This window comes from Stenotrophomonas sp. STM01 (genome assembly GCF_014852135.1).
Lineage (GTDB): Bacteria > Pseudomonadota > Gammaproteobacteria > Xanthomonadales > Xanthomonadaceae > Stenotrophomonas > Stenotrophomonas capsici.
In genome coordinates, this window is record NZ_JACVBA010000001.1 from 345,585 (window position 1) to 402,285 (window position 56,701).

Consider the following 56,701-nt stretch of genomic DNA (forward strand, 5'->3'; position numbering starts at 1 on the left):
CGAAACTGCTGACCTGCAGCCCGAAGTCCGCATGCTGCCACTGCACCGTTGGCATCGGCAGATAGCCATCCTGCAGGCTCTGGCTGCCCGTCACGTCCGCCCAGCTGATCACCTTGCCGCCGCTCAGCACGAAGGGCTCGACGCTGAAGCCGGACTTCACCGCCTCCACCGCGCCGTCCTCGCCCATCAACGCCTGCTCGCGGCCACCGTCCAGCCCCAGCAGCGTCCAGTAAGGCTGCTCACCGGTGAAGCCGCGCGGCAGGAAACCGCGCGGCAGGTCGGCCGCCACCGAGCGGATGAAATCATTCGGGGTCCCCGCGAAAGCCAGCGGCTTGAGCGAGATGTCACGGATGCCATACCGCCAGTTCGGGCCATCCTGCAGGTCGAAGCGCAGGTAGCGCGCCTCGGTGTCCGGCAGGGCCAGCCAGTCGCGGCCGCCTCCGCCGGTGGTCACCTCGCGCACCGGATGCCAGTCGCGGCCATCGCGCGAGGCCTGCACCACGTAACGCGAGGCCTGCAGGCCGGGCACCCATTGCACCACCGCGCCGCCGAACTCGCGCACCTTGCCCAGGTCCAGGCTGATGGTCTGCTGCTTGACGCCGCCGCTGATCCACATCGTGTCCGGCTTGCCGTCGGCGATGCGCTGCTGCAGCGCGGTCGCGGTGTCGGCCAGCACCACCGGTTGCAGCGGCGAGGTGTCCTCCTTGGGCAGCGGTTGCAGCGTCAGGCGGTCGAAGCAGACCGTACCGCGTCCACCGACCTTGCTATAGATGGTGAACTCCACCGCGGCGCTGCGTCGCAGCGTGCGGTCCGGGTCCGGGCCCCAGGCCTTGTCGATGTGACGCTTGCGGTATTCCACGCGCGTCCAGTTCTTCGGGAACGCATAGCCGGTCCTGTTCACCCACCAGACGTTGTCGCCGCTGGCGTCGATGAGCTTGAACTGCAGGTCGTTGGCAGGCGAATCGCCGCGCAGGTCGAACGAGACCTGGTAATTCTCCGGCCAACTGACATCGAGCTTGCGGCGGATGCCTGCATAACCGGACACCTCGTGGAAGTCGTAGTCCAGGCACAGGGCGCGGCCGTTGCCACCGGCCACCGGCCGCAACGAACCACTCACCTGCGGCGAGGTGATCAGCTGCCACGCCCCGATGTCATCGAAGCTGGCCAGCACCGTCGTGCTGCCGGGTGAGGCAGCCCCCAGCAGCAAGGTGGCCAACAGGCCCACGGCATAACGCTTGTTCATCACCAGAATCCCGAATCACGATCGACGGCAGGCGTCGGATTTTCGCAAAGTTCCCTGTCCCGCACGACGCTGGTTGCAGACGGAAGTACCACCGCCGGCGCTCAGCCCTTGACGCTGCCCAGCAACAAGCCCTGGATGTAATACCGCTGCAACACCAGGAACAGCAGCAATACCGGCAGCACCGTGACCACCGCGCCGGCCATCATCATCTCCACGTCCTGGATGTGCTCGCGCGACAGGCTGGCCAGCGCCACCGGCAGCGTGTAGTGCTCCTGGTCGGTGAGCACGATCAACGGCCACATGAAGTCGTTCCATGCGCCCATGAAGGTGAAGATGGCCAACGTCACCAGCACCGGCTTGAGCATCGGCAACACGATCTGGAAGAAGATCCGTGCCTCGCTGGCCCCGTCGATGCGCGCCGCCTCCAGCAGTTCATCGGGGATCGAGCGCGCGTACTGGCGCACCAGGAAGATGCCGAACACGCTGGCCAGCGCCGGGATCACCACGCCGCCGAACGTATTGACCAACCCCATCTGCTTCATCAGCAGGAACAGCGGCAGCATCGCCACCTGCGCCGGGATCACCAGCGCCGCCAGCAGCATCTGGAACACCCGTTCGCGCCCGGCAAAGCGCAACTTGGCGAAGGCGTAACCGGCCAGGGTGTTGAACAGCAGCGACCCCAGCGTGATGCCCAGCGACACGACCAGGCTGTTGAGGAAGTTGCCGCCCATGCCGGTGCGGCTGGCCAGCGCGTGGTAGTTGGCCAGCGTGGCGTGCGCGGGCAGCAACGGTGGCGGGAACTGCGAGGCCTGCCCGCTGGGCATGAACGACACCGACAGCATCCAGGCCAGCGGCGCCAGGCTGATCACCGCCAGTACCGCCAGCGCACCGTTGATCCACCACGCATGCCAACGCGATTGCCCGATCTCCCGGCTCATACCAGCTCCTTGCGCTTGCCGAAGCGCAGCATCAGCGTGGTCACCGCCAGGATGATCAGGAACAGCAGGAACGCCACGGCCGAAGCGCGTCCCAGGTTCCACCACTTGAAGCCTTCCTCGAACATGAAATACAGCACGCTGACCGTGCTCTGCAGCGGGTCGCCGCGGGTCATCACGTAGGGCTCGGCGAACAGCTGGAAATAGCCGGACACGGTGATCACGCCCACCACCAGCAGCACCGGCCCCAGCATCGGCACGGTGATGTGCAGGAACTGCTGCCAGCGCGTGGCCCCATCGATGCGCGCGGCCTCGTACAGGTCCTTGGGGATCGCCTGCAGCCCGGCCAGGAAGATCACCATGTTGTAGCCGAAGTTCTTCCAGACCGCGAACAGGATGATGGTCGGCATCGCCCAGCGCGGGTCACCCAGCCAATCCACCGGGTTGATGCCGACCTGGCCCAGGCCCCAGTTCACCAGCCCGTAGCGGGTGTGGAACAGGTACCGCCAGATCACTGCCACCGCCACCAGCGTGGTCACCACCGGGGCGAACAGGGCGGTGCGGAACAACGCCTTGAAGCGGCTGGCCGGTGCATTGAGCAGCATCGCCGCGCCCAGCGACACTGCGATGGAGAGCGGCACGCCCAGCACCACGAAGTACGCGGTGTTGCCCAGCGACTTCCAGAACATCGGCGTCTGCAACAGGTCGATGTAGTTGCCCAGCCCGTTGAAACGCAGGTTGTGCGGGTCGGCCAGTGCGTACAGGTCGAAGTCGGTCAGGCTCAGCGCCAGTGCCGACAGCACCGGCAGCCCGAAGAACACGCCGATCACGATCAACGCCGGCGCGGCGAATACCCAGCCAACGAGCGAACGCTGCTTCATTGCCCTGCCCCCGCCGCGTTGGCGCCGGCCTGCTGTTCAACGATCCAGCGACGCTTGGCCAGGATCTCGTCGACCTGCTGGTCCAGCTGTTCCACCGCCTTGTCCTGCGGCAGGCCACCGCGCACCACCTGCTCGGTGACCACCCGCATCTGCTGCGCGATGCGTTCCCACTCCAGCACCTTGGGCGTCGGCTTGACCCGCTCCAACTGGTCGGCGAATGCGGCCGTGAGCGGATCGCCGGTCAACGCCGGCGACTGCCAGGCGCTGCGACGCGGCGGCAGGTCACCGATGATCGTGTAGAAGCGCTGCTGGATCGCCGGCCGCGACAGGAATTCGATCAGCTTCCATGCCGCTTCCTTTTTCTGCGAGGCGCGGAACACCACCAGGCTGGTGCCGCCGGCGATACCGGCACCGGGACCGTCCGGGCCTGGCAACGGGGTGGTTCCCCACTCCCCGTCCAGCCCAGGGGGCTGGCGCTGGCGGAACTCGCGGATGTTCCAGGGCCCGGACAGGTAGAACGCGGTGAAGCCACGGAAGAACTCGTCCCAGACGTTGGAGATCTGCGTCTCGGACATCTTCGGCGCCCAGCCCTGCTCGAACATGTTGTCGTAGAAGGCCAGCGTGCGCCGGAAGCCAGGGCTGCGGAAATTGCCGCGCGTGTCGTGGTCACGCAGCAGCCCATCGTCCTGCTGCAGGGCGAAGGACAGCTGCGGCTCGAACTCGTTGAGCGGCATCAGCACCGGGTAACCCTTGTCGCCCATCAGCTTCTTCAGCGCGGCGTTGGCCTGCTCCCACTCGGCCCACGTCCGCGGCGGGTGGTCGTAGCCGGCCTGGCGCAGCAGGTCCTTGCGGTAGAACAGCAGGCGCGTGTCCACGTACCACGGGATGCCGACCAGTTGCCCGTCGACCACATTGGTATCCCAGATACCGGGGAAGTAATCGGCCTGATCCACCACGGCCGAGGCGTCCGCCCGGGCCTGCAGCGGTTCCAGCGCCTGCAGCGTGGCGAACTCGGCGATCCAGGTGTTGCCGAGCTGGCAGACATCGGGCAGCCCTTCGGCGGCATAGGCGGTCAACAGTTTTTCATGCGCCGCCGTCCACGGGATGTTCTGCACCTCGACGTGGATGCCCGGGTTCTCCGCCTCGAACTCGCGCAGCAGCTCGCCCACCACTTCCGCTTCGCGGCCCATCGCCCAGAAGCGCAGCGTGGTGCCGTCCTGCGGCGTGCCGCCGCAGCCAACCAGCACGCCGGACAGGCACAACAGCAGCAGCGCGCGGATCATCGACGGCATGTCACTGCTGCGGCTTGGAGGCCGGCGGGTTGCCCGCGGCGGCCTTCTGTTCGGCCGCGGCGGCAGCGCGCGACTCGGCGATACCGGTAGCGCGGGCCGACGCCGCGCGGTCGTCCTTCTGCAGGGGCTGGAAGCTGTCCTCCGGCGCCAGCCAGCCACCGGTGAAGCCCGCCCGCTCCAATCCCTTGCGGACATACGGGTTCTTCTTCATCACGTCCCACACGAACTCGTCGCGGTAGTTGGCGATGCCCAGCAGGATCGGCCCCTGGTCGATGGCGATGTAATCGCTGGCCACCCAGCCACGCTCGGGGATGGTGCGCCCGGTCTTGAGCGGGATGTCGTAGTTGAAGCTCGGGTTGAACGAATCCAGGAACCCGTAGCTGGAGTACAGGTAGTCGCCGTAGCGCTTGTGCATCTCCACGGTGGCCGGGATCACCACCTCCGGCGCATACGGCAACGAGGAGATCGCCGCCGACGGCACGATGGTGCCGTCATCGAAGTTCTCGCGCAGGCCCGCGCCGCGCGAGGAGTAATGGCGGAACTGGCGCTGCTCGCCCTTGTACTCCTGGGTGGTGTTCTGCGGCCCGTCGCCGGCGGTCAGGCCCCAGACGTTGTCGCCGTAGTCCTTCCACTGCATCGGGTTTTCGATGGCGTACTCGCGCTGGGCCAGCGTCGCGCGCCGGGTGTTGAGGAAATAGTCGATGCCGCGCTCGCGCATGTACGCGTCCTGGATGTCGCGGAAGTCGATCCAGACGTGGCTGTACTGGTGGCCGAACAGCGGCCCGAAGGACAGGTATTCCTGGCCCTGGTAGACGCCCCAGTCGTTGTCGTAGGTACGGGTCCACACGGTCCAGGCGTCCGGCTCGACCGGATGGGTGGGCGAGCCCAGCGCCAGCACGTACAGCATCATCGCCTCGTTGTAGCCCATCCAGTCATGCTGGATGAAGCCGCTCTCCGGGAACCAGCCCATCGAGACCAGCGGCTTGTTGCGTTGCAGCCACTGCCAGTCCACGCGCTTGTACAGCGTATCGGCGATCTGGCGGATCTCCTTCTCGCGCGGGTCCTCGCCGTCGTAGTAGGACTGCGCGAACAGCACGCCCATCATCAGCAGCGCGGTATCCACGCTGGAAAGCTCGACCCAGCTGTCATAGCGGCGACCTTCCTGCATGTCCAGGAAGTGGTAGAAGAACCCCTTGTACCCGGCCTTGCCGGTACGCTGCGGCCCGGAAGGCAGGTCACGGAAGAACTTCAGCGTCAGCAGGGTGCGGTCGACCGCCTGGTTGCGGCTGACCCAACCGTTCTTGATGCCCACCGGATAGGCGGTCAGCGCAAAGCCCACCGACGCCACGCTGGCGAACGGCCGCGACGGATAGCGGTCCGGGGTCAGCCCGTTCTGCTCGTTGGTCGTATCCCAGAAGAACTGGAACGTGCGCCGCTCGATGTCATCGAACAACGGCGGCAGTTCCGGCTTCATCGGCCGTGGCGGCAGGTCCGCCTCGACCAGGATCACCTGCGGCAACACCTTCGGCATCGGCGGCTCCGGCGCCTTGCCACACCCCGCCAGCACCGCCAGCGCGAAACCAGTGGCCAGGCCAGCGAACAACCGGGGGCTACGTGACATGCTCAAGACGACATCCGTTGTAGAGGAATCAGGTCGCCACCTGCCCTTGATGGGCAATGTGGCGCGTGTGGAAGCCCCGGCCGCCACGCGGGCGGCCGGGGATGCGACTTACCAGTCCAGGCCGAAGGACAGCTTGAAGGTCCGGGTCTGGTACTGGTCCCAGCTGTTGATCACGCCGGTATCCCAGTTGATGCCGTAACCGCCCCAGTTGGTCCAGTTGAAGGCGTTGAGCAGGTCGGCGCGCATCTTCAGCTTCAGGTCGGTGCCGGTGTCCCAGGTCTTGGTCAGCGACAGGTCGAACTGCTTGAAGCCCAGCGTGCCGTCCGGCTCCCAGCTGTGCGGACGCTCGTAGCCACCGTAGGCCGCCGTGCCGTCGATGTCCCAGCGCTTGATCTTGCTGGCCAGGGTCAGCTTGCCGGACACGCTCATGCCCCACGGCAGGTCGGTGAAGCCGCTGATCACCAGGCGATGGCGCGGCGTCCAGGCACCGTCGTACCAGCCACCCTGGGTGAAGTACCAGCCATAGACCGGGTCCTTCTCGTGGATGTTCTGCTTGGCATCGGTCAGCGTGTAGGCCACGTTGACGTTCCACGGGCTCTCGGACGTGTACGGCTTGTCCAGGCTCAGCAGCAGCGCGGTGCTCTTGGACTCGAAGCCGTTGGTGGCCACGATCAGGCTGCCCATGCCCGGCAGGCCGGGCGCGGACCACGGGCTGCCGTTCGGCGCGAACACGCCACCGTCGGGGTAGCGGTTGCCGCGCATGATCAGCAGGCCGTCCTTGTAGCGGGTGTGCTGCACGGTGGCCGAGCTGTTCCAGTCCAACCCGCCCAGGTTGAAGCTGTCGCGGATGCCCAGGCTGATCTGGTCGGAGTACGGCGTCTTCAGGTCGTTGTCGAACATCCACACTTCGCGACCGGCGTCGGTGGAATTGACCAGCGACATCAGGTAGTCGCGATCCAGCAGCTGCGGGCTCCAGTCCAGGCAGTCCGAGGCACTCAGGTCGCAGGCGTGGCCGGGCGAGTTGATCTTGAAGCGCCGGGTCGGGAAGGTCGCCTTGCTGCGCTCCAGCTGCAGGTAGTCGAACAGGTTGCGGTCGTAGGAACGGCCGATGCCGCCGAAGATCACATGGCGCTCGTCGCCGGTCAGGTCATAGGAGAAGCCCAGGCGCGGCTGGATCGCATCCTTGAACGGCTTGCGGTTGTTACCGGAGCTGATGTAGCGGTTGACGTCGATGCCGCCCAGCGCCAGCGACTGCGCGTAGGTCTGGCCCGGTGCGTTTCCTGCGCGCGTGTCCACCGCCGACAGCGCGGCCAGCACATCGCCGCTGGTCACGTAGTCCAGGTAGGACGGGGTCTTCTCGTAGTCCCAGCGCAGGCCCAGGTTCAGGGTCAGCCGCTCGGTGACATCCCAGTCATCCTGGATGTACAGGCCGAACTGCTTGTTCTTGGAGGTCACCGAGCCACCGTCGGTGCCCATCGCGGCACTGCCGAAGCGCACGAAGTACGGCACCGCGCCGCCCTGGTGGATGTCGTAGTAGAACTGCGGGTTGTAGGGCTGCTGCTCGATGGTGTCCAGGTCGACCTGCTTGTACTTCACGCCGAACTTGACGGTGTGGCCTTCCCAGCCGAAGAACGTGGTGTCGTTCTGGAACGACCAGCCCTTCTGGCCCTTGTCCTGCAGGCCACCTTCGCCGCCGCCGATGCGGTAGATCTGCTTGCCGTCATCGCCGGAGCCATCGGTCAGCACCATGCCGTTGGCCATGTTGACCGGCGCCTTGGTCCAGAACGCCTTCTCGTAGGTCAGGTGGGCGTCGTTGAGCCAGTTGGCGTTGGAGAACTGCCAACGCAGGTCGTAGCGGTCCTCGTTGACGCCGGTATCGGTGCCGTAGCTGCGCGCGCTCTGCCCGCCGACGTTGCCGATCTCGCTCTCCTCGCGGCGCTTGTAGGTCAGCTCGACGAGGTTCTCCTCGTTGATCGACCAGTCCAGCTTGCCGAAGTACAGGTCTTCCTTGAACGGCGTCGAGGTTGCACCGAGCTGGTCGCGCCAGGCCTGTGGCAGGTCACCGGCAATGCGCCCCTCGCCCGGGCTCAGATCCTGCGGCGCGTTGTACTCCTTGGCCTCGTAGGTCACAAAGAAGTGCGCCTTGTCCTTGACGATCGGGCCACCGAAGGCGGCGCCGTACTGCTTCTCGCCCGAGCGGGTCTTGCCGGCGTCCTTCTCGCTCTCGCGCGGCTCGCGCCAGTCCTGGTTGGTGTAGTCCCAGAAGAACGAGCCCTTGAACTCATTGGTGCCCGACTTGGTCACCGCCGTCACCGCCGCCGAGCTGATCTGGTCGTACTCGGCCTTGTAGTTGGAGGTGATGACCTTGTACTCGCCGATCGCCAGCTGCGGGAACGGGTTGCCGCGGCTGGCGTCCTGCCCGGTGATGCCACCCTGGGTGACGTAGTTCTTCTGGCCGATGCCGTCGATGTACACATTGACGTTGTTGGCGTTCTGCACGCCACCGCGCAGCTTGGTCGAGCCATTGGCCGGGTTCTGTTCGAACGCCATGCCCGGCACGGTGTCGGCGAAGGCCAGGAAGTTGCGGGTGCCCTGCGGCAGCGCCTCGATCTGGCGCGGCGTGATGTAGGTGGCGATCTCCGAGGTCTTGGTTTCGATCGGCGCCTGCGCGACCACCTGCACCGCGTCCAGCGTGGTCGCTGCGCCGCCGGCCGTGGTTTCACCGACGCCGCCGACGCCCAGGTTCACCGTGGCGGTCTGGCCGACCTGCACGGTGATGTTCTGCGTGCTGGTCTTGCCGCCGGCATTGACCTCCACGCGGTAGGTGCCTGGCGGCAGGCCGGCCAGCGAGTAGCTGCCGCTCGCCGTGCTCTGCACGCTGCGGCTCAGGCCGGTGGCGATGTTGGTGGCCGTGACCTGCGCCTGTGCAGCCGGGCTGGAATCAGCCATCACCTGGCCACGGATGGTGGCCGCGGTGCTCTGGGCGAAGGCCGGGGCAGCGCCGAGCAACAGGCAACTGGCCAGCGCGCAGCTCAGCAGCTTGCGTGTGGGGGTGGACTTCCGAGCAATCCTGTACATGTTTTACCTCTCCCAAGGTAGCGGCATGACCCGCGGTAAGTGTTATGAGTGGCTCAACCCCGGTCTCTTGCCGGGTCAAGTGGCGCCGTGCGTGCCGTGGAGTCGCGCACGACAAGGCTTGGAACCAACATCAGGCCGGGCGTCTGTTGCGACCCCGGTTCCCGAATCCGCTGCAGCAGGTGGGACATCGCCTGCTCTCCAAGCCCGGCGATGCTCACCTGCATCGTCGTCAAGGACGGGTGAACAAAGCGCGCCAGGGGAATGTCGTCATAGCCGGCAAGCGCCACCTGGTCGGGCACGCGCACGCCGGCCTGCTGGAAGGCATACAGGCAGCCCAGCGCCATCATGTCGTTGGCGGCGAACACCGCTTCAGGCAGGCGCGGCCGCGCCAGCAGGGCACGCCCGGCCTCGTAGCCGGAGGCTTCGTCGAAGGCCCCGGGCAGCTCGATGGATTCAATCGCCTGGGGGGCGGCGGCCAGCGCATCGCGGAACCCGCGCAGGCGTTCGCGCGCATCGTGGTTGCGCTCGGGGCCGCCGATGAAGGCGATGCTGCGGTAGCCCTGCGCCAGCAGGTGTCCGGTCATGGCCAGCGCGCCAGCATGGTCGTCGATGCTGAAGACCGGATGGCTGCCGTCGGTGATCGGGGTATTGATCAGCACCGTCGGGATGTCCGCCGGCAGTTGGTCCAGCAGTGCCGAGGCATCCCCCGCATACGGCGACAGCACCAGCAGGCCATCCACGCGGCCACGCATGGCCTGCAGCACCGAACCTTGCTGCTGCGGCTCACCGTGGAAACTGGACACCAGCAGGTGCCGGCGATGCGCGCTGGCAATGCCATCGATGCCACGCATCAGCTCGGAGAAGAATTCGCCGTACAGGTCCGGCAGCACCACGCCGACGGTCTGGGTGCTGCGGCTGCTCAGGCTGCGGGCGGCGGCATGCGGCGTGTAGCGCAGGCGACGGGCCACTTCCAGCACCAGCTGGCGGACCGGCTCGGCGACGTTGTCATGGCCATTGAGCGCACGCGACACCGTGGCGACGGAGACGTTCGCCTCTCGGGCAACATCCTTGATGGTGATTGCCGACTTCGCCACCGTCACGCCCTCCGCACCGGGGTTGCGCGGAATGTAAACGTTTTCACTGGCGTTTGTAAACCTTTTGTAATGCCGCCCGAAATGAACCGGGACATCGGCTGTCCCGGCCAGGTACCGACCGCGACGTTCAGCTGCCCGCGGCCTCGGCCGGCGTCAGCGCCTTGATCGACAGCGCATGGATATCGGTCTGCATCATCTCGCCCACGGCCGCGTAGACCGCGCGGTGACGGGCCAACGGGCCCTTGCCGGCAAAGGCGGCACTGACCACGGTCACGTTGAAATGGCCCCGCCCGTCACGGGCGCCGGCGTGGCCGGCATGGCGATGGCTGTCATCCTCCACCTCCAGCAGGTCCGGGTGGAAGGCGGCCTGCAGGGCCGAGCGGATCTGCTCGACCCGGTTCATGGCAGCACCTTGCGGAACGGACGGACGTCCACCCGGGTATACACGCCTGCCGCCACGTACGGGTCGGCGTCGGCCCAGGCCCGCGCCGCGGCCTGGTCCTCGAAACTGGCGATCACCACGCTGCCGCTGAAGCCGGCCGGGCCGGGGTCCTCGGCGTCAATGGCAGGACAAGGACCGGCCAAAAGCAGTCTCCCCTGGTCAAGCAAGGCCTTGAGCCGCTCCAGATGGGCACCGCGTGCCGCCATCCGCTGGGCCAGCACCTGCTCGCCGTCATACCCTTCGATTACGTACCACACCGGGCCATCACTCCTTGTCCGCTGAATGGATCGACCACAAGTCTAGCGCCAGAACGCTGGACATCGGCCGGTCCCGGCGATTACTCTTTAGTCTTGCACGCAGACGGCCTGTAGCGGCTCGGTGCAGCGGAAGGCTCCCGGCCCCGCTCGTTGACCGAAGCACATCACTCCCGGACCGCGTAGACGACCTCCTCGTAATGACGTTGCCGCACCTTCTGCGGCGCGCCTTGTTGTTGATGTGTGGAATCGCGCCAGGCAAGCGCGCATGGCTCGCAATACAAGGGCAGGAACCTAGCCGGGCGCGAACCCGGCATGCGTACGGCTCGCTATACCCCGATGTCGACCTGATGACTTCCGAACTCGCGCACGACGCGAACCCGCCAGCGCCGCCTCACGCCCCGCAGCAGCAGGAAATGCCGCTGGCGATGGTGCATGGCCAGCCGGTATTGCAGATCCCGCAGGACCTGTACATCCCGCCGGACGCGCTGGAAGTCATCCTGGACGCCTTCGAAGGCCCGCTCGACCTGCTGCTGTACCTGATCCGCCGCCAGAACCTGGACATCCTGGACATCCCGGTGGCCGAGATCACCCGGCAATACGTTGATTACATCAACGTGATGCAGGAACTGCGCTTCGAGCTGGCCGCCGAGTACCTGGTGATGGCCGCGATCCTGGCCGAGGTGAAATCGCGCATGCTGCTGCCGCGCCCGCCCAGCGTGGAAGGCGAGGAAGCCGACCCGCGCGCCGAGCTGGTCCGCCGCCTGCAGGAGTACGAGCGCTTCAAGCAGGCCGCCGAGGACATCGATGCCCTGCCCCGCCAGGACCGCGACACCAGCCTGGCCCATGCCTTCGTGCCGGAGCGCGCCGCCGTCAAGCTGCCGCCGCCGGTGGAGCTGAAGGAAATGCTGCTGGCGCTGCACGAGGTCCTCAAGCGCGCCGAGCTGTTCAGCGGCCACGCCATCAAGCGCGAGGCACTGAGCGTACGCCAGCGCATGGGCGACATGCTCGCGCGCCTGGAGGATGGCCGGTTCTACCGTTTCGAAACGCTGTTCACCGCCGAGGAAGGCAAGCTCGGCGTACTGGTCACCTTCCTGGCGATGCTGGAACTGGCCAAGGAGCAGCTGCTGGACATCGTGCAGGAAGCACCGCTCGCCCCGATCTACGTCAAGTCCCTGGCCGCCGGCAACACCAACGCACCGCTGGCGTTCTCCAGCGAGTTCGATGACGCCGACAACGACCCCGCCTGAGCCTACAAGCCAACGCATGGATCAACCGCTGATCAACCGTATCGTCGAAGGTGCGCTGCTGGCCTCCAGCCAGCCGCTGACCCTGGCACAGTTGCAGGGCCTGTTTCCGGAGGACGAGCCGGCCCCGCCGGGCAGCGTCGAGCGCGCGCTGGAACTGCTGCGCGAAGGCTGCGCCGGCCGTGGCGTCGAACTGGTCGAGGTGGCCTCCGGCTTCCGCTTCCAGATCACCAACGAGGTGCACGGCTGGGTGTCCCGGCTATGGACCGAGCGCAAGACCCGCTATACCCGCGCCACCCTGGAAACCCTGGCGCTGATCGCCTACCGCCAGCCCATCACCCGCGGCGAGATCGAGCAGGTGCGTGGCGTGGCGGTCAGCAGCAACATCATCCAGGCGCTGGAAGAACGCGAATGGATCCGCGTGGTCGGCCACCGTGATGTCCCGGGCAAGCCAGCCCTGTTCGGCACCACCAAGGGCTTCCTGGACTACTTCGGGCTCAAGCGCCTGGACGAACTGCCGCCGCTGTCCGAACTGCGTGACATCGGCGAGCTGGAACCGCAACTCCCGCTGGATGGCGACGGCCAGCCAGCGGCACCGCTGAGCGCAGGCGCCGCCACCCCGGATGGCGCCGAGGCCGGCGAACGCAACACCCCTGATACCGCTGCGGCGCAGGCATCCCCGGATGCCGGCGCCACGGCAGGCACCACCGCCCTCACGGGCGAACCCGACGCCGCGCCGGGAGAGCGCGCGGCGGAAGTGGAACAAACCGAAGACAACGCCGTCGCGACGACGACCGTGGCTGTTGACGTAGCCGATTCCGACCCAGAGGCCGACGCGGAAAACGCCGGCCGGAGCAAAACTGATGAGTGACACCCCTCGCAAGCTGTCGTTGAACAAGCTCTCGCTCAAGCGCGAAGCCAGCACCGAACAGCCCAAGCTCGAAGAGCGCCTGCACAAGGTCCTGGCCCAGGCCGGGCTGGGCTCGCGCCGTGCGCTGGAACAGCGCATCGCCGATGGCCTGGTCAAGGTCAACGGTGAAACCGCCCAGACCGGCATGTCGGTCAAGAGCGGCGACAAGATCGACCTGGACGGCCGCAGCTTCGTGGCCAGCGCGCTGACCGACCCGTCGCGCGTACTGGTCTACAACAAGCCCGAAGGCGAAGTGACCACCCGCGAAGACCCCGAAGGCCGCCCGACCGTGTTCGAGTCGCTGCCGCCGCTCAAGGGCGCGCGCTGGATCGCCATCGGCCGCCTGGACATCAACACCACCGGCCTGCTGCTGCTCACCACCGACGGCGAGCTGGCCAACGCCATGATGCATCCCTCCTTCGAGGTCGAGCGCGAGTACGTGGTGCGCGTGCGCGCCCCGGAAGGCGAGGAGAAGGTGCCCGACAACATCGTCGACCGCCTCGCCCGCGGCGTGGCGCTGGAAGACGGCCCGGCCAAGTTCGACGAGATCGAACGCATCGGCGGCACCGATTCGCACGACTGGTTCCGCGTGGTCGTCAAGGAAGGCCGCAACCGCGAAGTGCGCCGCCTGTGGGAATCGCAGGGCTGCCAGGTCAGCCGCCTCAAGCGCACCCGCTACGGCAAGATCGAACTGCCGCGCGAACTGCTGCGCGGCCAGTCGGTGGAACTGCCCAGCCCGCAGGTTGAAGCCCTGCGCAGCCAGTTGAAGCTGGAGGAAGGCACCCCGTCGGCGCTGACGCTGCAGCCGGTGATCGGCCAGCGCAAGGCCGCCAAGACCACCGTGCGCGTCGCGCGCGACGGCGGCCGCGGCAATGCCTACGTCAACGGCCACAACACCGCCGACGAAGGCCGCGAACTGCGCCGCTTCGACACCCTGCGCGAAGACCGCGGCCGTGGCCGTGGTGGCAAGGGCGGCGGCTTCAAGGGCGGCCTGACCGTCAGCGGCGAAGCGGCGGCCAAGCAGTCGCAGAAGCCGTTCAAGCAGCGCAAGGCCCCCAAGGGCGACCGTGGCCTGCCGGAAGGCAACCCGGCCGCGTTCCGCACCTGGTACGTGCCCGATGGCGTGAGCACCGGCCCGACCGGCCACCGCAATGCCGGTCCCGGTGGCAACCGGGGTCCGGGCCGCGGTGGCGCGGATGGCCAGGCACGGCCGTACGGCAACAAGCCGCGTCCGGGCGCCGGTGGCGCCGGCCGTGGTGCCGCCGGTGGCCAGGGCCGCCCGCAGGGCGGTGGTGGTGCCGGCCAGGGTGCCGGCCAGGGCCAGCGCAAGCACCCCTATGGCCACCCGGGCAACGCCCCGAGCTTCCCGTCCGACCACGCCAACCCGGGCTTCAACCCGTATGGCGCACGTCCGGCCGGCAACCGCCCTGCCGGCGGTCCGCGCCCGGGTGGCAACCGTCCCGGCGGCGCAGGCCGTCCGGCCGGCGGCCCGCGTCCGGGTGGCAATCGCCCCGGCGGCGCCGGTCGCCCGGGTGGCGGCCGTCCCGGTGGCGGTGGCCGCGGCCCGCGTGGCGGCTGATTCCGCAAGGAGTCTCCCCCTGGCATGACCCGAACGCCCGGCCCCGCGCCGGGCGTTCTGCGTTCAGCCGCCCCTCGCCCGCCTGAACGCTGGCGCCGGGAAAGTACCCAAAATGGTAATTTTGGGATATTTTCCCCTTACTCCCCTGCCGGATGCCGCCATGGACCTCTCCCTGAATCTGCTGGATCTGGAAAAGACGCCCGCCAGCGACGTCAAGGCCAAGGGTTGGCCGGACCTGATGCGCAAGGTGCTCCGCAGCGGTGCGGTGGTGATCACCAACCACAATCATCCGCAGGCGGTGGTGGTCTCGGCCGAGGAGTACCAGCGTCTGGTGGACCAGGCCAACGGCCATTCCGCCGGCGCCCAGCGCGCGCAGTCACTGCAGGCGCTGCAGGCCGAGTTCGATGCGCACCTGTCCTCCCTGCAGGACGGCAGCCTGGCCAGGGCATTGGCGCGACCGGCCCGTCGTGGCCGCAGGATCCGGCTGGGCAAGTCGCTCTGACCGATGGCACGGATCCTTGTCCTGGCCGGCGTCAATGGCGCCGGCAAGAGTTCGCTGCTGGGCATGATGCTGGCCGAGGACGGCGCCACCTGGTTCAACCCCGATGCGTTCACCCGGCAACTGGTCGAACGCGGATGGCCATTGGATGAAGCCAATGCCACCGCCTGGCAGGAGGGCACCCGCCGCCTGCGCACGGCCATGGCCGATGACGTCGACTACGCCTTCGAAACCACGCTGGGCGCGAACACCATCCCTGCCCTGTTGCGTGAAGCCAGCGCACGACATGAAGTCAGCATCTGGTTCTGCGGACTGGAGAACGTCGAGCTGCACCTGCAGCGCGTGGCCGAGCGCGTGGCCAATGGTGGCCACGACATCCCCGAAGGCAAGATCCGCCAGCGCTTCGACAGCTCACGCATGAACCTGATCGAGCTGCTCCCGCACCTGACCGCACTGCACGTCTACGACAATAGCCGCCCCGCCGATGCCGATGGCCAGGTCGAGCCGTTGCTGGTGCTGGAAGTGGAACGCGGCCAGATCCTCTGCCCCGCCACGCAGGAGGAGTTCGCGCAGGTACCCGAATGGGCCAAGCCCATCGTATGGGCAGCGTTGAAGGCGTTCCCGGTCGCCGTCGACGAATGATCTCGACGCCCGGCCGCAGGGCCGGGCATCGTGGTTCCAGGACTCAGCGGCGCTCGATCACGAACTTGCCGAAACCGATGCCCAGGCTCCAGCCACGACCGGTACCGGCCAGCGCCAGCGAGATGTCCCCCTTGGTCATCACCTGCGCATCGCTGGCACGCGACGCACTGGCATGCACTTCGGCCGCTGCATAGGTGCCAAGCAGGTCATTCAATGCATAGGCGCCGGTGAACCTGCCGCGCCCATCGGTGATGGTGGTGCGTCCCACGGTCAGGCCGCCGCCCTTGGCGGAGATCTTCACCGGGATGCTGGCGCCGTTGTCGCAGGTGATGGTGCCGGTGCCCTGCGAAGTCTTGTAGAACGCCGACCACCCCGTGAGGTTGTAGTGCAGCTCGCAATCGATGTTGCCGGCGGCCTGCGCGGCCGGGGCCAGCCCGACGGCGGCCAACAGCAACAGCGCAGCGGTCATCTTCTTCATGGTTGCTCCTTCGGTTGCGTGAACCCGGGCCGAGCCTAGCAGCCGGCCCGAGGCGTGCGCATGGCGGCCGCGATCGTGGCCGTGCGTGCGTTCAGCGAGCCACGACCGGCCCGGCCAGGGTGAAGTCGTCCGCGTCCAGCATCGCCGGGAAGCGTTCGCGATGGGCCGCCAGGGCCTGCGCCGAGATCGTCGTGGTCACCACCTGCTCGCGCTCGCGGATTTCCAGCTGCGGCTGGCCGAGGAAGTCGATCACCGCGCTGTCACCCGAATAGTGCAGACCATTGCCGTCCACGCCGACGCGGTTGACCACGGCCACGTAGCACAGGTTCTCGATCGCCCGCGCGCGCGCCAGCGTCTGCCACGCATAGGCGCGTGCTGAGGGCCAGTTGGCGACGAAGATCTGCAGGTCGAAGTCCATCTGCCCGGCGCGCTCCACGTCGTAGCGGTTGCGGCAGAACACCGGGAAGCGCAGGTCGTAGCAGATCTGCGGATTGATCCGCCATCCCTTCAATTCGACGCTCAGGCGTTCGTTGCCCGCCGCATAGCGCTTGTGCTCGCCGGCGTAGCGGAACAGGTGGCGCTTGTCGTAGTACTGCAGCTGGCCATCGGGCGTGGCCCACAGCAGGCGGTTATGGACGGCGCCACCCTCACGCAGCTGCACGCTGCCGGTGACCGCCGCGCCCAGCGCGCGCGCCTGCTCCACGATCCACGCCACCGTCGGCCCGTCCATGCCCTCGGCCTTGTCGATGGCGTCGTTGGAGAAGCCGCTGGTGAAGGTTTCCGGCAGGATCACCAGGTCGGTGCTGCCGGCCAACGGCGCCAGCAACGCGGCGTAGTGCACGCGGTTGCCGGCCGGGTCGTGCCAGCGGGTGTCGCCCTGCACGAGCGAGATACGGAGGTCCTGCATGATCGTCATTGTCCTGTAAGCGAAGAAGCGAAGATCGCGCCAAGTGCCATGCCGGCGCCCAGCAGCGGCACCAGCCACTGCAGCCGGGCGACCCATCGATTGCGCGGCTGGCGCCGCTCCTGGGCATCGAGCAGCGCCAGGTAGGTCCGGGTGTAGCGGCTGAAGCTGCCGCGCACGGCCAACCAGCCGTCATCCACCGCCACCGCGCGCGCGCGCAGCCCGTCCTGCACGACCGAGAAGAACAGCCAGCCGCGCAGGGCCACGGCGGCCAGGAAGCCGCCGAACAGCACGCAGAACAGCCACTGGCCCACACCCACGCCGGCCGCCTCAGAGCGCCTGCAGGCGCGCGATGGCCGCGTCCAGGGTGGCGTCGTTCTTGGCGAAGCACAGCCGCACCAGGCGCTGCCCGGCTGGCGGGGTTTCGTAGAACGGCGACAGCGGGATCGCGGTGACGCCCTTCTCGATGGTCAGCCACTTCACGAACTCATGGTCCGGCAGGTCGCTGATGGCCGAGTAATCGACCAGCTGGAAGTAGCCTCCCGGCACCGGCAGCGGCTTCAGGCGCGTGGTCAGCAACTGCGCGCGGAAGCGGTCGCGCTTGGCCTGGTAGAACGCACCCAGCTCCAGGTGGTGCTCGGGCTCGTCGCGGATCATCGCGGCAAAGCCGTACTGCGCCGGGCTGTAGGTGGTGAAGGTGTTGTACTGGTGCACCTTGCGGAACTCGGCGGTCAACGCCGGCGGTGCGATCGCGTAGCCGATCTTCCAGCCGGTGCAGTGGTAGGTCTTGCCGAAGCTGGAGATGACGAAGGCGCGTTCGCGCAGCTCCGGGTAGCGCAGCGCCGATTCGTGGCGGGCACCGTCATAGATGATGTGCTCGTAGACCTCGTCGGAGACCAGGTAGATGTCGGTGCCGCGCAGCACCTCGATCAACGCCTGCATGTCCTGCGCCGACAGCATCGCGCCGGACGGGTTGTGCGGGGTGTTGACCATCAGCATGCGGGTCCTGGGCGTGATCGCCGCGCGCACCTTGTCCCAGTCCACCGCGAAGGTCTGCGGATCCAGCGCGACGTGCACGGCCCGCGCGCCGGCCAGATCGATGGCAGGCTCGTAGCAGTCGTAGGCCGGGTCGAGCACGATCACTTCCTCGCCGGCCCGCACCACCGCATGGATGGCATTGAAGATGGCCTCGGTGCCGCCGGAGGTGACAGTGATCTCGCTGTCCGGGTCGACCTGCGCGCCATAGCAGTCCAGTGCCTTCTGCGCGATGGCCTGGCGCAGGGGCGCCACGCCGGTCATCGGCGCGTACTGGTTGAACCCCTCGCGCATGGCCTTGGCGGTCTCGTCGATCAGGCGCTGCGGTGCCGGGAAATCGGGAAAGCCCTGGCCCAGGTTGACGGCGCCGTGCTCGGCGGCCATCTGCGACATCACGGTGAAGATGGTGGTGCCCACCTTGGGCAGCTTGGTCTGCGGTTGCATCAGTACGTACACACCAGGGGGAAAACCGCGAGTTTACGCAATGCCGATGGCAACGGTGCCGTTCCGGCCATGACCCAACCGCATGAGGGGCCGGGTCTATAATGCCCGGCCCCGATGCGCCAGCCTGCCTGCGCTCCCACCCAAGGACGGAAGCGCCCGATCCAATGACCGACTCGCCGAACACACCGCCACTGCTCGCCGCACGTGGCCTGCGTTTCACCCGCAATGACGACCCGGTGTTCGGCCCCCTGGATCTGCACGTGGATGCCGGCGAAGCCCTGCTCGTGCAGGGCAGCAACGGCGCCGGCAAGACCACCTTGCTGCGGGTGCTGGCGGGCCTGCTGCACCCGGACGCCGGCCAGATCGAAATCGATGGCCGCCCGGCCAAGGCCCAGGACCGCTCGCGCTACATCGCCTACCTGAGCCACCTCACCGCGCTCAAGCAGGACCTGGGCACGCTGGAGAACCTGCATTTCCTGTGCGGGCTGCAGGGCCGCCGCGCCCGCCAGATGCCCGGCAACGCGCTGGCCATCGTCGGCCTGGCCGGTTACGAGGACACTCTGGTACGCCAGCTCTCCGCCGGCCAGAAGAAGCGGCTGGCACTGGCCCGCATCTGGCTGTCGCCGGCACCGCTGTGGCTGCTCGACGAGCCCTACGCCAACCTCGACCTGGATGGCATCAACCTGGTCAACCGCATGATTTCCGCCCACCTGCGCAGCGGCGGCGCCGCCCTGGTCACCACCCACGGCGCCTACGCCGCCCCGCCGGTGCGCAACCGCACCCTGGTGCTGGGCCGCGCGCCCGGGAACGAGGACGCCGCATGAGCCTGCCCGGTCCCCAGCCCACCCTGTTCACCGCCGCCCGCGCCTTGCTGGCGCGCGATCTGCGGCTGCTGTGGCGGCGCCGCGGCGATGCCGCGCAACCGGTGCTGTTCGCCCTGCTGGTGGTGGCCTTGTTCGCGCTGGCCATGGGCGGGGAGGAAAGGCAGTTGCAGGGCGTGGCCTCCGCGGTGCTGTGGCTGGCGATCCTGCTGGCCGGCCTGCTGTCGCTGGATACCCTGTTCCGCAGCGACGCCGAGGACGGCTCGCTGGAGCAATGGCTGCTTGCACCGGTGCCGCTGGCCTGGCTGGTGGCCGTGCGGGTGTTCTCGCACTGGCTGACCACGGCCTTCCCGCTGGTGCTGGTCAGCCCGCTGCTGGCCGAATTGATGCACTTGCCCGCTGCCCAATTGCCAGTGCTCGTGACCTCCCTGGCACTGGGCACCCCACTGCTGAGCCTGCTCGGTGCGGTGGTCGCGGCACTGACCGTGGGCATGCGCCGGGCCGGCATCCTGCTGGCCCTGCTGGTCCTGCCGCTGTACGTGCCGGTGCTGGTTTTCGGGGCCGGCGCGGTATCGGCCGCGGCCCAGGGACTGGACCCGGGCGGCGCGCTGCTGATGCTCGGCGCCGGGCTGGTCGTCGCCGCGTTGCTGGCCCCGCTGACCGCCGCGGCTGCGATCCGGATCGCGAACTCGTAACCGCAAACGGCGCTATCCTTTCGCTCGTTCTCACTGAATAGCAGCGATCACATGACCGACCGGCTGTCTCCAGAGTCTTCCCCCACCGCCAAACCCAGCCTGCCTCCGCGCCCTGCGGTCGAACTGCAGCGTCGCGGTGAACTGCGGGTGGAGAAATTCCTGGACGCCGCCACCGAGGTATTCAACGAGAAGGGCTACCAGGCCGCGCGGTTGTCGGACATCGTCAAGCGCGCCGGCGGCTCGATGGCCACCCTGTATCGTGCCTTCGGCGACAAGGTCGGGCTGGTGCATGCGCTGATGGAGCGCAGCATCGACAACTTCGGCCGTAGCCTGGACGAGTTGGCACAGTCCTCGCTGCCGCCGGAACAGGCCCTGGAACAGGCCGCGTACCTGATGGTCGAGGAGACCCTCACCCCTTCGCGGATCGCCTGCCACCGCGTGGTGATCTCCGAAGGCATGCGCCTGCCGGAACTGCGCGACTGGTTCCAGGCTCATGGCATCGAGCCCATGGAGGCGCGCTTGAGCCGCTACTTCCGGCGCGAGACCGACGCCGGCCGCTTGTACCTGGAAGACCCGGAGCGTTCGGCGCACCTGTTCTACATGATGGTCATCGGCGGGGTGATCCTCCGCTCCACCAACGGCCGCATGAGCCCGGACGACATCCCGCGCGCCAAACAGCAGGCCCGCCTGGCCGTCCGCCTGTTCGTCGCAGGCGCCCTGCCCCGAAGCTGAACCCCAGCTTGCTGCGTTGCAGCTTGACCGCAGCGAACCCCGTCACGAAATTAGGGCGTAACCGTAATTACGCTGCACTCACCAGCGTTGCCACCCACCCGTCGGCAGGGGCAACACAAGGAGGGGAACGTGCGGGTCTATCTGGCATTGTTGATGCTCGTCGCGACCGCGGTGTTGGTATCGGTTGCATGGCTCGCGCCGGTCAAGGCGGACGCATCCGGGCAGGCGGTCAAGCTGCCTGAAACCCATTTCGCCTCCACCCAGTCCGGCCACGGTTTCAGTGCCCCGCCCGGTTTTGCCGACGCGGTACCCGCGCGCAACCTGGCCCACCCCGATGCCAAGGCGGTCGGCCAGCAGGTCTGCACTGCCTGCCACAGCCAGGAGAGCGGCAACTTCGCCCACACCGCGCATGCGGCCGGCATGCAGGTCGCCCTGGCCGCCAATCCGGCCACCGCCACCTGCGAGGCCTGCCATGGCCCAGGCTCGGTGCATGCCGCCAACCCCACCCAGAAGGGGGCGATCATCGCCTTCAGCCACGAGGGCGGCACACCGGTGGCCAACCAGACCGAAAGCTGCCTGGGGTGCCATGCCGGTGGCCCGCGTGACGCCTGGCTGGGCTCGATCCACCAGCGCAACGACCTGTCGTGCAGCGATTGCCACAACCCGATGCAGAAGTTCTCGGCCGAAGGGCTGACCGCCAAGCAATCGGTCAGCGAAACCTGCGCCACCTGTCACAAGGACATCCGCCAACAGTTCAACCGCCGCTCGCACATGCCGCTGCCGGAAGGCGCGATCAGCTGCGTGGACTGCCACAACCCGCACGGCACGCTCAACGCCACCCTGCTCAAGACCGACACCGTCAACGAGACCTGCTACCAGTGCCACGCCGAGAAGCGCGGCCCCTTCCTGTTCGAACACGCGCCGGTGCGCGAAAGCTGCCTGAACTGCCATCAGGTCCACGGCTCCAACCAGCATGCCCTGCTGGTCGCGCCGATCCCGATGCTGTGCCAGCAATGCCATTCGCACACCCGTCACCCCAACGACCTGCAGACCGAAATCTCGCTCGGCGGCGCGATGACGCCGGACGAGCGCCTGATGGGACGCGGCTGCATCACCTGCCACGCCCAGGTACACGGCTCCAACCACCCCTCCGGCCCACGTCTGCACAAGTAACGGGAGAAGGACATGTGCACACGGAAACGTTCGCGCACCTGCCGCTGGTCCTTGCTGTCGCTGGCGTTGCTCGGTGGCCTGGCGCAGGCCCAGGACAGTGGCGCCGGCATCGACCTGCAGTTCGGCAACTGGCTGGACCCCAGCGGCCGCATCGGCTGGGACGGCTGCGATCCGGATGGCGCCAGTTGGCTGAGCGCCGAGCCCAAGCGCACCCCGACCGGGTTCCTGTACGGCTGTGCCCCGCACATGCCCACCGAAAAACCGCTCGGCGACAATGGCTGGACCTACAGCGGCAACGTCGGGCTGGGCTACCTGCACGTCAGCGGTGACGAGGCCAATACCCACTGGCGGCGCTTCCGCGACCCGGACGACGGCCTGATCCTGCAGGCCAACTTCAGCCTCAAGCGCGCGGCCGACGGCAGCTATGCCGACGTCCGGCTGAGCCGGCTGGAGCGCGACAACCAGTACTACCGCGCGGTGTTCGGCCAGGCCGGCCGCTACAAGGTGCAGGCCTTCGTGCGCAGCACCCCCAACGTGCTCAGTGGCAATGCGCGTTCGATCTGGGACGGTGTTGGCACTGCCCACCTGACCTTGAAACCCGGCTTGACCGCCGCCGGCAGTACGCCCGCGCAGGTGGCAGCCCTGTCGGCGGCACAGCCCTTCACCACCCTCAGCGTGGTGCGCGACAAGCAAGGCGTGAGCATCAACTACCTGCTCAACCCGCGCTGGACCGGCTATGCCAGCCTGACCCACGAGGAACGCAAGGGCGCGCGGCCGTTCGGCGGCCCGTTCTTCTTCAACTACCCGTTCCCGGCCAATGGCGGCATCTACGAGATCCCACGCCCGATCGACGACAGCACGATGAACGTGATGGGAGGCTTCCGCTTCGTCGGCAACGTCTGGCGCAGCGACTTCAACTACACCGGCTCGTTCTTCCGCAATGCGCACGGCGCCTACGACTACCAGGTGCCATACGGCCTGTACTCGGTGGCCGGCGCATCCACCCCGGCGCTGTACTCCGGCTCCTTCGCCTACGAGCCGGAGAACGACTACCACCGCCTCGGCGTCACCGTCAGCCGCAAGCTGCCGGCATGGAACGGCGACTTCTCGCTGGCGATGGCGCTGACCACCATGCGCCAGAACGACCGGCTGCAGGCGCCCATGGACTGCCAGGGCCAGTTCGGCCAGAACCTGGCGCCGCCCTTCATCTTTGACTGCGCCAACTGGAACACCACCGACGCGCTGTCGCGCAAGCGCGCCGACCTGGCGATCAACAACCAGAAGCTGGACGCGCGCCTGGTGCTGCTGCCCAGCGACAAGCTGACCTGGCGCAGCACCGGCCGCTACCTGCGCGAGGACTATGCCGGCACCTATTGGGCCTACAACCCGTTGACCGGGCAGTACGGCTACATCGCCGAGAACGGCGCGCAGGGCAGCGTGGTCCCCGGCGAGATGGGGGTCTGGGACCCCGGCGCGAACTCCTCGGTGCTCACCCGCATCCGCAACCTGCCCCTGGACAAGGAAACCCACGAGCTCTCCAGCGGCGTGGACTACCGGCTGGACAACAGGAACACGCTCTCGGCCACCTACACCTTCACCCGCATCGAGCGCGCGCACCGCGAGGTCGCCACCACCCGCGACAGCATGATCAAGCTGGGCTGGAACAACCGCACGCTGGACTGGCTGACCCTGCGCGCCAACTACACCTACCTGGACCGCAGCGGCAGCCGGTACTACTACGACCCCTACGAGTTCACCTTCTCCTCGTCCCTGCCCGGCTTCACCGGCGAAGACACGTTGAGCCCGCACACCGTTTCGGCCTTGCGCAAGTACGACATCGCCTCGCGTACCCAGCAGAAGCTGGACCTGATGGCCACCTTCATCCTGCCGCGCGACATGACCGTCTATGCCTCGTTCCGCGGTGACCGCAACCACTACGACGCGCAGATCGGCCGCCAGCGCTTGGACACCTATGCCAGCAGCCTGCAGTGGGAGTGGCAGCCCAATCCGGCCACGACCACCAGCGCGTGGATCGGGCACGACCGCTCCACGCTGGACGTGGCCAACGTCAACGACGCCACCGGCACCGATCCGGCCCTGGGCGGCGTCACCTACCCCGACGCCAACCGCTGGTGGATGAGCGACACCCAGCGCAACCACTACGCCGGGCTGAACCTCACCCGCCGCATCGGCCGCGCCACGCTCGACCTGGCCTGGAACTGGACCTACTCCAAGGGCCGCACGCGCTACCGCATGGCCTCCCCCGACGCGCTGACTGTGCCGGCCAATGCCGCCCAGGCCAGCGGCGGCTATCCGTTGATGGTCTACCGGGTCAATTCGCTGACCGCCGGCCTGTCGGTCCCGTTGAACGAACGCATGCGCCTGCGCTTCTTCGATACCTGGGAGCGCGGCAATCTCTCCGACTGGCACTACTTCGGCTTCGAGGACACGCTGGTGTATGACCACCGCGTCTATACCGATGGCGGCCCCTCCAGTTACAAGGTCAACCAGGTCGGCATGTTGTTCGAGGTGGCCCTATGAAGGCGCTCTGGCTGCTCACCGCACTGGCCGTTGCCGGCACCCAGGCCGTGCTCATGGCCGCCCCGCAGGACGCGGGGACACCTCCACCTCCACCTCCACCGGCACCGGCACCGGTCGCCGAACCCGGCACGCCGGTGCAGCCACCAACCCGCTACGACCTGCGCCGCGCCCATGCGCCGGCCGGCGACGCGCAGGCCGGCAAGGCCAAGGCCGAGGTCTGCGCGGCCTGCCATGGCGCCGAAGGCATCGCCATCGCACCGATGTTCCCCAACCTGGCCGGACAGCGCGCCGACTACCTGTACTGGAGCCTGCACGCCTACAAGAGCGGACGCATGCCCGAGTCACCGATGACCGCGATGGCGGCATCGCTGGAGGAACAGGACATCCGCGACCTGTCGGCCTACTACGCGCACCTGCCCGTGCCGCCCCCGCCTGCCGACGCGCCGCCGCTCGAGATCGACCCGGCCTTGGCCGCATCCGGACAGGGCATCTACATGAACGGCGAGCCGGCCAAGGGCATCCCACCCTGCCAGGGCTGTCACGGCAGCGATGCACGCGGCAATCCGTTGGCCGACCAGCGCGACCGCAGCGGCCGCGCCCCGTATGCGGCCTACCCGCGCCTGCGCGGACAGCAGAACGACTACCTGCAGGCCCGCCTGCAGCAGTTCCATGACGACGCCATCGATGCCTCGACCAACAGCCGGGTCATGCATGGCATCGGGCGCCAACTGGATGTCGACAGCATCAAGGCGGTTTCCACCTGGCTGTCATCGCTCAAGGAGTAACACCCGCCCCACGCGCCGGGTTCCGGCGCTCCACCCCTGTCCGAGGAGTTGCAGATGAAGTCCCGTATTTTCCTTGCCCTGCTGGCCGTGGGCGGCGCGTTCTCCGCCCATGCCGCCGACACCTGTTCCGTGAACCTGGAGGGCAACGATGCGATGAAGTACAACCTCGCCAACATCGACGTGCCCAGGAGCTGTGCCAACTTCACCATCAACCTCAGCCACACCGGCAAGATGGCCAAGAACATCATGGGCCACAACGTGGTGGTGGCCAAAACCTCGGACATGGCAGGCATCGACACCGACGGCATGCGCGCCGGCCTGGCCGCCGATTACCTCAAGGCCGGCGACAGCCGCATCATCGGCCACAGCAAGGTGGTCGGCGGCGGGGAGTCCACCACGGTATCGATCCCGGTCGCACGCCTGGTCGCCGCCGGCGCGCCGCTGTCGTTCTTCTGCAGCTTCCCCGGCCACTCGGCGATGATGAAGGGCACGGTCACCCTCAGGTGAGGTGCAGGGCCTCGGCCAGATCGCCCGAATTCGGGTATCTTGCGCTGGCATGACTTCAGCAACGGCATCGTGATCGCTACGGTGCCCAGCCGGCCGGGCGCCGCAGCGTGACCCGGCCATCGTCTTCCTCAGCGAGCGCGCGGATGTTCAAGGGTTTGATCGGTTGGTTCCACAAGCTGGGTTCCCCGGCGTACTTCGATACCTTTGCCGCCCGCTGGTCGCCGTGGTGCTACATCGCTTCGCTGCCGTTGTTCGCCTGGGGCCTGTGGCAGGCGCTGGCGGTGGTCCCGGCCGACTACCAGCAGGGCGACAGCTTCCGCATCCTCTACATCCACGTGCCGTCGGCCTGGATGAGCCTGTTCGTGTTCGGCCTGATGGCCTTCTACAGCGCCATCGCGCTGATCTGGCGCATCAAGCTGTGCGAGATCCTGGCCATGGCCTGCGCGCCCATCGGCGCCGCCTTCACCCTGATCACCCTGCTCACCGGCAGCATCTGGGGCAAGCCGATGTGGGGCACCTGGTGGGACTGGGACCCGCGCCTGACCACCGAGCTGATCCTGTTGTTCCTGTACCTGGGCGTGATGGGCCTGTATGGCGCCATCGATGACCGCCGCGCCGCCGCACGCGCCGCCGGCCTGCTGTCCATCGTCGGGGTGGTGCTGCTGCCGGTGATCCGTTACTCGGTGGTGTGGTGGAACTCGCTGCACCAGGGCCAGACCATCCGCGTGTTCGGCGAATCGAGCATGGACGGCAGCATGATCCTGCCGCTGTGGCTGATGGTGCTGGCCACCAAGTTCTGGTTCGCCGGTTCGCTGCTGTCGCGGGCACGCGCCGACAACCTGCGCCGCGAGGCCGGCAAGGCGTGGCTGCGCGAGCGCGTGGAGAAATCGGCATGACCTATTTCAAGTACGTGGCCATGGCCTACGCGGTGTTCTTCATCGTGCTGGCATGGGACTTCATCGTGCCGCGGCTGCAGATCCGCCGGCAGCTGCGTCAGGCGCGCAGCCGGGTCGCGCGCGCGCGCCAGGCCACGCAGGTAGCGGTGGACGAGGAGTTGAGCCGATGACGCCCACCCAACGCCGTCGCCTGCTGCTGGTGGTGCTGGTGCTGGCCGTTGCCGGCGTCGCCGTCGCGCTGGTCACCGCCGCCCTGCAGCGCAACATCGCCTACCTGTACACGCCTGCCGAAGTGCAGTCCGGCCAGGTTCCGGCCGATGCCCGCTTCCGGCTCGGCGGCATGGTCGCCAAGGGCTCGTTCAAGCGCGAACCCGGCGCGTTGCTGGCCCGCTTCGACGTCACCGACGGCGATGCGATCCTGCCGGTCACCTACGACCGCATCCTGCCGGACCTGTTCCGCGAAGGGCAGGCGGTGGTCGCCACCGGGCGCATGGCCAACGGCGTGTTCGTCGCCGAGGACGTGCTGGCCAAGCACGACGAGACCTACATGCCCAAGGAGCTGGCCGACAAGATGGGCCAGGCTCACACCAAGCACCAGGTCCCCGCCACCCCGCCTGCCACGGGAACGCCCTGAGTGCTTGCCGAGATTGGACAGGTCCTGCTGATCCTCGCCCTGCTGGCGGCATTGCTGCAGAGCGTGCTGCCACTGATCGGCGCGCAGCGCCAGGCGCCGGCCTTGATCGCCACCGCACGCCCGGCCGCGATGCTGCAGCTGACCATGCTGCTGGGTGCGTTCGTGGTGCTGACCATCGCGTTCGTGCGCCAGGACTTCTCGCTGCGCTACGTGGCCGAGAACTCCAACTCGCTGCTGCCGATGATCTACCGCTATTCGGCGGTGTGGGGCGCGCACGAAGGCTCGCTGCTGCTGTGGGCGCTGGTGCTGGCACTGTGGACGGCGGCCGTGGCCGAGTTCTCGCGCAAGCTGCCGGCCGACGTGGTGGCACGCGTGCTGGCGGTGATGGGCATCATCAGCGTGGGCTTCATCGCCTTCCTGCTGTTCACCTCCAACCCGTTCGCGCGGTTGCTGCCGGCCCCGGCCGAAGGCCACGACCTCAACCCGCTGCTGCAGGACCCGGGCCTGATCATCCACCCGCCGATGCTCTACCTGGGCTATGTCGGCTTCGTGGTGCCGTTCGCCTTCGCCATCGCCGCCCTGCTCGACGGCCGCATCGACGTGCGCTGGCTGCGCTGGACCCGGCCGTGGACCAACGTGGCCTGGGCCTTCCTGACCATCGGCATCGCGCTGGGCAGCTGGTGGGCGTACTACGAATTGGGCTGGGGCGGCTGGTGGTTCTGGGACCCGGTCGAGAACGCCAGCTTCATGCCGTGGCTGGTCGGCGCGGCGTTGATCCATTCCCAGGCCGCCACCGAGAAGCGCGGCGTGTTCATCGGCTGGACCCTGCTGCTGGCCATCGCCGCCTTCGCGTTGTCGCTGCTGGGCACGTTCCTGGTCCGCTCCGGCGTGCTGACCAGCGTGCATTCGTTTGCCGCCGACCCGGCACGCGGCCTGTTCATCCTGGTGTTCCTGGCGCTGGTGGTCGGCGGCTCGCTGCTGTTGTACGCGCTGCGCGCGCCCACCGTCGGCGGCAACAGCCGCGATTCCAACCGTGCCTTCGCGCTGAACTCGCGCGAGGGCCTGCTGCTGGCCAACAACCTGCTGCTCGCCTGCGCCTGCGCGATGGTGCTGCTGGGCACGCTGTACCCGCTGCTGGCCGACGCGCTGGACCTGGGCAAGGTTTCGGTCGGCCCGCCCTACTTCGGCACCCTGTTCCTGCTGCTGATGGCGCCGCTGGTGCTGCTGGTGCCGGTCGGGCCGCTGACCCGCTGGCAACGTGAGCAGGGTCTGCGCCCGCTGGCGCTGCTGGCACCGTGGGCCGGGCTGGCGCTGCTGCTGGGCGTGATCGGCTGGTACATGGCACCGCAGGGCAAGCTCAAGACCGCCGCCGGCCTCGCCGCCGCCGCCTGGGTGTGCCTGGGCACGCTGTATTACCTGTGGACGCGCCTGCGCAACAGCGGACGCCTCAATGCAGAGACGCTGGGCATGCTGGTCGCCCACCTGGGCATCGCCGTGTTCCTGGTCGGCGCGCTGCTGGTGGAAGCGCTGAACGTGCAGCACGAGGTCGCCCTGGCCCCCGGGCAATCGGTCCAGGCCGGCCGCTACCAGCTGGTGTTCGAGGGCGTGGATGCCACCGACGGCCCCAACTACCACTCCGACCGTGGTCACCTGAAGGTGCTGCGCGATGACCGCCAGGTCGCCCTGTTGCACCCGGAAAAACGCATGTATGCCAGCGGCGGTCAGGCCATGACCGAGGCCGGCATCCATCCGGCGCTGGGTGGCGATGTGTACGTCGCACTGGGAGAATCACTGGGTAATGGCGCCTGGGCCGTCCGGGTGCAGATCAAACCCTTTGTCCGCTGGATCTGGTTGGGCGCGGCGCTGATGGCGCTGGGCGGTTTCATCACCGCCGTCGACCGCAGGTTCCGCAGGCTCCCGGAGAAGTCCCGATGAACACCCCCGCCCCCGAATCCAACAAGCCGCACCGCCTGCCGCCCGTCGCCATCGCGCTGGGCGCGCTGTTCTTCCTCGGCCTGCTCGGCCTGATGCTGTACGGCGTGAGCCGCTCCGGTGCACCGGACCGCGACAGCCTGCCTTCGGCGCTGATCGGCAAGCCCGCGCCGGCGTTCTCGCTGCCGGTCCTGCACGACCCCAACGTGCACGTCACCGACGAACAGCTGCGCGGCGCACCGTACATCCTCAACGTCTGGGGTAGCTGGTGCCCGACCTGCCGCGACGAGCACCCGATCCTGACCCGCTTCGCCGAGACCAAGCGCGTGCGCATGATCGGCTACAACTGGAAGGACAACCGCGACGACGCCCTGCGCTGGCTCGAACAGCTGGGCAACCCGTACATGGTCGTGCTGGCCGATGAGGAAGGCCGCACCGCGCTGGACTGGGGCATCGCCGCCGCACCGGAAACCTTCCTGGTCGACGGCAGCGGCATCGTGCGCTGGAAATACAGCGGTGCAATCAGCCAGGACGTGCTGGACCAGCAACTGATACCGGCGCTGGAAAAGGTCGAGGCCGAAAGTGGCGGCCGCCATGTCGCGCCGGACTTCGGGGTCAGCCGATGAAGGCAGTGGCCGGCCTGCTGGTGTGGCTGTGCCTGGCCATCGCCGCCCAGGCGCAACCGGCCGGCGACCCGACGCCGCTGCAGTACCGCGACCGCGTCGAGGAAACCCGTTTCCACGCCCTCACCGCCGAACTGCGCTGCGTGCAGTGCCAGAACCAATCATTAGCCGACTCCAACGCGCAGATCGCCCATGACCTGCGCCGCGAGGTGCTCACCCTGATGCAACAGGGCCGCAGCGACGCGGAGATCAAGCAGTTCCTGGTCGATCGCTATGGCCCGTTCGTGCTGTACCGCCCGCAGCTGGAAGGCAGCACCCTGCTGCTGTGGTTCGGCCCGGGCCTGTTGCTGCTGGCCGGGGCGGTGGTGCTGGTGCTGTACGTGCGCCGTCGCGCGCGTGCCGTCCCTCTCGCGCCGGACGCCGGCCGTGACACCAGCCAGGATGATCGCCAATGGTGAGCACCACGTTCCTGATCGGCGCCGGGCTGCTGGCGGCCATCGCCACCGGCATCGTGCTGTGGCCGCTGTGGCGGGATGGCAAGCGACGGATCTGGGGCACGCTGGTCGCCGCCGCCATCGTCGCCACCCTGGGCCTGTACCAATGGCTCGGCACGCCGGCCGCCCTGCAGCTGCCCGATGGCCAGAGCGCCGACGCCCCGCGCACCCTGGAGGAAGGCATCACCCAGCTGCAGGCAGCCCTGGAGAAAAACCCCGCACGCGCCGACGGCTGGCTTCTGCTGGCGCGCTCGCAACTGGAGCTGGGCCGCACCACCGAGGCCGCGGCCGCCTACGAACGCGCGGTGCAGCTGGCACCGGACGAAGCCCCCTTGCTGGTCGAGGCCGCGCAGGCGCGGGCACGGGCCAACCCACAGTCCCTGTTCGACGACACCGCCGTGCAATGGCTGCAGCATGCGCGGCAAGTGGCACCGGACAACGAACGCGCGATCTGGCTGACCGGCATCGTGCAGCGCCAGCGCGGCCAGGACGAAGCCGCCGCGGCCACCTGGGAGAGCCTGCTCAGCCGCCTGGAGCCGGCCGCCGCCGCCGCGCTGCAGGAGCAGATCGACATCGCCCGCGGCAAGCCACCGCCCCCTGCGCAGGCACCGGCCACCCCGACCGCCAGCACCTCGCCGTCACCGGGCCTCAGCGTCACCGTCACCCTTGCCCCGGCACTGGCCGCACGCGCCGCGGCAGGCCAGGACACGGTATTCGTCATCGCGCGCGTGCCCGGTGGCCCACCAATGCCGGTCGCCGTGCAACGCCATCCGGTCCAGGCCAGCCCGTTGACCGTCACCCTCAGTGACGCGGATAGCCCCATGCCTACCCAGAAGCTGTCCGAACTCAGGCGGGTGGAGGTTTTCGCGCGCCTGTCGGCCAGCGGCACCGCCATGCGCCAGGAAGGCGACGTGGAATCGGCGCCGATCACGCTCGATCTGCCCACCGACAAGGTCATGCAGATCACGCTCGGCCAACCCTGAGCGCGACATATTCAAATAGCCGCCGGTTATCTGGATGGGCATCGCCCATTTCCCCTGCCCCGTTAAAATTGGCCGATGACTGAATTCATCCCCGAAGGCAGCCGCTTTCACGCCCTCGCCTCGCCTTTCCCTATGAAGCGCGGCGGCGTGTTGCATGGCGCCCGCGTCGCTTACGAAACCTGGGGCACGCTCGATGCCCAGGCCAGCAATGCCATCCTGATCGTCACCGGGCTGTCACCCGATGCCCATGCCGCCAGCCATGCCGGCAACCCGGCGCCGGGCTGGTGGGAACCCATGCTTGGCCCCGGCAAGCCGATCGATACCAACCGCTGGTTCGTGGTCTGCGTCAATTCGCTGGGCAGCTGCAAGGGCTCCACTGGCCCCGCATCGCCGGACCCGGCGACCGGCCAGCCGTACCGGCTGAGCTTCCCGGAGCTGTCCATCGAGGATGTGGCCAATGCCGCCGCCGACGTGGTCAAGGCCCTGGGCATCACACAGCTGGCCTGCCTGATCGGCAACTCCATGGGCGGCATGACCGCGCTGGCGCTGCTGTACCAGCACCCGGGGATCGCCCGCAGCCACATCAACATTTCCGGCAGCGCGCAGGCCCTTCCGTTCTCCATCGCCATTCGCTCGCTGCAGCGCGAGGCCATCCGCCTGGACCCGGCCTGGAACAACGGCGACTACGACGAGGAGCACTACCCCGAGTCGGGCATGCGCATGGCCCGCAAGCTGGGCGTGATCACCTACCGCTCGGCCTTGGAATGGGATGGCCGCTTTGGTCGCGTGCGACTGGATTCGGAGCTGGCCGACGAAGACCCGTTCGGCATGGAGTTCCAGGTCGAAAGCTACCTGGAAGGCCATGCGCGCCGCTTCGTGCGCCGCTTCGACCCCAACTGCTACCTCTACCTCGGCCGCTCGATGGATTGGTTCGACCTGGCCGAATACGCCGGCGGCGACGTGCTGGCCGGGCTGGCGAAGATCCACGTCGAGCGGGCGCTGGCCATCGGTGCCAACACCGACATCCTGTTCCCGGTCGAACAGCAGCAGCAGGTTGCCGACGGACTGCGTGCCGGCGGCGCCGACGCCCGCTTCATCGGCATGGACTCGCCCCAGGGCCACGATGCCTTCCTGGTCGACTACGACCGCTTCGGCCCTGCGGTAGGCGACTTCCTGCAGTCCCTGCCGACAACCGCCTGATCCCCGGGCCTACGCCACGCCCCGGGCGTGGCCGATGGCCTGATCGCAGTGCCCCGAACACGCTGGCGACTCTTCCCCGAACGAGAGTCGCCACCATGGTGTCGCGCCTGTTGCTGTGCCTCCTGCTGTTGACCTGCGGCCCGCTGCACGCCGCCTCATCGCCCTTGATGTCCGCCAGCACCTGGCAGGACGGTCCCGACGTCACCCGCTTCTGGGTCAGCGAGAAACTCGACGGTGTCCGCGCCCGCTGGGATGGTCGGCAACTCCGCACCCGCACCGGCAGCGTGATACCCGCGCCCGTCTGGTTCACCCGCGGTTGGCCGGTGCAGGTGATGGACGGCGAACTCTGGATCGCGCGCGAACGCTTCGATGCCACCAGCGCCATCGTCCGCAGCAATCCCGCCCGCGACGACGCATGGCGACAACTGCGTTTCATGGCCTTCGACCTTCCGATGCAGCCAGGCACGTTCAGCCAGCGCCTGGCTGCATTACAGGATGTTGTCGAACAAAGCGGCAACCCGCACCTGGCCCTGGTCGAGCAACGTCGCCTGGCCGACACGGACAGCCTGCACCGTCACCTGCGCAGCGTGGCGGCAGGCGGTGGCGAGGGATTGATGCTCCACCATGAGGACAATCCCTACCGCGATGGTCGCAGCAATGGGCTGTTCAAGCTCAAGTTGTTCGAGGATGCCGAAGCACGCGTGATCGGCTACGTTCCCGGCAAGGGCAAGTACACCGGCATGGTTGGCGCACTGTTGATGGAGATGCCGCAGGGGCTGCACTTCCGCCTGGGCAGCGGATTGAGTGACGCGCTGCGCCGCACGCCGCCACCGGTCGGCAGCCAGGTCACTTACCGCTACAACGGGCTGACACCCAACGGCCTGCCGCGCTTCCCCCGCTTCCTGCGGGTACGGCATGCCAACCAGTGACACCCCGGCCTGGAACAGGCGATGCCGGTTCCAGGCTGGACGCGCCCCCCGGCGCGCGCCTGCCCCACCGGTCACTATCGCCGGCCGCGTGATTGGGCTCCAATACACCCCTCCGAACCACCACGCCGACGATGCGCTACCAGGGACGACTACAGGACTGGAACGACGACAAGGGCTTCGGTTTCGTCACCCCCAACGGTGGCGGCGAACGCGCCTTCGTCCACATCAAGGCGTTCGACCAACGCGGGCAGCGCCCCTCCAACGGCGCGCTGATCAGCTACGCGGTACGCAAGGATGAACGCAACCGCCTCAATGCCACCGCCGTGCGCCTGGCCGACACGGCGGGCGCCCGCGGCCGCAATACGCCCGCATCCAGGGGACGATCCGCCACACCCGGCCGCCACGCACGCCATCTGCCACGTATCGCGCTGGGTCTTTCGGCCCTGCTGTCGCTTGCCGTGTGCGGGTGGCTGGAATGGATACCGGCATGGTCCGCGCTGGTCATCGTCAGCCTCAGCCTGATCGCCCTGCTGCTGTACGCGCTGGACAAGGCCGCCGCGCAGCAGGGCCGCCGGCGCACCCCTGAAAACACCCTGCACCTGGTGTCGCTGCTGGGTGGCTGGCCCGGTGCGCTGATGGCGCAGGGGTTGTTCCACCACAAGCACCGCAAGCGGTCCTTCCAGGTCGCGTTCTGGCTGACCGTGCTCATCCATTGCGCGGTGCTCTACCTGCTGGCGTCCGGCCGCTTCACGCGCGTCCACTGAGCTGGATCCCCTGCGCCATGCCATCGGAACGGGACCTCTTCACGGTGCCGTCGTATCATGGCCGCCGTTTGCCGCGTTCCACCGGACTCATGGACAGAGCCTTCCGCCCCCTTCTTCCCCGCCTGCGTGCCGGTCTGTTTGGCCTGGCCACGCTCACCGTGCTGTGCATTGCACCGGCGTCCGCGCAGACGGCGCGCAAGCCGTCGTCCTACGAACATGCCCCACAGGCTCCCAGTACCGCCTCACGGCAAGCACCGGACTTCCTGTCACGCATTGATGGCCGCGAGGACTTCATGCGCCTGGCCCGTGTCTACAACGTCGGCACGCCACTCGAGATTCCGCACCTGATCTTCGCGATCGATCGGCAGCAGGGCGATCGCATGTACTACATCAACACACCGCGTTTCCCGCTGCACGAGACCTTCGTACGCCGCGAGAAGCTCATGCCCCAGCTGGACAAGGCAACGCTGGCGGCGCAGTACCGCGATCCACAGCGGCGGTTCCTGTTCGGCACCCTCAGCTGGCAACGCGCCCTGCCCGGCTACGTACATGAATTCTGGGAAGGCGACCAGCTCACGCCGGAACTGCTGCGGCTGGCCGACGCCCGTGTCCGTGCCACGTTCCAGGACGCGATCCGGTTCAAGAGCAACTCCACCCAGCAGGAACAGGCCGCCCGTGCCGCGGGCGTCGCGTTCATCACCCAGGAAGCGCTGCTGCGTGAGCAGGTCTTCCTGCCGTTGAACACCGGTCGCGCGCAGGGCCGCCTGCGCATCGTGCGTTCGGTGGAGCAGGCCGGCGAGCTGTCGCCGCAGGACATCGTGGTACTGGATGAGGTCCCCATCGCGCTGCCACCGGTAGCCGGGCTGATCACCCAACGTCCTTCCACCCTGCTCTCGCACGTCAACCTGCTGGCCAAGGGGTGGCGGATTCCCAATGCGTATGTCCGCGACGCACAGGCCGAGCTGCGCCGCCATGACGGCCAATGGGTGGAGCTGGAGGTCAGCAACACCAACTACAGCGTGCGCCCGGCCACGCGTCCGGCACGTGCACCCGCCAGCACCGCGCAGCGTCCAACCGCCAGCCTGCCGCGACCGGACCTGTCGGTCAGTGCGCTCAAGCCATTGGCCGAACTGCGCCGGGGCGACAGCCGCCATTGCGGCGTGAAGGCCGCCAATCTCGGCACGCTCCGCGCCGCGCTGCCGCCCGATGCGCGTGTGCCGGACGGCTTCTGCATTCCGTTCTCGCGCTACCAGGCCTTCATGCAGCGCCTGCGCATTCCCGAACGACTGGCCGCGTTGGAGCAAAGCCCGGGCTTCGCCAGCGACGCCTCACGCCGTCGCCAGGCGTTGACCGAGCTGCGCGAGGCCATCGCCAATGCGCCTGCGGACCCTGCGCTGGTCCAGCTCGTGCGGAGCCAATGGCAAGGCCAGTTGCGGAGCGACGGCGTGTTCGTGCGCAGCTCGTCCAACTCCGAGGACCTGCCCGGCTTCAGCGGTGCCGGCCTGTACACGACCGTTCCCAACGTCGTGCGCGCCGATGCGTTGGTCAAAGCGGTGCAGACGGTGTGGGCATCGGTCTACAACTTCGAAGCCTACGAAGCCCGGCGCGTGGCAGGGCTGGGGCAGGACGCGGTGGTCATGGCGGTACTGGTGCAGCAGGCCGTGCCTTCGGACAGCTCGGGCGTGATGATCACCCGCGATCCGTTCGATACTGGCCGTCGCAACATCACCTACATCTCGGCCAAGCGCGGGCTGGGCATCCGCGTGGTGGAAGGCAAGCGCCAGGCCGAACAGGTGATGTATTCCAGCCGCTCGCGGGCGGTGCAGGTGCTCAGCCGTTCGGCCGAAGACACGCAGCTGGTCGCCGATCGCAACGGCGGCGTACGCGAGGTCGCCCTGCCCGCTTCGCGCCAGGTGCTGAACGACGCATTGGTCGCGCGGCTTGCCGCCGTTGGCCGCAGAACCCGGCAAGCCCTTGGCGGCGCCGAGCAGGACATCGAGTGGGCGGTGGTCGGCAACGACATCCTGATCCTGCAATCGCGCCCTTACGTGGACGGTAGCCGGTAACCCAGCAGGCGTCGCCCTTCCAAGGACCTGCCGCACCGCCAGCTTCGCGGCTGAAGCCGCTCCTACCCGCAATCCGGACAACTGCAGCAACCGCCCCCTCCCTTTGGCGCAGCCAAGGGGAGGGTTGGGGAGGGGCTGCCGTTCCGACGACCTGCCAAAGCGCCAGCTTCGCGGTTGAAGCCGCTCCTACCCGTAATCCGGACGACTGCAGCAACCGCCCCCTCCCCTTGGCGCAGCCAAGGGGAGGGTTGGGGAGGGGTCGCCCTTCCAACGATCTGCCGCAGCGCCAGCTTCGCGGCTGAAGCCGCTCCTACCCGCAATCCGGACGACTGCAGCAACCGCCCCCTCCCTTTGGCGCAGCCAAGGGGAGGGTTGGGGAGGGGTCGCCCTTCCAACGATCTGCCGCAGCGCCAGCTTCGCGGCTGAAGCCGCTCCTACCCGCAATCCGGACGACTGCAGCAACCGCCCCCTCCCTTTGGCGCAGCCAAGGGGAGGGTTGGGGAGGGGTCGCCCTTCCAACGATCTGCCACAGCGCCAGTTTCGCCGCTGAAGCCGTTTCTACGGCGCGGCGGGGTCCAACTCCAGCAACTGCCCCTGCTGCAGGCGGTACTCCCGGTGTACGACGCCTGGCGGCAGGCGGTCGTGCGTGATCATCAGCAGGCTGCGCGAACCCAATGCCGCGGCCAGATCCGTCAACAGCGCGTGCGCGGTGTCCACGTCCAGGCCTTCGGTGGGTTCGTCGAGCACCATCAGTGGCGCATCGCGCAACAACGCGCGGGCCAGCGCCAGGCGTCGCGCCTGCCCGGCCGACATCGTCGCGCCGTTCTCGCCGACCCATGCCAGCAACCCGCCCTGCTGGCGCGCCCATTCGCCCAGGCGGACCTGTTCCAGCACCTGCCACAGCGCGTCGTCGCTGGCTTCCGGGCGGCCAAGGCGCAGGTTCTCGGCAATGCTGCCGGCGAACACCGGCGCGCCCTGCGGCAACCACGCGATCTGGCGATGCCAATCGTCCTGCGCGAACCGGCGCAGGTCCACGCCGCCGTAGCGCACACTGCCCTGCCCCGGGTCCCACAGCCGCAGCAGCAAGGCCGACAACGTGGTCTTGCCGCTACCGCTGTCGCCACGAATCGCCACGCGGTCTCCCACTGCAAGGTGCAGGTCCACGCCATCCAGCAGGCGCCGACGCTCGCCAGGCCAAGCGAACACCACCTGCTCGAACACGACCGATGCATCACCGGCCGGCACCGACGCCGGCGTCGCGGCCTCGGGCACCGACGGTGGCTGCTCGATGATCTGCTGCAGGCGTCCTCCGGCCACGCGTGCGGACTGCCACGCCTGCCAGGCGATGCCGCTGCCTGCAGCCACCTCCAGCAACGCCACCGTCATGAACACCAGCGCCGCCGCATAGGGCGCTTCTATCCGCCCGGCCTCGAAGGCGGACAGCGCCAGCCACAACATCGCCAGCAGGCCCAGCCCCGACAAGACGGCATGTAGGACGTTGCCGCCGATCAGGCGGCGACGGCGCCGCCGGTCACGACCGGCCACTTCGCGTGCGGCCGCATCGACACGTGCGATCCAGGCATCGCGCGCGTGCAGCGCGGTGAGGTCGGCAACACCTTCCAACCCTTCATAGGCGAGCGTGCGCAGGGTCGCACGGCTCTGCGCACGCTGCGCCTCGCCGGCATCCCCGCGTCGCACCGCCAGCAGCGGCACGCCCACGCCCACCAGCACCGCCAACGCCAGCAACAACAATGCCGCCGGCCAGTAGATCAACGCGGCGGCGATGATCGCGGCCACGCACATGCCGGCCAGCGCCAGCAACGGCCCCAGCGCGCGCACCACCCAACCGTCCATCTCGCCGATATCGGACATCAGCCGCGCCAGCAGTTCGCCGGTACGGCTGCTGCCCAAGCGTGCCGGCGCCAGCGGCAAGGCGCGCCGGAAGAACCACACGCGCAGGTCCCGGGCAATGCGCAGGGTGGCCTCGTGCCCGACCAGCTTCTCGAAGTAGCGCGACACGATCCGCGCCATCGTCAGCCCGCGGATCCCCGCCGATGGCGAGAAGAAGTTGAAGGTCGCGCCCATGCCCAGCGCACCGGCCAGCGCCGCCCCGGTCAGGAAGCCGCCGGACAGCCCCAACAGGCTCACCCCGGCCAGCATCGTGGTGAACAGCAGCACGATCGACAGCAACAACCACCCGCGCTGCCGGCCGAACACGCTTCGCATGTCATCGCCGCTCATGCACGCACCTCCGGCTGCTGCAGGTCGATGATCGCGTCGGCCCAGCGCATCGCCGCCTCGCTGTGGGTCGCCATCAACACCGTGCGCCCCCGCGTATGTGCGGCCAGGGCCTGCAGCAGGTCGGCCTCGGTCTGCGGATCAAGGAACGCGGTGGGCTCGTCGAGCAGGAGCAGGTCCGGCTCTCGCAGCAGCAGCCGGGCCAGGCCGATGCGACGCGCCTCGCCGCCGGACAAGCCAAAGCCGCGCTCGCCGATCACCGTGTCCAGGCCTTGCGGCAGGTCCCGGGCAAACCGCATCACCTGCGCCACCTCCGCCACGGCCTGCAGCCGCGCGTCACTGACCGACGGGTCGGCCAGCCGCAGGTTGTCGGCGATCGAACCGTGGAACAGGTACGGGCGCTGCCCGGCATAACCGACCCTGACCCCCTCGCGCAGCACGATCCGGCCCTGGCGGGGCGGCAACCATCCCGCCAGCGCTTCCAGCACGGTGCTTTTGCCGCTGCCGCTGGGCCCGACCAGCGCCACGCGCTGGCCATCGGTGAGGGAGAGAGAGAAACCACGCAGCACATCCTGCGCACTGCCCTGCGGGCGCAGTGTCGCGCCCTGCACCCGCAACAAGGGCGCATGCCGCTGGGCCGGTTCCTGCCCGGTGGACGCGGTGTCGGCCGGCCCCGGGGCAAGGCGGGTGTCCTCGGCCAGCAGCCGCTCCACTTCCGCCGCCGCCGCCAGCGCGTTGGCCCGGTCGTGGTAATGCGCGGCCAGCCGCCGCAACGGGGCGTAGAACTCCGGCGCCAGCAGCAGGCAGAACATGCCGGTACCCAGGGTCGGCACGCTGGCATGCAGCGACATCATCCCCAGGTAGCTCAGGCCCAGGTACAGGGCCACCATCGCCACGCTGACCGAGGCGAAGAACTCCAGCACGGTGGAGGACAGGAAGGCGATCCGCAGTACCTTCATGGTCCGCACGCGCACCCCGTCGGCGGCCTGCGCGATGCCCTGCAACTCGGCATCCCCGCGCCCGTACAGGCGCAGCAGGCCCAGCCCCTTGATGCGATCGGCGAAATGCCCGCTCATGCGCGCCAGCTCGCCGAGCTGGGCCCGGCCGGCGGCCTCGGCACCCCAGCCCACCAGCATCATGAAGAACGGCACCAGCGGTGCGGTGAACAGGAAGATCACCGCCACCACCCAGTCCACCCAGGCCACTGCGACGGCGATCAGCAGCGGCACCACCACCACTTCCACCCGTACCGGCTGGAAACCGGCGTAGTAGCCCTCGATGGCGTCACCGTGGGCCAGCAGCAGCTCGCCCAGCTCGCCGCTGCGCTGGCGTCGCTGCCACAGCGGGCCGCGTGCCATCAGCCGCCGGTAGACCTGCTCGCGCAGCGCCAGCCGCGCACTGTCGGCCACGTCTCCGGCGGCGGACTGGGTCAGGCCGCCCAGCAGGCTGCGCGCCACCAGCACCGCGGCCAGCAGGCCGAAAACGTGAACTGCCTGCACGATGGGCAAGCGCTCCACTACTATGCTCTGGATCAACCAGGCAATGGCCCCGGCCTGCACGATCAGCAACGCACCCGAAGCACACACGGACAGGGCCGCCAGCCGCTGCCGTGGGCGGGCCCCGGCGGCGAGGGAGGCCAGCCATTGCTGATGCTGGCGACGCTGCTGGCGCAACGCTTCGCCCGGATGTGGAACTTCGCTCAAGATTGGCAACTCTGGTGAAGGAAATCTGCCTGATTGTAAGCAAGCAGCACCCCGTCCGCCGGCAACCGCACCTTCGCGGTTGCGTACGACCGTCACATTGATCCAGATCAAGGCACGGCAATGCATGAACCCGGAGCATTCTGTCCATAGAACCCCCTCCAGCCCCATGACGCCCACCCACGAGGTAGATAGGCCATGATTGATCCAACAGTCGTAGAACTGTCGCGGTTGCAGTTCGCGCTGACCGCGATGTACCACTTCCTTTTCGTCCCGCTCACCCTGGGCCTGTCCTTCATGATCGCGATCATGGAGAGCGTCTATGTCATGACCGGCAAGGACGTCTGGCGCCGCATGACCCTGTTCTGGGGCGTGCTGTTCGGTATCAACTTCGCCATGGGCGTGGGTACCGGCATCGTCATGGAATTCCAGTTCGGCATGAACTGGTCCTACTACAGCCATTACGTCGGCGACATCTTCGGCGCGCCGCTGGCCATCGAAGGCCTGATGGCGTTCTTCCTGGAAGCCACCTTCATCGGCCTGTTCTTCTTCGGCTGGGGCCGGCTGTCCAAGGTGCAGCACCTGACCGTGACCTGGCTGATGGCGCTGGGTACCAACCTGTCGGCACTGTGGATCCTGATCGCCAACGGCTGGATGCAGCACCCGGTAGGTGCCGTGTTCAACCCGGAAACGATGCGCATGGAAGTCGTGGACTTCATGGCCGTGCTGTTCAACCCGGTGGCACAGGCCAAGTTCGTGCACACCGTGTCGGCCGGCTACGTGACCGGCGCGGTGTTCGTGATGTCGATCAGCGCCTTCTTCCTGCTGCGCAACAAGCACCATGACGTCGCCCGCCGCTCGTTCGCGGTGGCGGCGGCCTTCGGCCTGCTGTCCTCGCTGTCGGTGGTGGTGCTGGGTGACGAAAGCGGCTACGCCGCCAACGAGCACCAGAAGATGAAGCTGGCCGCGATCGAAGCCATGTGGGAGACCGAGCGTGCCCCGGCCGACTTCACCGCCTTCGGCATCCCGAACCAGCAGACCCACCAGAACGACTACGCGGTCAAGATCCCGTACCTGATGGGCCTGATCGCCACCCGTTCGCTGGACAAGCCGATCCCGGGCATCCTGGAACTGGTCGAGCGCGCCGAGCACCGCATCCGCGGCGGCCAGCTGGCCTACGGTGCACTGGAGCGCATCCGCGCCAACAAGAACGACGTCGAAGCCCGTGAGATGTTCGACCGCCATTGGCAGGACCTGGGCCACGGCCTGCTGCTCAAGCGTTACCGCGAGGACATCCTCAACGCCACGCCGCAGGAGATCTCGCAGGCCGCGATGGACACGGTGCCGACGGTGGCCCCGCTGTTCTGGACCTTCCGCATCATGGCCGGCCTGGGTTTCTACCTGATCGCCTTCTTCGCGGTGGCCTTCTACTACTCCTGCCGCCACAACTTCCAGGACAAGCGCACCTTCCTGAAGATCGCGCTGTGGACGCTGCCGGCCCCGTGGATCGCCATCGAATGCGGTTGGTTCATCGCCGAGTACGGCCGCCAGCCGTGGGCCGTGGATGGCGTGCTGCCGACCTTCTACGCCGCATCGGGCCTGGCCCTGCACCAGATCGTCATGACCCTGGCCGGCTTCACCGCGCTGTACACGGTGCTGATGATCATCGAGATCAAGCTGATGCTGAAGGCCATCCGCAAGGGCCCGGACGACATCCTGCCCTCGCTGCAGCCCTCGGCTGCTTCCAACAACGCCGCCTCGCCGGCCACGCGCCAGGCATAAGGCAGGAGAACACTCATGGATTTCATTCTTCTGGACTACACGACGCTACGCGTGATCTGGTGGCTGCTGCTGGGCGTGCTGCTGATCGGCTTCGCGGTGATGGATGGTTTTGACCTGGGCGTCGGCGCGCTGCTGCCGTTCGTGGCCAGGACCGACGAGGAACGCCGCCTGGTGATCAACACCATCGGCCCGGTATGGGAAGGCAACCAGGTGTGGCTGGTGCTTGGTGGCGGCGCGATCTTCGCCGCCTGGCCGCCGCTGTACGCGGTGAGCTTCTCCGGCTTCTACCTGGCGATGTTCGTCATCCTGTTCGCCCTGATCCTGCGCCCGGTCGGCTTCAAGTACCGCGGCAAGATGCCCAGCCAGCGCTGGCGCAACAACTGGGACTGGGCACTGTTCATCGGTGGCTTCGTCCCGGCGCTGATCATGGGCGTGGCCGTGGGCAACGTGCTGCTGGGCGTCCCCTACCACTTCGATGACAGCCAGCGCGTCTGGTACACGGGCACGTTCTTCGGCCTGCTGACCCCGTTCGCCCTGCTGGCCGGCCTGCTCAGCGTCGCCATGCTGGTCTCGCACGGTGCCGCCATGCTGGTGCTCAAGACCGACGGCCCGGTGGCCGATCGTTCGGCCCGCTTCGGCAGCATCGCCGCCATCGTCAGCTTCGTGCTGTTCGCCGCCGGCGGTGCCTGGGTCGCACTGGGCCTGCCGGGCTATGCGGTCACCTCGCAGGTGATCAGCGATGGGGCCAGCAACCCGCTGTTGAAGACCGCCGAACTGACCGCCGCCGGTGGCTGGATGCACAACTACAGCGCCATGCCGGCCACGATCCTGGCGCCGGTGGTGGGCCTGATCGGCGCACTGGCCAGTGCGGTGCTGCTGCGCAAGCGCCGTGGCGGCCTGGCCTTCATCGCCTCGGGCCTGTCGATCGCCGGCATCATCTTCACCGTCGGCTTCGCCATCTTCCCGTTCCTGCTGCCCTCCTCCAGCCAGCCGGGCTCCAGCCTGACGCTGTGGGACGCATCGTCCAGCCATCTGACGCTGTGGATCATGCTGCTGGCCACGGTGGTCTTCCTGCCGATCATCATCGGCTACACCACCTGGGTGTACCGCGTGCTGAAGGGCAAGACCACGCTGACGGAAATGGGTGAAAACCCGAACGCCTACTGATCCACATCCACGCTTTAGGAAGGAGACATCACATGTGGTATTTCGCCTGGATTCTGGGTGCTGGCCTTGCTTCGACCGTTGCGATCCTCAACGGCATGTGGTTCGAAGCACGCGAAGCGCGCAAGAGTGAAACAAAACGTTAAAAAAGTGCGCTGAGGTATTGTCAGGAGCCCGGACTGAGCGTATCTTTCCGGGCTCCTTCACGGGGTGTAGCTCAGTCTGGTAGAGCGCTACGTTCGGGACGTAGAGGTCGCAGGTTCGAATCCTGTCTCCCCGACCAGAAGGTCGCATCGAAGCCTGGAAAACGGCGACGTTTTCCGGGCTTTTTTGTGGATGTACAAGCCGCCTTCGGGCGCACTGGAAGCAACCCTCCCGCGCGGTTGGCTTCCGGGGAAAACCACTTGCAAGACTGCGGGAACGCCGTTATCATAGGCGGCTCCTTCGGGGTGTAGCTCAGTCTGGTAGAGCGCTACGTTCGGGACGTAGAGGTCGCAGGTTCGAATCCTGTCTCCCCGACCAATTCAACAAAAGCCGGCCTCTGGCCGGCTTTTGTTTTAGGCGGGTTCCACACGGTGCCGGACCCGCCATGCCGGAGTTCGACATGTCTTCGCCCACCACCTCCCCCACCCCGGCCCCGCTGCTGCATGGCCGTCTGCTGGCGTTCGTCGCCATCGTGCTGGTTTCGGCCAACCTGCGCAGCGCGGTGACCTCGCTGACGCCCTTGCTGGACCGGCTGGGCCACGTCTTCGACTTCGGCAGCACCATGACCGGCGTGCTCGGCATGATGCCGACGGCCGCCTTCGCCGCCTTCGGCCTGGCGACGCCCCGCATCACCCGCGCCATCGGCCTGGAACGCACCGCCGTGCTGACCATGGTGCTGGCCACGCTGGGCCTGCTGCTGCGCGCCGCCTCCGGCAATGTCGGCATGCTGATGCTGGGCTCGGCAATCGCGCTGGCCGGCATGGGCATGGGCAACGTGGTGGTCCCGCCGCTGGTCAAGCGCTACTTCGCCGACCGCGTTGGTACGTTGAGCACGATCTACATCACCGTGCTGCAGGCCGGCACCATGATCCCCGCGCTGCTGGCGGTGCCGATGGCCGATGCCTTCGATTGGCGCATCTCGCTGGGCATGTGGTCGCTGCTGTCGCTGGCCGCCCTGCTGCCATGGATCCTGCTCGCCCGGCAGGCGCCCCGCGAAGCCGCCTCGGCAGCCACCGGCCACGCGCCGGGGCGTGTCTGGAAGACATCGCTGGGCTGGGGCATGGCACTGATGTTCGGCATGACCTCGCTGGGTACCTATTCCCTGTTCACCTGGCTGCCGAAGGTGATGGTGGAAGCCGGCGCCAGCGAAGCCTTCGGTGGTGTGATGGTGGCGGTGTACTCGGCGATCGGCCTGGCCCCTTCGCTGCTGGTGCCCGCGCTGGCGGTGCGCCTGCGCAACCCGTTCCCGATCGCGGTGATGGTGTTCGTGCTGAACATGATTGCCTTCGCCGGCCTGCTCTGGGCCCCGATGAAGGCCCCGTGGCTGTGGGCAATCATCGCCGGCCTGGGCCCTTCCACGTTCCCGCTGGGCCTGACCCTGATCAACCTGCGCACCCGCACCCAGGCCGGCTCGGCCGCCCTGTCCGGCTTCATGCAGGGGGTGGGCTACAGCCTGGCCAGCCTTGGCCCGCTGCTGTTCGGCTGGCTGCACGGCGTCAGCGGTGGCTGGACCTGGTCGTTCGCCTTCCTCGCGCTGTGCTCGGTGGTGCTGACCACCGCCGCCTGGTTCGCCTGCAAGCCGCAGCAGCTGGAAGACCGCTGGTAAGGCGGCGCCTCCCCTCGGCGGGTATCAATCCAACGGGTGCCGCACCTGGCCCTCGCCCTGCACCACGAAACGCTCCACCGTGAGCGCTTCCAGGCCCATCGGGCCATAGGAATGCAGGCGCGTGGTGGAAATGCCGATTTCCGCGCCCAGCCCCAGCTCACCGCCGTCGGAGAAGCGTGAGGAGGCGTTGACCATCACCACCGCCGAGCGCAATGCCTGCACGAATGCCTGGCCGTGTGCGGGCGTACCGGTGGCGATCACCTCGGTATGGTCGGAGGTGTACTGCTGGATATGCGCGATGGCAGCCTGCAGGTCCGGCACGATGCGGATGGCCAGGATCAGGTCCAGGTACTCGGCGGCGTAGTCGTCTTCCGTGGCGGCCAGCATGTCCGGCAGCACCGCGCGGGTGGCCACATCCCCCCGCAGCTCCACCCCGCGCTCGCGCAACGCCTGCGCCGCCGCCGGCAGGAAGCGCGCGGCGATGGCTTCATGCACCAGCAGTGTTTCCAGCGAATTGCAGGCCGCCGGACGCGAGACCTTGCCATCGACCAGCAGGCCGATCGCCAGATCGATATCGGCACTGTCATCGACGAACAGATGGCACACGCCCTTGTAGTGCTTGATCACCGGCACCCGCGCATGCTCGGCGACGAAGCGGATCAGGCCCTCGCCACCGCGCGGGATGGCCAGGTCGATGACGTCGTTGAGCTGCAGCAGTTCCAGCATGGTTTCGCGGCGCAGGTCCTCGACCAGGGTCAGCGCCGCTTCCGCCAAGCCGGCCTCGCGCAGGGCGCGCCGGAGGCTGGCGGCGATGGCGGTGTTGGAATGGATCGCCTCCGAACCGCCACGCAGGATCACGCCGTTGCCGGCCTTGATGCACAGCGCCGCCGCATCGGCGGTCACGTTTGGGCGCGCCTCGTAGATCATCGCGATCACCCCCAGCGGCACGCGCACCTTCTGCACGCGGATGCCATTGGGGCGTACATAGTCGCGGGTGACCTCGCCCACCGGGTCCGGCAGCGCCGCCACCTCGCGCAGCGCATTGGCCACGCCAGCCAGCCGCGCCGGATTCAACGCCAACCGGTCGAGCATCGCAGTGCCCACGCCCTTGTCGCGCGCGGCCTGCAGGTCCTTGTCGTTGGCCGCCAGGATGGCCGGCGCATCGGCCTCCAGTGCCGCCGCCATCGCCTGCAGCAGGTCGCCCCGGGCCTGCGTGGAGAGACGGCCCAGTTGCAGGGCGGCATCACGGCATTGCAGGGCGAGGGTGCGGATATCACTCATGACGGTTCCCGTGGTTGCGGGGCGAACTCACAGCACCACCATGTCATCACGGTGGACCACGTTGTCGCCGTAGTTGTAGCCAAGGATGGATTCGATCTCGCGCGTGTGGTGCTGGCTGATGCGGCGGATGTCCACCGCCGAATACTGGCTGACGCCGCGCGCGACCTTCTGCTGGCCCTGTACGTCGAACAGGCGTACCTCCACCATGTCACCGCGCCGGAACTCACCTTCGGCGCCGAGCACGCCGCCGGGCAGCAGCGATGCACCTTTCTCGCGCAGCGCACGCGCGGCACCGGCGTCGATCAGGATCGCACCCGGCTCCAGTGGCGCATGCCGCAGCCAGTACTTGCGTGCGGCGATCCGCGACTGCCCGGCGTGCAGGCGGGTACCGCGCAGCCGCCCCTGGGCCAGCCCACGCACCACGTCGCCATCCCGGCCGTTGAACAGGAAGGTATCGATCCCCGCCGCACCGGCCTTGGCCGCGGCCTGCAACTTGGTCTGCATGCCACCGGTCCCCACCGCGCTGCCGCTGCCACCGGCCATCGCCAGCACCTCCGGCGTCAGTTCCAGGACCTCGTTGATCGGCCGCGCATCGGGATTGCCGCGCGGGTCGGCGGTATACAGGCCATCGATGTCGGTGGCGATGAACAAGGCATCGGCGTCCACCAGCGCGGCCACGATCGCGGCCAGATTGTCGTTGTCGCCCAGCTTCAGTTCATCCACCGAAACGGTGTCGTTCTCGTTGACCACCGGCAGCGCACCCAGCGCCAGCAACTCGGTGAGTGCGGCACGCGCGTTGAGATAGCGTCGGCGGTTGCGCAGGTCGTCGTGGGTCAGCAGCACCTGTGCCACCGGCCGTTCGAAGAAGCGCTGCCACAGCGCGATCAGCTGCGCCTGGCCCAACGCGGCCAGCGCCTGCCGTGCCGCCATCGCCGCACCGGCCTCGGCCGCCTTCGGCACGATGGCGCGCCCGGCCGCCACCGCGCCGGAGGACACGATCACCACCTCGCGCCCGGCCAGCACATTGGCCGAGACGAACTGCGCCAAGCCCAGCGCGAAGCGCGGCGTCAGCCCGCCGCCGTCGGCGGCGAGCAGGCTGCTGCCGACCTTGAGCACGGCCCGGCGCCACTGCGGCAGCGCTTGTTCGGTGAACGGCGAAAGTGAAGTCTGGATCATGGGATCAACGTGTATTCCACTCGTGGATGATCAGCTCGGAACTACCGTGGAGGGCCAACGGATCGGCGGCGACGATGGCCTTGGCGGCTTCCAGAGTTTCGATGTTCTTCAAGACATAGGCGCCGCCGGTGCCATCGCTGAAGCCGCCGGTCAGATGCAACTGGTCTTTCGCGTCGAGTGCGTTGAGGAAAGCGATGTGTGGGGCAATCACTGCATCGTCAAATGACGGCTTGCGCATTGCCAGTACGAGGTAGAGCTTCATTGCGTTCTCCTTCAGCTGCGCATGACACCACGACGAAAGCGAAGATGACACGATTGCTTTCGCTTGGAACTTGCTTTGGCTTTGGCTTTGGCTTTGGCTGTGGCTGTGGCTGTGGCTTTGGCTTTGGCTTTGGCTGTCCCTTCTCCCGCTTGCGGGAGAAGGTGCCCGGAGGGCGGATGAGGGGGGCTTTGGACGTTGCCCAGCCAGGAGCTTCCCCTCACCCCAACCCCTCTTCCGCAGGCGGGAGAGGGACTTAAGCCGCAGCCGCAGCCAGGACCAAACCAACACGGGCGCCCCAGGCGCCCGTGTCCACCTCAGCCCTGCAGCGCCGCCAGGCGTGCGTTGAGCTCGTCCAGACGCAGGTCCGCCGCCGCGCCGGGCGACACGCGCGCGGCCAGGCTGCCTTCGGGGGTACGCCCCTGCCCCGCCGTTTCCGACGCCGCCGCCGCGGCCTTGTAGGCATCGCGGAACGGCACGCCGGCCACGGCCGCTTCCACGGCAACATCGGTCGCATACATGCCCGAATCAATCGCACCGCGGATGTTGTCGTCCCGCCAGTCCAGGTTGGACAACAACGCCGGCAGCAGTTCCAGCGCCGCCAGGCCACGACCGAAGCCGTGCACGATCGCGCCCTTGGAGTTCTGCAGGTCGCGCTGATAGCCGGACGGCAGCGACAGCAACTGCTCGATCTCGGTGCGCGCGGCGGCGACGCTGGCGTGGGTGGCGCGCATCAGCTCGATCACGTCCGGGTTGCGCTTGTTCGGCATGATCGAGCTGCCGGTGGTGTACTGCGCCGGCAGCGCCACGAAGGCGAACTCGCCGGTGGTGAACAGCGACAGGTCCCAGGCGATGCGGCGCAGGTCCAGCGTGGCCCCACCCAAGGCTTCCAATGCAGCCAGCTCGAATTTGCCGCGCGAGAGCTGGGCGTAGATCGGACTGATCTGCATGCGCGCGAACTGCAGCGCCTGCGTGGTGTGGGCACGATCCAGCGGCAGGTTGACGCCGTAGCCGGCCGCGGTACCCAGCGGATTGGTGTCGATCAATGCGCGGGTATCACGGGCGCGCACCGCGTTGTCGATGAACGCCTCGGCCCAGCCGGCCCACCACATGCCCGCCGAGGACACCACGGCGCGCTGGATGTGGGTGTACCCCGGCAGCGGCTGCTGCTGTTCGGCGGCAGCGCGGTCCAGCGCCACCCGCGCGACCTCGATGCTGATCTGCGCCACGCGCGCCAGTTTCTCCTTCAACCACAGGCGGGTGGCGACCAGGATCTGGTCGTTGCGGCTGCGGCCGGTGTGGATCTTGCGGCCGGCATCACCCAGGCGTTCGGTCAGGCGGGCCTCGATCGCCGAGTGGCAATCCTCGTACTGCTCGTCGAGCACGAACGCGCCGCTGCGGAAGTCCTCGGCCAGCGTCGTCAGTTCGCGCGTCAGCGCGGCCAGCTCGTCGGCGCTGAGGATGCCGATGTGCTGCAGGCCCTCGGCATGCGCCGCGCTGGCCTGGATATCGTGCAGGAAGAACTCGCGATCGAGGATGACGTCGTCGCCGGCCAGGAAGGTCTGGATCTTCGCGTCGACCGCGACGCCGGGTTTCTGCCAGAGCAGGTTGGTCATGGTGGTTTCTCGGAATCGAAAAGGTTTGCTATGGCTGTCTGCAGGAGCGGCCTTGGCCGCGCCTGCGAAGCTCGTCACTGCGGGATGGCGGTCAGCTCGTCCAGGCCCAGCGCGCGGTTGAGGTTCTGCAGCGCCTGGGTCGCGGCGCCCTTGAGCAGGTTGTCGATGGTCGCCACCACCACCACGCGCTTGTTGCCCGGCGCCATCGTGAAGCCGCCGATCTGCACGCCATGGGTGCCGGCGATGCGGCTCACCCATGGCGCCTCGTCCACGACCTCCACCAACGGCTCGCCGGCGTAGCGATGCGTATACAGCGCGACGATCTCCTCGCGCTTGAGCGGCTGTTGCAGCCACAGGTTCACGGTCATGGTGATGCCGCGGAAATGCGGCGCCACGTGCGGCATGAACTCCACCGGCACGCCGAGCTGGGTCGACACCTCGCGCTCGTGCACGTGGTTGGTCAACGCATACGGCATCAGGTTGTCGCGCAGCAGCTCGGGGTTGTTCTTGTCCGAGGGCGTGGTGCCGGCGCCGGACCAACCCGACACACCGAAGCACGTCGGCGGCCCGGCCAGCTGCGACAGCAACGGCGCGATCACCAGCTGCATCGCGGTGGCGTAGCAGCCCGGGTTGCTGATCCGCTTCTGCCCGTCGTAACGGTTGCGGGTCAGCTCCGGCAGGCCGTAGTACCAGTGGTTGTCGAAGCGATAATCCGCCGACAGGTCGACGATCACCGTGTCCGGCCTGGCTGCATCCAACGCCGCCACGAACGGTTCGGCCTTGCCATTCGGCAGCGCCAGCACCACCGCGTCCACGCCCTTGGCGGCGACTGCGTCGGCGTCCAGGCTCTCGTAGCGCAGTTCACCGGTGTAGGCATCGTTGTGGTCGGCCACGCGCTGCCCGGCCAGCTCGCGCGAGGACACGAACGCCAGTTCGATGTCCGGGTGCCCGGCCACCAGCTTGATCAGCTCGGTACCGGTGTAGCCGCGCGCGCCGACGATGCCCAGCGAGAATTTCTTGTCAGTCATGAATGCGAATCCAGCAGGAACTGCAGGTGGGCTTTCACCGCCGGCCATTCCGTATCGATGATGGAGAACACCACGGTATCGCGACGCGACCCGTCCGAATGGCGCTTGTGGCTGCGCAGCACGCCGTCCTGCTTCGCGCCCAGGCGGACGATGGCACGGCGCGAGTTCTGGTTGAACCAGCTGGTCTCGAAGCCCACGCTGATGCAGCCCATCACCTGGAAGGCATGCTGCAGCAACAGCAGCTTGGCCTCGGTGTTGAGGCCGGTGCGCTGCACGCGCGGGTTGTACCAGGTGTAGCCGATGTTCAGGCGCGGCACGTCCGCTTCCAGCGCGTAGAAGCGGGTGCTGCCCACCACTTCACCGGCGGCGTCCTTGACCACGAAGGCCAGCACCTTGCCCTGCGCCTGCACGTCCAGGGCGGCATCGACGTAGCCCTGCACCGCTTCGGGTGCCGGCACGTTGGTGTACCAGCAGCGCGACAGTTCACCGTCGCCCAGGGCCAGCGCCAATGCCGGCACGTGCGCCCGCTGCAACGGCTGCAGCCATGCATGCCGGCCCTTCAGTTCCGGCGGCGTATTCCAGAGGGTGTCCGAACCGATCTGCATCGCATCAATCCTGCAGGCTCGCCTTGCGCTCACCGCAATGCTTCACGTAGCCCTTGATGGCCTCGAAGTCATCGGCGCCGAACCAGAACACCTTCCAATGCCCCTGCTTGTAGCAGCCGTCGGATTCGGCGTAGTAGAAATGGTTGACCGGATTGCCGTTGCGCGAGCGCCAGAACAGCTGCGGGGTTTCCTCCAGCATCACGTTCCAGACCGCGCGGCCCAGGCCTTCGCCCTGTGCGTCGTCCAGCACCGCGAACTTGTCCAGGTACACGCCCTCGGCCTCATCGGTGAGGATCACCGCGGTGCGATAGTTCTCGCTGACATAGGCGCGCAACAGCCGGGTCTTCTCGAAGTAGTCCGGCACCAGCGTGCGACCGAAGCTGGATTCGATCAGCTGCTTCAACCGCATGGTATCCAGCTCACCCCAGGAGGTGGCCTTGAGCACCTTCTCGCCGCGACGCACCAGCGTGCCCGAGCCCTTGTGCGTGAACAGCTCCTTGGCCAGGTCGGCCGGGCGCGTGATCGACACCGACGACTCCTCCGGCAGCTTGTCCAGCAGGTCCTTGATCTGCTCGATCTTGACCCGCATGCCGCCATGGATCCACGGCTGTGCCATCAGCTGGTCGTACTCGGTGGACAGGTTGATCGAGGAGATCAGCGTGCCCTCCTCGTCCAGCAGCCCCCCGGTGCCGGTGAGGAAGATGATCTTGTACGGCTGTAGTTCCTGCACCAGCTCATTGGCGGCGAAGTCGGCGTTGACGTTGAGAATCTGCCCGCTCGGGGTTTCGCCGAGGCTGGTGATCACCGGGATCGAACCGGCGCGCAGGCTGGCTTCGATCGGCGCCAGGTTGACCTTCTTCACCTCGCCGACCAGGCCGTAGGTGTCCGGGTCCAGGTACTGCGCCTCGAATACGCCACCTGTGATCGAGGTGGCACGCGCCCCGTTCTGCTGCAGCGCCTCGACCAGCTTGAGGTTGGACTGCTGGAACACCTTGCGCACGATCGCCAGCGCTTCGGGCGTGGTCACGCGCAGGCCGTTGATGGTCTGCTTCTCGATGCCGGCCGCCGACAGTTCGGCGTCCAGCTGCGGGCCGGCGCCGTGCAGCACGATCGGGGTCAGGCCCACTTCCTGCAGGAACGACAGCGAGGAGGTCAGCGCCTCCAGGTCGTCGCGCAGCACCGCGCCGCCGACCTTGACCACGGCGAAGCGCTTGGCGTCCAGCTGCGAGAAACGCTTCAGGTACTGGCTGATCTCCTTCGCGCTGGCCATGCTCGAAAGCAGGCGGACGATGGTCTGGCGGGTCTGGCGATGGGGTTGCATGGCAGGGGACATTGCTTGCGTCTACAAGGCGACCACGACGGTCGCGGGGGAAGAAGCCGGCGGCACGCCGCCGGGCCACTGCGGCTCAGGCGCCGCGTTGCAGGATGCTGTGCACCGATTCGACGTAACGCTGCAGCTGCTCCAGCGTGACGAACTCATCGGCGGTGTGGGCCTGGGCGATGTCACCCGGGCCGTACACCATCGTGGTGTAACCGCCGGCCGAGAACAGCGAGGCCTCGGTCCAGAAATCAACGGCGTTGCCGATCGGCAGGCCCAGCTCGTCGGCGATGTCGCGCGCGGCCAGGCGGCGTTCCTCGGCCCGGGCGATGTCACCGGAGGGCAGGCTCGGGCCACGGAAGGTTTCCTCGAAATGCGCGGCCTGCGGCTCGGCGAAGCCGGCGAAGGTGGCCAGCAGCGCATCGATGTCCATCGACGGCAGTGGGCGGAAGCCGAAACGCAGCTCGGCTTCCGGCGCGATCATGTTGGCCTTGATGCCGCCTTCGACGCGGCCGATGTTGAAACGCAGGCCGGTCAGGCCGCCGAAGCGCGCATGTGCCAGCGACTCGACGTGGTCCAGCGCCTTGCCGCCCCAACGCATGGCCTGGTGCAGTGCACTGGCCGACGGGTCCTGCTTGCCGGAGGCATGCCCGGCGCGGCCGGCGAACTTCATCAACACCGAGCTGATGCCGCGGTGCGCCAGCACCGCCTCGCTCATGGTCGGCTCGGCCACGAGCACCGCTTCATAAGGGATGCCGCGTGCCAGGAAGGCGGCGATGCAACGCGGGTCGTTGGCTTCCTCGTCGCTGGAGAACAGGAACGCGGCGTCGCCCTGGCTGGCATTGGCGGCGGCCACCAGTGCGGCGGCGGCCCCCTTGATGTCGCACACGCCCAGGCCGACCACGCGGTCGTCGAGGCGGCGCATCACGTGCGGGTTGGCGCTCCAGTGCGGGGAATCCGGCACCGTGTCCAGATGCACGTTGAACAGGAAACGGGGAGTGCCACGCACCGCGTACAGGCTGACCGCACCGGCACCGTGGTCGATCACCTCGACGTTGAAGCCCGGCAGGTGGTCGCGCAGGTAATCGAAGATGCCACCGGTGGTGATCGCACGCGGCGGGTTGCGGGTGTCGTAGGACACCAGCGCTTCGAGGTGCTGCAGGGTGGATTCGAGCAAGGTCGTCATGGTGGGCAGCGGCAGGTCATCAGGTCAGTGATCGAAGGCATCCCTTCCACCGCATGCGGGGGAAGGTGCCCGGAGGGCGGATGGGGGTGCTTTGTGCTTCTGAATCTCCTCAAGCCAAAGCCCCTCCACCCCAACCCCTCTCCCGCAGGCGGGAGAGGGGCTTCATGCGCTCAGCGGTTGACCTGCGCGTACAGCGTCGAGCTCATGCCGAACAGCTTGATGAAGCCTTCGGCTTCCTCCACGCCCCAGTCCGCCGACTGCGCGTAGGTGGCGCCCTTGGCATTGAGGATGTGCGGCGAACGCACGGCCACCGCATCGACGCGGCCACCGCGGGTTTCCAGCACCACTTCGCCGGTCACCTTGGACTGCGATGCCTTCAGGAAGGCTTCGATGTCGGTCTTGAGCGGGTCGTGATAGAAGCCTTCGTACACCAGCTCCACCCACTTGCGCGCAACCTCCGGCTTGAAGCGGTTCTGCTGCTTGGTCAGCACGGTGTCTTCCAGCGCGCGGTGCGCAGCCAGTAGCGAGACCAGGCCCGGAGCTTCAAACACGATGCGGCCCTTCAGGCCGATTACGGTGTCACCGGTGTAGACGCCGCGGCCAACGCCGTACTGCGCGAACAGCTTGTTGAGCTTGGCCAGGATCTGCTCACCCGGCAGCGCCTTGCCGTCCAGCTCAACAGCCACGCCTTCGACGAACTTCAAGGTCACGGTCAGCGGTTCGATCGGCCATGCGCTGCGCGGTGCGCACCAGCCGCGTGCGCCCTCGCCCGGAGCTTCCCACTTGTCGATCTCGCCGCCGGACATGGTCAGGCCCAGCAGGTTCTCGTTGATGGTGTAGGCCTGCTGCTTGGCACGCACGCCGAAGCCGCGCTCTTCCAGGTACTTCTGCTCGTAGGCACGGGTCTGGGTGTGCTCCTTCTGGATTTCACGGATCGGCGCGACGATCACGTAATCGCCCTGTGCCTTCACCGCCAGGTCGAAACGCACCTGGTCGTTGCCCATGCCGGTGCAGCCGTGGGCGATGATGTTGGTGCCCAGTTCGGCGGCGCGCTTGAGCGCGGCATCGACGATCAGGTAACGGTCGGACACCAGCAACGGGTACTGCCCCTGGTAACCCTCGCCCGCCCACACGAACGGCTTGACGAAGCCTTCCCAGATTGCCGGGCCACCGTCGACGGTGACGTGGCTGGTGACGCCCAGTTCGGCGGCACGCTTCTCGATGAAGTCACGCTCCTCGGCATCCACGCCGCCGGTGTCGGCGAACACGGTGTGCACGTTGTAACCGCGCTCCTGCAGGTAGGGCACGCAGAAGCTGGTGTCGAGGCCGCCGGAGAAGGCGAGGACGATGTCTTTGCTCATGGGGAAGAAGTCTCTGCTGTTGATCTTTAAGCCCCTCTCCCTCCGGGGGAGGGGTTGGGGAGGGGGCGAACGAATGAAGGTGCATCTGGGGCAAGGCGTTACCCTCACCCCAACCCCTCTCCCTCGGGAGAGGGGCTCAAGCGTTACTTGCCGGCCAACGCCGCCATGATCGCCTTCTGCACATGCAGGCGATTCTCGGCTTCATTGATGGCGATACATTGCGGCGAATCCATGACAGCGTCGGTCGCCTTCACGTTGCGGCGCAGCGGCAGGCAATGGCTGAACACACCGTTGTTGGTCAGCGCCATCTTGGCTTCGTCGACGATGAAGTGCTTGTACTGGTCGCGGATCGGCTTCTCCGGCTCCCAGTTGCCGAAGAACGGCAGCGCGCCCCAGCTCTTGGCGTAGACCACGTCGGCACCGGCGTAGGCGCTGCGGATGTCATGGCTGACCTGCAGCGAACCGCCGCTCTCGGCCACGTTCTGCTCGGCCCAGCCCATGTAGCGCTCGTCCAGCACGTAATCCGGGGTCGGGCACAGCAGGGTCACGTCCATGCCCATGCGGGTGGCGATGGTCAGCGCCGAGTTGGCGACCGCCGTGTTCAGCGGCTTGGGGTGGTAGGTCCAGGTCAGCACGTACTTCTTGCCGCGCAGGTCGGTGGTGCCGAAATGCTCCTGCAGCGCCAGGATGTGGGCCAGCTCCTGGCACGGGTGGGTGATGGTCTCCATGTTGATGACCGGCACCGGCGAGTACTTGGCGAAGCTCTTGAGCACGATGTCCTGGCGGTCGTAGGCCCAGTCCACGAACTTCGGGAACGCGCGCACGCCGATCAGGTCGACGTAGCGGCCCAGCACCTTGGCCACCTCGGCGATGTGCTCCTCGGTGTCACCGTCCATCACCGTGCCCAGGTTGAACTCGATCGGCCACGCGTCCTTGCCCGGCTGCAACACCACGGCATGCCCGCCCAGCTGGAAGGCACCCAGCTCGAAGCTGGTGCGGGTACGCATGGAGGGGTTGAAGAACACCAGGGCGATCGACTTGCCCTTCAGCTCGTCACCCAGCTTGTTCTGCTTGAACCGCGTCGCCTGGGCGAGCAGTGCATCAAGGTCGGCCCGGCTCCAGTCCTGGGTGTTCAAGAAGTGCTTCAGAGACATCAATCCATCCTTTGCTGCGGGAAGTTGCCGTTGCCGGCGGTTGGATGCGCCGGGGCGCGACTCATTGCGTTTGAAACTTTTGGTGGCGCGAAAACGAAAAAACCCAGCCTGGGCTGGGTTTTCCGAACAGACAGCACGAAGCTCCGGCTTACCCAGCGAATATGTGGGATTCCGGTCGGCGGGCACGCGAGGTCATGCCGGAGGCCATCCGGGCGGTGCTGGTTTCGTGCTGGAAGCTGTTCGCCTTCATAGCGCCGAATACTCGCATGCGGCCCTGCGGCACGCAAGTGCCGCGGCGCAGCATCAGGGGATGCTCGGGGTGGTTTCGAACGACTGGCCGATATCCGGGGTGATCGACACCCGCAGTTTCAGGCGGTTGCCCGGATCTTCCGGCAGGCGCGAGCGGAACTTGATGCCCTTGTAGACGTAGTCCACGTCGTAGGCGATGGGACGGCGGAACTCGCGGCCGACCTCGACGATCCTGCATTCGGGCGTCAGCAGCGCGCTGGCGCCGGGGTGATGGACCTGGCCGCTGTCCTCGACCGCCTCCTCGCCTTCCCCGCGCGTGAAGATGCCGCGCACCGAATCCCAGAAACGGCGGAAACCGCCCTTCTCCTCCTCGCCCTTGACCTGGACCGGGGCCAGCGTGCGGGTGGATACCGGCTCGCAG

At 67.6% G+C, this 56,701-nt stretch carries 53 protein-coding genes and 2 tRNA genes (2 of these 55 only partly in view); 29 read left to right on the forward strand and 26 right to left on the reverse strand.

Annotated features, from left to right (window positions below; all coding sequences use genetic code 11):
- The 9 genes from IB227_RS01495 to IB227_RS01535 all read right to left on the reverse strand — a co-directional run.
- On the reverse strand, positions 1 to 1,243 hold the 5' portion of the coding sequence (locus tag IB227_RS01495) for a discoidin domain-containing protein (protein WP_192286032.1). 1,916 nt of this gene lie to the left of the window's left edge; 1,243 of the gene's 3,159 nt are visible here — the first part of the coding sequence; it begins with the start codon at positions 1,241 to 1,243; its stop codon lies beyond the left edge, outside the window.
- A 101-nt stretch (positions 1,244 to 1,344) separates the two neighbouring features.
- Positions 1,345 to 2,181, reverse strand: a complete 837-nt coding sequence (locus tag IB227_RS01500; protein ID WP_132863046.1) for a carbohydrate ABC transporter permease — start codon at positions 2,179 to 2,181, stop codon at positions 1,345 to 1,347.
- Complete coding sequence (locus IB227_RS01505; RefSeq protein ID WP_192286033.1) at positions 2,178 to 3,059, reverse strand: sugar ABC transporter permease; 882 nt, start codon at positions 3,057 to 3,059, stop codon at positions 2,178 to 2,180. The genes IB227_RS01500 and IB227_RS01505 overlap by 4 nt, the downstream gene beginning before the upstream one ends.
- Positions 3,056 to 4,342 carry a sugar ABC transporter substrate-binding protein gene (locus IB227_RS01510; protein WP_192287240.1) on the reverse strand — a complete coding sequence of 429 codons (1,287 nt, stop codon included), beginning with the start codon at positions 4,340 to 4,342 and terminating at the stop codon, positions 3,056 to 3,058. Before IB227_RS01510 ends, IB227_RS01505 begins: the two co-directional genes overlap by 4 nt.
- A 10-nt stretch (positions 4,343 to 4,352) precedes the next feature.
- Positions 4,353 to 5,882 (reverse strand): glucoamylase family protein, encoded by a 1,530-nt coding sequence (locus tag IB227_RS01515; RefSeq protein WP_225591664.1) that lies wholly within the window; start codon positions 5,880 to 5,882, stop codon positions 4,353 to 4,355.
- Positions 5,883 to 6,080: 198 nt separating this feature from the next.
- Positions 6,081 to 9,050, reverse strand: a complete 2,970-nt coding sequence (locus tag IB227_RS01520; protein ID WP_192286034.1) for a TonB-dependent receptor — start codon at positions 9,048 to 9,050, stop codon at positions 6,081 to 6,083.
- A gap of 53 nt (positions 9,051 to 9,103) precedes the next feature.
- Positions 9,104 to 10,144 carry a LacI family DNA-binding transcriptional regulator gene (locus IB227_RS01525; RefSeq protein ID WP_192286035.1) on the reverse strand — a complete coding sequence of 347 codons (1,041 nt, stop codon included), beginning with the start codon at positions 10,142 to 10,144 and terminating at the stop codon, positions 9,104 to 9,106.
- A 127-nt stretch (positions 10,145 to 10,271) separates the two neighbouring features.
- Complete coding sequence (locus IB227_RS01530; protein WP_192286036.1) at positions 10,272 to 10,547, reverse strand: BolA family protein; 276 nt, start codon at positions 10,545 to 10,547, stop codon at positions 10,272 to 10,274.
- A complete protein-coding gene (locus tag IB227_RS01535; protein WP_132863041.1) occupies positions 10,544 to 10,843 on the reverse strand; it encodes a YciI family protein in 300 nt (99 codons plus the stop codon). Before IB227_RS01535 ends, IB227_RS01530 begins: the two co-directional genes overlap by 4 nt.
- Before the next feature lie 347 nt (positions 10,844 to 11,190).
- Here IB227_RS01535 and IB227_RS01540 point away from each other — a divergent pair, with 347 nt between their 5' ends.
- The 5 genes from IB227_RS01540 to IB227_RS01560 all read left to right on the forward strand — a co-directional run bounded on the left by IB227_RS01540 (position 11,191) and on the right by IB227_RS01560 (position 15,717).
- Positions 11,191 to 12,090 (forward strand): ScpA family protein, encoded by a 900-nt coding sequence (locus IB227_RS01540; RefSeq protein ID WP_132863040.1) that lies wholly within the window; start codon positions 11,191 to 11,193, stop codon positions 12,088 to 12,090.
- Positions 12,091 to 12,106: 16 nt separating this feature from the next.
- A complete protein-coding gene (gene scpB / locus IB227_RS01545; protein ID WP_192286037.1) occupies positions 12,107 to 12,958 on the forward strand; it encodes an SMC-Scp complex subunit ScpB in 852 nt (283 codons plus the stop codon).
- Complete coding sequence (locus tag IB227_RS01550) at positions 12,951 to 14,576, forward strand: pseudouridine synthase (RefSeq protein WP_192286038.1); 1,626 nt, start codon at positions 12,951 to 12,953, stop codon at positions 14,574 to 14,576. Before scpB ends, IB227_RS01550 begins: the two co-directional genes overlap by 8 nt.
- Positions 14,577 to 14,736: 160 nt before the next feature.
- On the forward strand, positions 14,737 to 15,078 hold the full coding sequence (locus IB227_RS01555; RefSeq protein ID WP_192286039.1) for a type II toxin-antitoxin system prevent-host-death family antitoxin: 342 nt from the start codon (positions 14,737 to 14,739) through the stop codon (positions 15,076 to 15,078).
- 3 nt (positions 15,079 to 15,081) lie between these two features.
- Positions 15,082 to 15,717 (forward strand): hypothetical protein, encoded by a 636-nt coding sequence (locus IB227_RS01560; protein WP_192286040.1) that lies wholly within the window; start codon positions 15,082 to 15,084, stop codon positions 15,715 to 15,717.
- A gap of 43 nt (positions 15,718 to 15,760) precedes the next feature.
- On the opposite strand, the gene IB227_RS01565 is transcribed toward IB227_RS01560, so the two are convergent.
- From IB227_RS01565 to IB227_RS01580, 4 genes are all read right to left on the reverse strand, one after another.
- A complete protein-coding gene (locus tag IB227_RS01565; RefSeq protein WP_132863035.1) occupies positions 15,761 to 16,195 on the reverse strand; it encodes a hypothetical protein in 435 nt (144 codons plus the stop codon).
- Between the two features lie 91 nt (positions 16,196 to 16,286).
- Positions 16,287 to 17,102 carry an amidohydrolase gene (locus IB227_RS01570; RefSeq protein WP_192286041.1) on the reverse strand — a complete coding sequence of 272 codons (816 nt, stop codon included), beginning with the start codon at positions 17,100 to 17,102 and terminating at the stop codon, positions 16,287 to 16,289.
- Positions 17,103 to 17,107: 5 nt separating this feature from the next.
- Entirely contained in the window at positions 17,108 to 17,419 is a 312-nt protein-coding gene (locus IB227_RS01575; protein WP_192286042.1) for a hypothetical protein, read from the reverse strand.
- Between the two features lie 10 nt (positions 17,420 to 17,429).
- A complete protein-coding gene (locus tag IB227_RS01580; RefSeq protein WP_192286043.1) occupies positions 17,430 to 18,578 on the reverse strand; it encodes a pyridoxal phosphate-dependent aminotransferase in 1,149 nt (382 codons plus the stop codon).
- 164 nt (positions 18,579 to 18,742) lie between these two features.
- Between IB227_RS01580 and ccmA the strand changes: the two genes are divergently transcribed.
- From ccmA to IB227_RS01670, 18 genes are all read left to right on the forward strand, one after another.
- Complete coding sequence (gene ccmA, locus IB227_RS01585) at positions 18,743 to 19,402, forward strand: heme ABC exporter ATP-binding protein CcmA (protein ID WP_192286044.1); 660 nt, start codon at positions 18,743 to 18,745, stop codon at positions 19,400 to 19,402.
- Entirely contained in the window at positions 19,399 to 20,094 is a 696-nt protein-coding gene (gene ccmB / locus IB227_RS01590) for a heme exporter protein CcmB (RefSeq protein WP_192286045.1), read from the forward strand. Before ccmA ends, ccmB begins: the two co-directional genes overlap by 4 nt.
- 51 nt (positions 20,095 to 20,145) lie before the next feature.
- Positions 20,146 to 20,826 carry a TetR/AcrR family transcriptional regulator gene (locus tag IB227_RS01595; protein WP_192286046.1) on the forward strand — a complete coding sequence of 227 codons (681 nt, stop codon included), beginning with the start codon at positions 20,146 to 20,148 and terminating at the stop codon, positions 20,824 to 20,826.
- Positions 20,827 to 20,955: 129 nt separating this feature from the next.
- Positions 20,956 to 21,999: a DmsE family decaheme c-type cytochrome gene (locus IB227_RS01600; protein WP_313254529.1), complete on the forward strand. Its 1,044-nt coding sequence runs from the start codon at positions 20,956 to 20,958 to the stop codon at positions 21,997 to 21,999.
- Between the two features lie 12 nt (positions 22,000 to 22,011).
- A complete protein-coding gene (locus IB227_RS01605) occupies positions 22,012 to 24,540 on the forward strand; it encodes an MtrB/PioB family outer membrane beta-barrel protein (RefSeq protein ID WP_192286047.1) in 2,529 nt (842 codons plus the stop codon).
- Positions 24,537 to 25,325, forward strand: a complete 789-nt coding sequence (locus tag IB227_RS01610; protein ID WP_192286048.1) for a cytochrome c4 — start codon at positions 24,537 to 24,539, stop codon at positions 25,323 to 25,325. Before IB227_RS01605 ends, IB227_RS01610 begins: the two co-directional genes overlap by 4 nt.
- 54 nt (positions 25,326 to 25,379) lie before the next feature.
- Positions 25,380 to 25,832: an azurin gene (azu, locus tag IB227_RS01615; RefSeq protein WP_192286049.1), complete on the forward strand. Its 453-nt coding sequence runs from the start codon at positions 25,380 to 25,382 to the stop codon at positions 25,830 to 25,832.
- 143 nt (positions 25,833 to 25,975) lie between these two features.
- Positions 25,976 to 26,728 (forward strand): heme ABC transporter permease CcmC, encoded by a 753-nt coding sequence (ccmC, locus tag IB227_RS01620; RefSeq protein ID WP_192286050.1) that lies wholly within the window; start codon positions 25,976 to 25,978, stop codon positions 26,726 to 26,728.
- Positions 26,725 to 26,898 (forward strand): heme exporter protein CcmD, encoded by a 174-nt coding sequence (ccmD, locus tag IB227_RS01625; RefSeq protein WP_192286051.1) that lies wholly within the window; start codon positions 26,725 to 26,727, stop codon positions 26,896 to 26,898. The genes ccmC and ccmD overlap by 4 nt, the downstream gene beginning before the upstream one ends.
- Positions 26,895 to 27,362 carry a cytochrome c maturation protein CcmE gene (gene ccmE / locus IB227_RS01630; protein ID WP_192286052.1) on the forward strand — a complete coding sequence of 156 codons (468 nt, stop codon included), beginning with the start codon at positions 26,895 to 26,897 and terminating at the stop codon, positions 27,360 to 27,362. Before ccmD ends, ccmE begins: the two co-directional genes overlap by 4 nt.
- A complete protein-coding gene (locus IB227_RS01635) occupies positions 27,363 to 29,297 on the forward strand; it encodes a heme lyase CcmF/NrfE family subunit (protein ID WP_192286053.1) in 1,935 nt (644 codons plus the stop codon).
- A complete protein-coding gene (locus IB227_RS01640; RefSeq protein ID WP_132863021.1) occupies positions 29,294 to 29,920 on the forward strand; it encodes a DsbE family thiol:disulfide interchange protein in 627 nt (208 codons plus the stop codon). The genes IB227_RS01635 and IB227_RS01640 overlap by 4 nt, the downstream gene beginning before the upstream one ends.
- The gene (locus IB227_RS01645) at positions 29,917 to 30,375 is read left to right on the forward strand and encodes a cytochrome c-type biogenesis protein (RefSeq protein WP_132863020.1); all 459 of its coding nucleotides are present in this window, start codon (positions 29,917 to 29,919) and stop codon (positions 30,373 to 30,375) included. The genes IB227_RS01640 and IB227_RS01645 overlap by 4 nt, the downstream gene beginning before the upstream one ends.
- Positions 30,369 to 31,394, forward strand: a complete 1,026-nt coding sequence (locus IB227_RS01650; RefSeq protein ID WP_192286054.1) for a tetratricopeptide repeat protein — start codon at positions 30,369 to 30,371, stop codon at positions 31,392 to 31,394. Before IB227_RS01645 ends, IB227_RS01650 begins: the two co-directional genes overlap by 7 nt.
- Positions 31,395 to 31,469: 75 nt before the next feature.
- Positions 31,470 to 32,594 carry a homoserine O-acetyltransferase gene (locus IB227_RS01655; RefSeq protein ID WP_192286055.1) on the forward strand — a complete coding sequence of 375 codons (1,125 nt, stop codon included), beginning with the start codon at positions 31,470 to 31,472 and terminating at the stop codon, positions 32,592 to 32,594.
- Positions 32,595 to 32,689: 95 nt separating this feature from the next.
- On the forward strand, positions 32,690 to 33,523 hold the full coding sequence (locus tag IB227_RS01660) for a DNA ligase (protein ID WP_192286056.1): 834 nt from the start codon (positions 32,690 to 32,692) through the stop codon (positions 33,521 to 33,523).
- 131 nt (positions 33,524 to 33,654) lie between these two features.
- On the forward strand, positions 33,655 to 34,287 hold the full coding sequence (locus tag IB227_RS01665) for a DUF1294 domain-containing protein (RefSeq protein WP_192286057.1): 633 nt from the start codon (positions 33,655 to 33,657) through the stop codon (positions 34,285 to 34,287).
- 89 nt (positions 34,288 to 34,376) lie between these two features.
- Positions 34,377 to 36,353, forward strand: a complete 1,977-nt coding sequence (locus IB227_RS01670) for a PEP/pyruvate-binding domain-containing protein (RefSeq protein WP_192286058.1) — start codon at positions 34,377 to 34,379, stop codon at positions 36,351 to 36,353.
- A 558-nt stretch (positions 36,354 to 36,911) separates the two neighbouring features.
- Here IB227_RS01670 and cydC read toward each other — a convergent pair.
- The gene (cydC, locus tag IB227_RS01675; RefSeq protein WP_192286059.1) at positions 36,912 to 38,594 is read right to left on the reverse strand and encodes a thiol reductant ABC exporter subunit CydC; all 1,683 of its coding nucleotides are present in this window, start codon (positions 38,592 to 38,594) and stop codon (positions 36,912 to 36,914) included.
- Positions 38,591 to 40,294, reverse strand: coding sequence for a thiol reductant ABC exporter subunit CydD (cydD, locus tag IB227_RS01680; protein ID WP_225591561.1), 1,704 nt, complete (start codon positions 40,292 to 40,294; stop codon positions 38,591 to 38,593). The genes cydC and cydD overlap by 4 nt, the downstream gene beginning before the upstream one ends.
- A 195-nt stretch (positions 40,295 to 40,489) precedes the next feature.
- Here cydD and IB227_RS01685 point away from each other — a divergent pair, with 195 nt between their 5' ends.
- The 6 genes from IB227_RS01685 (at position 40,490) to IB227_RS01710 (ending at position 45,047) form a co-directional block, all read left to right on the forward strand.
- The gene (locus IB227_RS01685) at positions 40,490 to 42,073 is read left to right on the forward strand and encodes a cytochrome ubiquinol oxidase subunit I (RefSeq protein ID WP_132863013.1); all 1,584 of its coding nucleotides are present in this window, start codon (positions 40,490 to 40,492) and stop codon (positions 42,071 to 42,073) included.
- 15 nt (positions 42,074 to 42,088) lie between these two features.
- A complete protein-coding gene (gene cydB / locus IB227_RS01690; protein WP_192286061.1) occupies positions 42,089 to 43,240 on the forward strand; it encodes a cytochrome d ubiquinol oxidase subunit II in 1,152 nt (383 codons plus the stop codon).
- 32 nt (positions 43,241 to 43,272) lie between these two features.
- A complete protein-coding gene (cydX, locus tag IB227_RS01695; protein WP_132863011.1) occupies positions 43,273 to 43,383 on the forward strand; it encodes a cytochrome bd-I oxidase subunit CydX in 111 nt (36 codons plus the stop codon).
- A gap of 60 nt (positions 43,384 to 43,443) precedes the next feature.
- Positions 43,444 to 43,520 (forward strand) — tRNA-Pro (locus IB227_RS01700).
- 162 nt (positions 43,521 to 43,682) lie between these two features.
- Positions 43,683 to 43,759, forward strand: a tRNA-Pro gene (locus IB227_RS01705).
- A gap of 82 nt (positions 43,760 to 43,841) precedes the next feature.
- On the forward strand, positions 43,842 to 45,047 hold the full coding sequence (locus IB227_RS01710; RefSeq protein ID WP_192286062.1) for an MFS transporter: 1,206 nt from the start codon (positions 43,842 to 43,844) through the stop codon (positions 45,045 to 45,047).
- A gap of 24 nt (positions 45,048 to 45,071) precedes the next feature.
- Here IB227_RS01710 and IB227_RS01715 read toward each other — a convergent pair whose 3' ends face one another.
- The 11 genes from IB227_RS01715 to IB227_RS01765 form a co-directional block, all read right to left on the reverse strand.
- Positions 45,072 to 46,328: a glutamate-5-semialdehyde dehydrogenase gene (locus tag IB227_RS01715; RefSeq protein WP_192286063.1), complete on the reverse strand. Its 1,257-nt coding sequence runs from the start codon at positions 46,326 to 46,328 to the stop codon at positions 45,072 to 45,074.
- A 27-nt stretch (positions 46,329 to 46,355) separates the two neighbouring features.
- Positions 46,356 to 47,504, reverse strand: a complete 1,149-nt coding sequence (gene proB, locus IB227_RS01720) for a glutamate 5-kinase (RefSeq protein WP_192286064.1) — start codon at positions 47,502 to 47,504, stop codon at positions 46,356 to 46,358.
- 4 nt (positions 47,505 to 47,508) lie between these two features.
- Positions 47,509 to 47,766 (reverse strand): YciI family protein, encoded by a 258-nt coding sequence (locus IB227_RS01725; protein ID WP_192286065.1) that lies wholly within the window; start codon positions 47,764 to 47,766, stop codon positions 47,509 to 47,511.
- A gap of 314 nt (positions 47,767 to 48,080) precedes the next feature.
- A complete protein-coding gene (locus IB227_RS01730) occupies positions 48,081 to 49,379 on the reverse strand; it encodes an argininosuccinate lyase (RefSeq protein WP_192286066.1) in 1,299 nt (432 codons plus the stop codon).
- A gap of 74 nt (positions 49,380 to 49,453) precedes the next feature.
- A complete protein-coding gene (argC, locus tag IB227_RS01735) occupies positions 49,454 to 50,407 on the reverse strand; it encodes an N-acetyl-gamma-glutamyl-phosphate reductase (RefSeq protein WP_192286067.1) in 954 nt (317 codons plus the stop codon).
- On the reverse strand, positions 50,404 to 51,012 hold the full coding sequence (locus IB227_RS01740; RefSeq protein WP_192286068.1) for a GNAT family N-acetyltransferase: 609 nt from the start codon (positions 51,010 to 51,012) through the stop codon (positions 50,404 to 50,406). Before IB227_RS01740 ends, argC begins: the two co-directional genes overlap by 4 nt.
- Positions 51,013 to 51,016: 4 nt before the next feature.
- Positions 51,017 to 52,345 carry an acetylglutamate kinase gene (locus IB227_RS01745; RefSeq protein ID WP_192286069.1) on the reverse strand — a complete coding sequence of 443 codons (1,329 nt, stop codon included), beginning with the start codon at positions 52,343 to 52,345 and terminating at the stop codon, positions 51,017 to 51,019.
- Between the two features lie 73 nt (positions 52,346 to 52,418).
- The gene (locus IB227_RS01750) at positions 52,419 to 53,516 is read right to left on the reverse strand and encodes an acetylornithine deacetylase (RefSeq protein ID WP_192286070.1); all 1,098 of its coding nucleotides are present in this window, start codon (positions 53,514 to 53,516) and stop codon (positions 52,419 to 52,421) included.
- A gap of 170 nt (positions 53,517 to 53,686) precedes the next feature.
- Positions 53,687 to 54,877: an argininosuccinate synthase gene (locus IB227_RS01755; RefSeq protein WP_192286071.1), complete on the reverse strand. Its 1,191-nt coding sequence runs from the start codon at positions 54,875 to 54,877 to the stop codon at positions 53,687 to 53,689.
- Between the two features lie 143 nt (positions 54,878 to 55,020).
- On the reverse strand, positions 55,021 to 56,031 hold the full coding sequence (locus IB227_RS01760) for an N-acetylornithine carbamoyltransferase (protein WP_192286072.1): 1,011 nt from the start codon (positions 56,029 to 56,031) through the stop codon (positions 55,021 to 55,023).
- Between the two features lie 303 nt (positions 56,032 to 56,334).
- Positions 56,335 to 56,701 carry the 3' portion of a hypothetical protein gene (locus tag IB227_RS01765; RefSeq protein ID WP_192286073.1) on the reverse strand. 185 nt of this gene lie beyond the right edge of the window, so 367 of the gene's 552 nt are visible here — the last part of the coding sequence; its start codon lies off the right edge, out of view; its stop codon occupies positions 56,335 to 56,337.

Bases quoted from the DNA above. Each gene is read 5' to 3' on its own strand.
- IB227_RS01500 (WP_132863046.1), bottom strand. From the start codon at position 2,181: ATGAGCCGGGAGATCGGGCAATCGCGTTGGCATGCGTGGTGGATCAAC.
- IB227_RS01505 (WP_192286033.1), bottom strand. From the start codon at position 3,059: ATGAAGCAGCGTTCGCTCGTTGGCTGGGTATTCGCCGCGCCGGCGTTG.
- IB227_RS01510 (WP_192287240.1), bottom strand. From the start codon at position 4,342: ATGATCCGCGCGCTGCTGCTGTTGTGCCTGTCCGGCGTGCTGGTTGGC.
- IB227_RS01515 (WP_225591664.1), bottom strand. From the start codon at position 5,882: ATGCCGAAGGTGTTGCCGCAGGTGATCCTGGTCGAGGCGGACCTGCCG.
- IB227_RS01520 (WP_192286034.1), bottom strand. From the start codon at position 9,050: ATGTACAGGATTGCTCGGAAGTCCACCCCCACACGCAAGCTGCTGAGC.
- IB227_RS01530 (WP_192286036.1), bottom strand. From the start codon at position 10,547: ATGAACCGGGTCGAGCAGATCCGCTCGGCCCTGCAGGCCGCCTTCCAC.
- IB227_RS01540 (WP_132863040.1), top strand. From the start codon at position 11,191: ATGACTTCCGAACTCGCGCACGACGCGAACCCGCCAGCGCCGCCTCAC.
- scpB (WP_192286037.1), top strand. From the start codon at position 12,107: ATGGATCAACCGCTGATCAACCGTATCGTCGAAGGTGCGCTGCTGGCC.
- IB227_RS01550 (WP_192286038.1), top strand. From the start codon at position 12,951: ATGAGTGACACCCCTCGCAAGCTGTCGTTGAACAAGCTCTCGCTCAAG.
- IB227_RS01555 (WP_192286039.1), top strand. From the start codon at position 14,737: ATGGACCTCTCCCTGAATCTGCTGGATCTGGAAAAGACGCCCGCCAGC.
- IB227_RS01560 (WP_192286040.1), top strand. From the start codon at position 15,082: ATGGCACGGATCCTTGTCCTGGCCGGCGTCAATGGCGCCGGCAAGAGT.
- IB227_RS01565 (WP_132863035.1), bottom strand. From the start codon at position 16,195: ATGAAGAAGATGACCGCTGCGCTGTTGCTGTTGGCCGCCGTCGGGCTG.
- IB227_RS01570 (WP_192286041.1), bottom strand. From the start codon at position 17,102: ATGCAGGACCTCCGTATCTCGCTCGTGCAGGGCGACACCCGCTGGCAC.
- IB227_RS01580 (WP_192286043.1), bottom strand. From the start codon at position 18,578: ATGCAACCGCAGACCAAGCTGCCCAAGGTGGGCACCACCATCTTCACC.
- ccmA (WP_192286044.1), top strand. From the start codon at position 18,743: ATGACCGACTCGCCGAACACACCGCCACTGCTCGCCGCACGTGGCCTG.
- ccmB (WP_192286045.1), top strand. From the start codon at position 19,399: ATGAGCCTGCCCGGTCCCCAGCCCACCCTGTTCACCGCCGCCCGCGCC.
- IB227_RS01595 (WP_192286046.1), top strand. From the start codon at position 20,146: ATGACCGACCGGCTGTCTCCAGAGTCTTCCCCCACCGCCAAACCCAGC.
- IB227_RS01605 (WP_192286047.1), top strand. From the start codon at position 22,012: ATGTGCACACGGAAACGTTCGCGCACCTGCCGCTGGTCCTTGCTGTCG.
- IB227_RS01610 (WP_192286048.1), top strand. From the start codon at position 24,537: ATGAAGGCGCTCTGGCTGCTCACCGCACTGGCCGTTGCCGGCACCCAG.
- azu (WP_192286049.1), top strand. From the start codon at position 25,380: ATGAAGTCCCGTATTTTCCTTGCCCTGCTGGCCGTGGGCGGCGCGTTC.
- ccmC (WP_192286050.1), top strand. From the start codon at position 25,976: ATGTTCAAGGGTTTGATCGGTTGGTTCCACAAGCTGGGTTCCCCGGCG.
- ccmD (WP_192286051.1), top strand. From the start codon at position 26,725: ATGACCTATTTCAAGTACGTGGCCATGGCCTACGCGGTGTTCTTCATC.
- ccmE (WP_192286052.1), top strand. From the start codon at position 26,895: ATGACGCCCACCCAACGCCGTCGCCTGCTGCTGGTGGTGCTGGTGCTG.
- IB227_RS01640 (WP_132863021.1), top strand. From the start codon at position 29,294: ATGAACACCCCCGCCCCCGAATCCAACAAGCCGCACCGCCTGCCGCCC.
- IB227_RS01645 (WP_132863020.1), top strand. From the start codon at position 29,917: ATGAAGGCAGTGGCCGGCCTGCTGGTGTGGCTGTGCCTGGCCATCGCC.
- IB227_RS01650 (WP_192286054.1), top strand. From the start codon at position 30,369: ATGGTGAGCACCACGTTCCTGATCGGCGCCGGGCTGCTGGCGGCCATC.
- IB227_RS01655 (WP_192286055.1), top strand. From the start codon at position 31,470: ATGACTGAATTCATCCCCGAAGGCAGCCGCTTTCACGCCCTCGCCTCG.
- IB227_RS01660 (WP_192286056.1), top strand. From the start codon at position 32,690: ATGGTGTCGCGCCTGTTGCTGTGCCTCCTGCTGTTGACCTGCGGCCCG.
- IB227_RS01665 (WP_192286057.1), top strand. From the start codon at position 33,655: ATGCGCTACCAGGGACGACTACAGGACTGGAACGACGACAAGGGCTTC.
- IB227_RS01670 (WP_192286058.1), top strand. From the start codon at position 34,377: ATGGACAGAGCCTTCCGCCCCCTTCTTCCCCGCCTGCGTGCCGGTCTG.
- cydC (WP_192286059.1), bottom strand. From the start codon at position 38,594: ATGAGCGGCGATGACATGCGAAGCGTGTTCGGCCGGCAGCGCGGGTGG.
- IB227_RS01685 (WP_132863013.1), top strand. From the start codon at position 40,490: ATGATTGATCCAACAGTCGTAGAACTGTCGCGGTTGCAGTTCGCGCTG.
- cydB (WP_192286061.1), top strand. From the start codon at position 42,089: ATGGATTTCATTCTTCTGGACTACACGACGCTACGCGTGATCTGGTGG.
- cydX (WP_132863011.1), top strand. From the start codon at position 43,273: ATGTGGTATTTCGCCTGGATTCTGGGTGCTGGCCTTGCTTCGACCGTT.
- IB227_RS01710 (WP_192286062.1), top strand. From the start codon at position 43,842: ATGTCTTCGCCCACCACCTCCCCCACCCCGGCCCCGCTGCTGCATGGC.
- IB227_RS01715 (WP_192286063.1), bottom strand. From the start codon at position 46,328: ATGAGTGATATCCGCACCCTCGCCCTGCAATGCCGTGATGCCGCCCTG.
- proB (WP_192286064.1), bottom strand. From the start codon at position 47,504: ATGATCCAGACTTCACTTTCGCCGTTCACCGAACAAGCGCTGCCGCAG.
- IB227_RS01725 (WP_192286065.1), bottom strand. From the start codon at position 47,766: ATGAAGCTCTACCTCGTACTGGCAATGCGCAAGCCGTCATTTGACGAT.
- IB227_RS01730 (WP_192286066.1), bottom strand. From the start codon at position 49,379: ATGACCAACCTGCTCTGGCAGAAACCCGGCGTCGCGGTCGACGCGAAG.
- argC (WP_192286067.1), bottom strand. From the start codon at position 50,407: ATGACTGACAAGAAATTCTCGCTGGGCATCGTCGGCGCGCGCGGCTAC.
- IB227_RS01740 (WP_192286068.1), bottom strand. From the start codon at position 51,012: ATGCAGATCGGTTCGGACACCCTCTGGAATACGCCGCCGGAACTGAAG.
- IB227_RS01745 (WP_192286069.1), bottom strand. From the start codon at position 52,345: ATGTCCCCTGCCATGCAACCCCATCGCCAGACCCGCCAGACCATCGTC.
- IB227_RS01750 (WP_192286070.1), bottom strand. From the start codon at position 53,516: ATGACGACCTTGCTCGAATCCACCCTGCAGCACCTCGAAGCGCTGGTG.
- IB227_RS01755 (WP_192286071.1), bottom strand. From the start codon at position 54,877: ATGAGCAAAGACATCGTCCTCGCCTTCTCCGGCGGCCTCGACACCAGC.
- IB227_RS01760 (WP_192286072.1), bottom strand. From the start codon at position 56,031: ATGTCTCTGAAGCACTTCTTGAACACCCAGGACTGGAGCCGGGCCGAC.